This window comes from Actinacidiphila sp. bgisy144 (assembly GCF_057708105.1).
The window spans coordinates 57672-103545 of the sequence record NZ_JBYIRM010000031.1; the positions used below are offsets into that span (position 1 = coordinate 57672).

General features: G+C 73.7%; 39 protein-coding genes (1 of these 39 running past the window's edge). 23 read left to right on the top strand and 16 right to left on the bottom strand.

The window, feature by feature from the left end; all coding sequences use genetic code 11:
• From AC3EVP_RS29135 to AC3EVP_RS29155, 5 genes are all read left to right on the top strand, one after another.
• A protein-coding gene (locus AC3EVP_RS29135) for a VgrG-related protein (protein ID WP_435134958.1) crosses the window boundary here: on the top strand, positions 1-701 show its end. The gene continues 1195 nt to the left of window position 1, outside the view; 701 of the gene's 1896 nt are visible here — the last part of the coding sequence; the start codon falls outside the window, past its left edge; it ends in the stop codon at positions 699-701.
• Complete coding sequence (locus tag AC3EVP_RS29140) at positions 701-1204, top strand: GPW/gp25 family protein (RefSeq protein ID WP_335972143.1); 504 nt, start codon at positions 701-703, stop codon at positions 1202-1204. Before AC3EVP_RS29135 ends, AC3EVP_RS29140 begins: the two co-directional genes overlap by 1 nt.
• Positions 1204-3162: a putative baseplate assembly protein gene (locus tag AC3EVP_RS29145; protein ID WP_335972141.1), complete on the top strand. Its 1959-nt coding sequence runs from the start codon at positions 1204-1206 to the stop codon at positions 3160-3162. Before AC3EVP_RS29140 ends, AC3EVP_RS29145 begins: the two co-directional genes overlap by 1 nt.
• Positions 3163-3248: 86 nt before the next feature.
• The gene (locus AC3EVP_RS29150) at positions 3249-3767 is read left to right on the top strand and encodes a phage tail protein (RefSeq protein ID WP_335972234.1); all 519 of its coding nucleotides are present in this window, start codon (positions 3249-3251) and stop codon (positions 3765-3767) included.
• Positions 3754-5469: an NADase-type glycan-binding domain-containing protein gene (locus AC3EVP_RS29155; protein ID WP_435134961.1), complete on the top strand. Its 1716-nt coding sequence runs from the start codon at positions 3754-3756 to the stop codon at positions 5467-5469. The genes AC3EVP_RS29150 and AC3EVP_RS29155 overlap by 14 nt, the downstream gene beginning before the upstream one ends.
• Positions 5470-5537: 68 nt before the next feature.
• On the opposite strand, the gene AC3EVP_RS29160 is transcribed toward AC3EVP_RS29155, so the two are convergent.
• Positions 5538-6737 carry an MFS transporter gene (locus AC3EVP_RS29160; RefSeq protein ID WP_435134963.1) on the bottom strand — a complete coding sequence of 400 codons (1200 nt, stop codon included), beginning with the start codon at positions 6735-6737 and terminating at the stop codon, positions 5538-5540.
• A gap of 359 nt (positions 6738-7096) precedes the next feature.
• Between AC3EVP_RS29160 and AC3EVP_RS29165 the strand changes: the two genes are divergently transcribed.
• Positions 7097-8506 carry a hypothetical protein gene (locus AC3EVP_RS29165; RefSeq protein ID WP_435134965.1) on the top strand — a complete coding sequence of 470 codons (1410 nt, stop codon included), beginning with the start codon at positions 7097-7099 and terminating at the stop codon, positions 8504-8506.
• Here AC3EVP_RS29165 and AC3EVP_RS29170 read toward each other — a convergent pair.
• The 6 genes from AC3EVP_RS29170 to AC3EVP_RS29195 form a co-directional block, all read right to left on the bottom strand.
• Positions 8495-9178, bottom strand: coding sequence for a class I SAM-dependent methyltransferase (locus tag AC3EVP_RS29170; protein ID WP_435134967.1), 684 nt, complete (start codon positions 9176-9178; stop codon positions 8495-8497). The genes AC3EVP_RS29165 and AC3EVP_RS29170 overlap by 12 nt on opposite strands.
• 109 nt (positions 9179-9287) lie before the next feature.
• Positions 9288-9611 (bottom strand): divalent-cation tolerance protein CutA, encoded by a 324-nt coding sequence (cutA, locus tag AC3EVP_RS29175; RefSeq protein WP_435134969.1) that lies wholly within the window; start codon positions 9609-9611, stop codon positions 9288-9290.
• A gap of 92 nt (positions 9612-9703) precedes the next feature.
• Positions 9704-10588 carry a helix-turn-helix domain-containing protein gene (locus AC3EVP_RS29180; protein ID WP_435134971.1) on the bottom strand — a complete coding sequence of 295 codons (885 nt, stop codon included), beginning with the start codon at positions 10586-10588 and terminating at the stop codon, positions 9704-9706.
• A 169-nt stretch (positions 10589-10757) separates the two neighbouring features.
• Entirely contained in the window at positions 10758-11948 is a 1191-nt protein-coding gene (locus tag AC3EVP_RS29185; protein WP_435134973.1) for a helix-turn-helix domain-containing protein, read from the bottom strand.
• A gap of 80 nt (positions 11949-12028) precedes the next feature.
• Entirely contained in the window at positions 12029-12508 is a 480-nt protein-coding gene (locus AC3EVP_RS29190; RefSeq protein ID WP_335972129.1) for a MarR family winged helix-turn-helix transcriptional regulator, read from the bottom strand.
• Positions 12509-12532: 24 nt separating this feature from the next.
• Positions 12533-13963, bottom strand: coding sequence for an MFS transporter (locus tag AC3EVP_RS29195; RefSeq protein ID WP_435135021.1), 1431 nt, complete (start codon positions 13961-13963; stop codon positions 12533-12535).
• 204 nt (positions 13964-14167) lie between these two features.
• Here AC3EVP_RS29195 and AC3EVP_RS29200 point away from each other — a divergent pair, with 204 nt between their 5' ends.
• The gene (locus tag AC3EVP_RS29200; RefSeq protein ID WP_335972128.1) at positions 14168-14710 is read left to right on the top strand and encodes a hypothetical protein; all 543 of its coding nucleotides are present in this window, start codon (positions 14168-14170) and stop codon (positions 14708-14710) included.
• Between the two features lie 108 nt (positions 14711-14818).
• On the opposite strand, the gene AC3EVP_RS29205 is transcribed toward AC3EVP_RS29200, so the two are convergent.
• The gene (locus AC3EVP_RS29205) at positions 14819-16678 is read right to left on the bottom strand and encodes a glycoside hydrolase family 2 protein (RefSeq protein ID WP_435134975.1); all 1860 of its coding nucleotides are present in this window, start codon (positions 16676-16678) and stop codon (positions 14819-14821) included.
• 146 nt (positions 16679-16824) lie between these two features.
• Between AC3EVP_RS29205 and AC3EVP_RS29210 the strand changes: the two genes are divergently transcribed.
• The 5 genes from AC3EVP_RS29210 to AC3EVP_RS29230 all read left to right on the top strand — a co-directional run bounded on the left by AC3EVP_RS29210 (position 16825) and on the right by AC3EVP_RS29230 (position 22640).
• Positions 16825-17997 carry a LacI family DNA-binding transcriptional regulator gene (locus tag AC3EVP_RS29210; RefSeq protein ID WP_335972123.1) on the top strand — a complete coding sequence of 391 codons (1173 nt, stop codon included), beginning with the start codon at positions 16825-16827 and terminating at the stop codon, positions 17995-17997.
• Positions 17998-18162: 165 nt separating this feature from the next.
• A complete protein-coding gene (locus tag AC3EVP_RS29215) occupies positions 18163-19503 on the top strand; it encodes an extracellular solute-binding protein (RefSeq protein WP_335972121.1) in 1341 nt (446 codons plus the stop codon).
• Positions 19504-19515: 12 nt separating this feature from the next.
• A complete protein-coding gene (locus AC3EVP_RS29220) occupies positions 19516-20514 on the top strand; it encodes a carbohydrate ABC transporter permease (RefSeq protein ID WP_435134978.1) in 999 nt (332 codons plus the stop codon).
• Entirely contained in the window at positions 20511-21398 is an 888-nt protein-coding gene (locus tag AC3EVP_RS29225; RefSeq protein ID WP_335972118.1) for a carbohydrate ABC transporter permease, read from the top strand. The genes AC3EVP_RS29220 and AC3EVP_RS29225 overlap by 4 nt, the downstream gene beginning before the upstream one ends.
• Before the next feature lie 501 nt (positions 21399-21899).
• Complete coding sequence (locus tag AC3EVP_RS29230; RefSeq protein ID WP_335972117.1) at positions 21900-22640, top strand: AfsR/SARP family transcriptional regulator; 741 nt, start codon at positions 21900-21902, stop codon at positions 22638-22640.
• 48 nt (positions 22641-22688) lie between these two features.
• Here AC3EVP_RS29230 and AC3EVP_RS29235 read toward each other — a convergent pair whose 3' ends face one another.
• Complete coding sequence (locus AC3EVP_RS29235) at positions 22689-23627, bottom strand: LysR family transcriptional regulator (RefSeq protein ID WP_335972115.1); 939 nt, start codon at positions 23625-23627, stop codon at positions 22689-22691.
• A 71-nt stretch (positions 23628-23698) separates the two neighbouring features.
• On the opposite strand from AC3EVP_RS29235, the gene AC3EVP_RS29240 reads away from it, so the two are divergent.
• Complete coding sequence (locus tag AC3EVP_RS29240; RefSeq protein WP_335972113.1) at positions 23699-24862, top strand: TDT family transporter; 1164 nt, start codon at positions 23699-23701, stop codon at positions 24860-24862.
• Between the two features lie 31 nt (positions 24863-24893).
• Here AC3EVP_RS29240 and AC3EVP_RS29245 read toward each other — a convergent pair whose 3' ends face one another.
• A complete protein-coding gene (locus AC3EVP_RS29245; protein ID WP_435134980.1) occupies positions 24894-26105 on the bottom strand; it encodes a peptidoglycan recognition protein family protein in 1212 nt (403 codons plus the stop codon).
• A gap of 210 nt (positions 26106-26315) precedes the next feature.
• Here AC3EVP_RS29245 and AC3EVP_RS29250 point away from each other — a divergent pair, with 210 nt between their 5' ends.
• Both AC3EVP_RS29250 and AC3EVP_RS29255 read left to right on the top strand, forming a co-directional pair.
• Positions 26316-26945, top strand: a complete 630-nt coding sequence (locus tag AC3EVP_RS29250; RefSeq protein ID WP_335972109.1) for a DUF998 domain-containing protein — start codon at positions 26316-26318, stop codon at positions 26943-26945.
• A 232-nt stretch (positions 26946-27177) separates the two neighbouring features.
• Positions 27178-27633: a hypothetical protein gene (locus tag AC3EVP_RS29255; RefSeq protein ID WP_335972107.1), complete on the top strand. Its 456-nt coding sequence runs from the start codon at positions 27178-27180 to the stop codon at positions 27631-27633.
• Positions 27634-27737: 104 nt separating this feature from the next.
• Here the strand turns inward: AC3EVP_RS29255 and AC3EVP_RS29260 are convergent, their stop codons facing one another.
• Together AC3EVP_RS29260 and AC3EVP_RS29265 are read right to left on the bottom strand one after the other, a co-directional pair.
• Positions 27738-28715 (bottom strand): acetylxylan esterase, encoded by a 978-nt coding sequence (locus tag AC3EVP_RS29260; RefSeq protein WP_435134981.1) that lies wholly within the window; start codon positions 28713-28715, stop codon positions 27738-27740.
• Between the two features lie 75 nt (positions 28716-28790).
• Entirely contained in the window at positions 28791-31226 is a 2436-nt protein-coding gene (locus tag AC3EVP_RS29265) for a glycogen debranching N-terminal domain-containing protein (protein ID WP_435134983.1), read from the bottom strand.
• 223 nt (positions 31227-31449) lie between these two features.
• Between AC3EVP_RS29265 and AC3EVP_RS29270 the strand changes: the two genes are divergently transcribed.
• The 4 genes from AC3EVP_RS29270 (at position 31450) to AC3EVP_RS29285 (ending at position 36032) form a co-directional block, all read left to right on the top strand.
• Positions 31450-32532 (top strand): LacI family DNA-binding transcriptional regulator, encoded by a 1083-nt coding sequence (locus tag AC3EVP_RS29270; RefSeq protein ID WP_335972104.1) that lies wholly within the window; start codon positions 31450-31452, stop codon positions 32530-32532.
• Between the two features lie 83 nt (positions 32533-32615).
• The gene (locus AC3EVP_RS29275) at positions 32616-33854 is read left to right on the top strand and encodes a sugar ABC transporter substrate-binding protein (RefSeq protein WP_335972102.1); all 1239 of its coding nucleotides are present in this window, start codon (positions 32616-32618) and stop codon (positions 33852-33854) included.
• Positions 33855-33921: 67 nt separating this feature from the next.
• A complete protein-coding gene (locus tag AC3EVP_RS29280; protein ID WP_435134986.1) occupies positions 33922-35157 on the top strand; it encodes a carbohydrate ABC transporter permease in 1236 nt (411 codons plus the stop codon).
• Positions 35154-36032, top strand: coding sequence for a carbohydrate ABC transporter permease (locus AC3EVP_RS29285; protein ID WP_335972099.1), 879 nt, complete (start codon positions 35154-35156; stop codon positions 36030-36032). The genes AC3EVP_RS29280 and AC3EVP_RS29285 overlap by 4 nt, the downstream gene beginning before the upstream one ends.
• A 55-nt stretch (positions 36033-36087) precedes the next feature.
• On the opposite strand, the gene AC3EVP_RS29290 is transcribed toward AC3EVP_RS29285, so the two are convergent.
• The 3 genes from AC3EVP_RS29290 to AC3EVP_RS29300 all read right to left on the bottom strand — a co-directional run bounded on the left by AC3EVP_RS29290 (position 36088) and on the right by AC3EVP_RS29300 (position 38636).
• Positions 36088-36942, bottom strand: a complete 855-nt coding sequence (locus AC3EVP_RS29290; RefSeq protein ID WP_435134988.1) for a vWA domain-containing protein — start codon at positions 36940-36942, stop codon at positions 36088-36090.
• A 143-nt stretch (positions 36943-37085) separates the two neighbouring features.
• Positions 37086-37940 (bottom strand): SCO6745 family protein, encoded by an 855-nt coding sequence (locus AC3EVP_RS29295; RefSeq protein WP_435134990.1) that lies wholly within the window; start codon positions 37938-37940, stop codon positions 37086-37088.
• Positions 37941-38069: 129 nt separating this feature from the next.
• Entirely contained in the window at positions 38070-38636 is a 567-nt protein-coding gene (locus AC3EVP_RS29300; RefSeq protein ID WP_435134992.1) for a TetR/AcrR family transcriptional regulator, read from the bottom strand.
• 112 nt (positions 38637-38748) lie between these two features.
• Here AC3EVP_RS29300 and AC3EVP_RS29305 point away from each other — a divergent pair, with 112 nt between their 5' ends.
• Positions 38749-39717 (top strand): SDR family NAD(P)-dependent oxidoreductase, encoded by a 969-nt coding sequence (locus tag AC3EVP_RS29305; protein WP_435134994.1) that lies wholly within the window; start codon positions 38749-38751, stop codon positions 39715-39717.
• A gap of 62 nt (positions 39718-39779) precedes the next feature.
• On the opposite strand, the gene AC3EVP_RS29310 is transcribed toward AC3EVP_RS29305, so the two are convergent.
• Positions 39780-41609 carry an APC family permease gene (locus AC3EVP_RS29310; RefSeq protein WP_435134997.1) on the bottom strand — a complete coding sequence of 610 codons (1830 nt, stop codon included), beginning with the start codon at positions 41607-41609 and terminating at the stop codon, positions 39780-39782.
• 195 nt (positions 41610-41804) lie between these two features.
• On the opposite strand from AC3EVP_RS29310, the gene AC3EVP_RS29315 reads away from it, so the two are divergent.
• The 3 genes from AC3EVP_RS29315 (at position 41805) to AC3EVP_RS29325 (ending at position 45872) form a co-directional block, all read left to right on the top strand.
• Positions 41805-42365: a TerD family protein gene (locus AC3EVP_RS29315; protein ID WP_435135000.1), complete on the top strand. Its 561-nt coding sequence runs from the start codon at positions 41805-41807 to the stop codon at positions 42363-42365.
• Between the two features lie 317 nt (positions 42366-42682).
• Positions 42683-43555, top strand: coding sequence for a lysozyme (locus AC3EVP_RS29320; protein ID WP_435135003.1), 873 nt, complete (start codon positions 42683-42685; stop codon positions 43553-43555).
• 301 nt (positions 43556-43856) lie between these two features.
• Entirely contained in the window at positions 43857-45872 is a 2016-nt protein-coding gene (locus AC3EVP_RS29325) for a S53 family peptidase (protein WP_435135006.1), read from the top strand.
• The last annotated feature ends 2 nt before the right edge of the window (positions 45873-45874 follow it).

Consider the following 45874-nt stretch of genomic DNA (forward strand, 5'->3'; position numbering starts at 1 on the left):
TCAAGCTGCGCTTCCCGTGGCTGGACGACACGTACATCAGCGACTGGACCCGGACCGTGCAGTTCGGCGGGTACGGCGGCGGCGGGCTGATCGGCCCGGACGTCGGCGACGAGGTGCTGGTGTCCTTCGACCGGGGCGCGCTGGACCACCCGTTCGTGATCGGCGGGCTGTACAACGGCAAGGACAAGCCCGGCAAGTCGGATGTCCAGCCGTACGACGCGACCAGCGGCCGGGTGGTGCGGCACACCCTCGCCGACCGCAGCAACAACCGGGTGGACCTGCTCGACCAGCGGGTCGGCGGCAAGCGCGGGGTGCGGGTGAGCTCCGGTGACGACCGGCTGGTGATCAACCTGGACCGGACCCGCACCGAGATCACCGTGGACAGCAAGGGCTCGGTGAGCATCAAGGGCAGCCGGTCGGTGTCGGTCGAGGCGGGCGCCAACCTGTCGCTCAAGGCGGGCGGCCGGATGTCGCTGAAGAGCGGCGGTGTCCTCGACATCGAGGCGGGCACCATCAGTGCCCGCTCGCTGGGAGCGGTCGCGATCAACGCGCTGGCCGCGCTGGAGCTGAACGCCGTGGGTGTCGCCACCGTCTCCGGCGAGGGCGCGCTGATGCTCAGCTCGCCGCTGGATGTCACGGTGGACGGAACCAACGTCATGCTGCTCGGCGTGGTCACCGCCAACGGGATGCCGGTGGTGTGATGGCAGAGCAATTCGTCGGTACCGGCTGGGCGTTCCCGCTGCGGATCGGCCCGGGCGGCGGCATCGCCATGGTCAGCGGCCAGGCGGAGATCGAGGAGGCGATGCGGCTGGTGCTCGCCACCGCGCCGGGCGAGCGCCCGATGCGGCCGGAGTTCGGCTGCGCCATCCACGAGATGGTCTTCGCGCCGGTCAACGAGGCGACGGCCGGCCGTATCCAGCACGAGGTGTACACCAGTCTGGACCGCTGGGAGCCGAGGATCGAGGTGGAGGACGTGGAGGTCACCGCCGGTGACGCGCAGGGCGTGCTCTACATCGACGTGCGCTACTCGGTGCGGGGCACCAACAACCCGCGCAGCCTGGTCTTCCCCTTCTACACCATCCCCTCGCACGACATCCCCGACCTGCCCGCCTCCGCCAGTTCCTCCCCCGGCCTCCCCGGTTCCCACGCCCTCCCCGAAGGGTCGTCCACGGGCTCCCGGCCGGCCACCGAAAGCGACCGCTGATGGCCCTGCCCTCCCCCAACCTCGACGACCGCCGCTTCCAGCAGTTCGTGGACGACGCCAAGCGCTACATCCAGCAGCGCGCCCCCGAGTGGACCGACCACAACGTCTCCGACCCGGGCATCACCCTGGTCGAGACAGTCGCCCACATGGCCGACCAGGTCGTCTACCGGCTCAACCGGGTGCCGGAGAAGAACCATCTGGCGTTCCTCGACCTGATCGGGATCACCCTCTTCCCGCCGACGGCCGCGCGCACCGACGTGACGTTCTGGCTGTCCGCGCCGGTGGACGAGCCGGTCCGGCTGCCGGCCGGCACCGAGGTCGCCACCTCCCGCACCGAGAACGAGGAAGCGGTGGTCTTCGCCACCGAGGCCGAACTGACGGTGGTGCCGTGCTCGTTGGAGTACCTGGTGATGCAGCACGGGGAGAAGGGCGCGGTGGACCGCACCTCGGACCTGGCCGAGGGCGGCGACCTGCTGTGCTTCAGCCAGTCGCCGCGGCCGGGTGACTGCATGCTGCTGGGGCTGTCCGCGGCCGTGCCGAACTGCGCGGTCGCGCTGACCCTGGACAGCCGGGTGGACGGTGTCGGTGTGGACCCGCGGCAGCCGCCGCTGGTCTGGGAGGCGTGGACCGCGGACGGCTGGGTGGAGTGCGAGGTGGACCGGGACGGCACCGGTGGCCTCAACCGGCCCGGCGAGGTGGTGCTGCACGTGCCCGGCGGCCACACCCCGTCCCGGTCCGGGCGGCGCGAGGCGGGCTGGCTGCGCTGCCGGGTCACCGAGCCGCTGACCGGGCAGCCGTTCTACACCACCTCGCCGACCGTGCGGTCGGTCGAGGCGTTCACCATCGGCGGCACCACCGGCGTGGTGCACGCCGAGACGATCCGCGACGAGATGCTCGGCGAGTCCACCGGGCTGCCCGGCCAGCGGCTGCGGCTGGCGCACTACCCGGTGGTCGGCGACGTGCCCGCGATGCTGCTCCAGGTCACCGACGACAACGGCTGGGTCGACTGGGACGTGGTCGGGCACTTCGCCGCGTCCGGCCCGTACGACCGGCACGTCACGCTCGACGCGGCCACCGGCGAGATCGCCTTCGGCCCGGCCGTGCGCGAGTCCGACGGCACCCTGCGGCAGTACGGCGCGGTGCCGCCGATGGGCGCCGCGATCCGGGTCCGCCGCTACCGCACCGGCGGCGGCCGGGCCGGGAACGTCGCGCGCGGCGCGATCCAGGTGCTGCGCAACTCGGTGCCGTACGTCGCCGAGGTGGTCAACCGCGAGGCCGCCAAGGGCGGGGTGGACGGCGAGACCGTCGACGAGGCCAAGGCCCGCGCGCCGATCACGCTGCGCGCCCAGGACCGCGCGGTGACGCTGCGGGACTACGAGGAGCTGGCCCGCCGGGCCGCGCCGGAGACCGCCCGGATCACCTGCCTGGCCGCCGACCCGGACGAGCACGGCGCCCACGCGGTGCGGGTGCTGGTGGTGCCGCAGGCCGTCACCGACCTCGGCGGGCGGCTGCGGTTCGAGCAGCTGGTGCCGGACGACGCCCTGCTGGAGCGGATCACGAACTACCTCGACGACCGGCGGCTGATCGGCACCCGGCTCGCGGTCGGCCCGCCCTACTACCAGGGCGTCACGGTGGTGGCGACGCTGCACGCCTTCCGCGGCACCGACACCGAGATGGTCCGGCAGCGCGCGCACGACGCCCTGTACCGGCACCTGGACCCGCTCACCGGCGGCGCCGGCGGCACCGGTTGGGCGTTCGGCCGGCCGGTGCAGGCCGGCGAGGTCTTCGCGGTGCTCCAGCGGGTGCCCGGCGTGGAGCTGGTCGACGAGGTGCTGCTGCACCCGGCCGACCCGCTCACCGGCAAGCGCGGCGACCCCACCGAGCGGATCGACCTCGAACCGCCGTCCCTGGTCTTCTCCTTCGACCACCGGGTGCGTGTGATCGGGGGCCAGGAGTGACCGCAGGCGTCGACTTCGGCAAGGCGACAGCGCCCGGGCGGCGCGGCTCGATCGACGGGCTCGGCTCGTCCGCGCCGCTCGGCGCGATGCTGCCGGCCGTCTTCGCCGAGGACGACCTCGCGCAGCGCTTCGTCGCCGGTCTCGACGAGGTGCTGGCGCCGATCCACAACGTGCTGGACTGCCTGGAGGCGTACTTCGCGCCGTCGCTGGCCCCCGCGGACTTCACCCGCTGGCTCGGCGACTGGGTGGGCGCGGAGACCGACGGCGTCGAGGACGTCGCCGCGCTGCGCCGGGCGGTGGCCGCCGCCGCGCGCCTGCACCGCATCCGCGGCACCCGGCGGGGCCTGGCCGAGGTGGTGCGGCTCGCGTTCGGTGTGGAGCCGGAGATCAGCGAGAGCGGCGCCGCGGACTGGGACGCGCGGCCGCTCGGCCCGGTGCCCGGCGAGCAGCGCCCGCACCTGCACGTCGCGATACGGCTGCCCGGTGCCGGACCGTCCGACCAGGTGCGGCTGGACCGCCTGGTGGCGGCCGCCCGCCCCGCCCACATGCCCTACACGGTCGAGGTGACCGCGGTTGAAAGGACCTCCGAAGGTGACCGGACGTAGCTATGACGCCCAGCCGCCACGGGCGCGGACCTGCGCCGAGTGCGGCACGCAGGCCGGTCCCGACCAGTCGTTCTGCGACGGGTGCGGGGCGGTGCTCGGCTGGGCGGACCGGCCCGCCGCGGCGGCCGCGCGGCGCGCGGAGCCGGCGGCGAGCGCGGCGGGCGGCGGGGGTTCGTCGTCCGCCGGCGGCGCGCCGGGCACCCCGCCGGGCGCGGGCGGCGGCTCGGGTGCGGGCGGCAGCGGGTCGGGGTCCGGGGCCGGTTCCGGGTCCGGGTCCGGGGCCGGGGGTGCGGGGCCGCTGCCGCCGCACGCCGGCACGGGCGCCGGCGGCCGCGGCTCCGGCGGCGGGCAGGACGTGATCGGGGATCCGGGCGACAAGTCCGCCGGCCCGGTCGGCGGCACGGGCGCCCCCCAGGAGGGCTGGACGGCGCCGCCGCAGAGCCCGGCCCCGCCGGCCCGCTGGCGCTCCGCGGTGAGCCTGCCGGGGCAGCCGCAGCCCGACACGGCCCCGCCGGTCGCGCCCCGGGCGGGCACCGACCCGATGGAGGACACCCTCGAACAGCCGCCGGCGATCCCGCAGTTGCCGCCGCAGCCGCAGCCCGACCAGCAGCAGTACGGTCCGCTGCGCGCCTACGACCCCTACGCCCAGGCCCCGCAGCACGAACCGGAGCCGTACGAGCCCGAGACGTACACACCCGAGTCCTTCGCGGCGGCCCAGGCGGGGTACGCGGCCGAGGCGCCGTACGAGCAGGAGGAGCAGCCGGAACCGCCGCAGCAGCCGCAGCCGCAGGCCCAGTCGGCGGAGGAGCGGGCCCGGGCGCTGCTGATCCCGGTCGCGGACCCGACCCAGCGGCCGCCGACGGCGCCGTCGGTGGGCGCGGTGATGCCGGGCCGCCCGGTCGCGGCGCGGCCGCTGGTGCGTACGCCGGGCGCGCTGCCCGACGACGACGGCCCGGTCGGCTGCCCCTGGTGCGAGACCGGCAACCGCCCCGACCGGCACTTCTGCCGCCGCTGCGCGATGCCGATGGCGGGCCGGCCGTACGACGAGCGGGCGCGGCGCCCGTGGTGGCGGCGGGTGCTGGACTTCTTCCTGCGGCGCCGGCGGGAGGCGCCGTGGGCCGGTGAGCGGCCGCGGCTGCGCCGCAACCTGGGCCGGGTGGTGACCTGGCTGTTCGCCGCGGCCGCCGCGGTGGCGGTGGTGATCGGCGCGATGCACATCCCCGCCGGGGTGCAGGCCACGAAGGACCACTTCGCCAAGCGGGCGCCGGTCGTCCCGGACTCGGTGCACGCGTCGCGCTCGTTCAAGGACCACGGCCCGAAGCTGGCGTTCGACGAGTTCAACAACACCTGGTGGGGGCCGGGCATCTCGGAGTCCGGGGCCGGCCAGTGGCTCCAGGCGGACTTCCTCCAGCCGGTGCACCTGCTGAACCTCGTCATCACCCCCGGCGAGTCGACGCAGCCGACGGACCTGTCGAAGTCCGCCGAGCCGCACCAGCTGGACGTCACCCTGACCACGTCCGACGGGAAGACCCACGTCCGCCACGTCACCCTGGACCAGGGCAGCGGCGGCCAGACCGTCTCCTTCCGCGCCGACAAGGTCACCTCGGTGCGCTTCACCGTGCAGTCCTCCTACGGGACCGACGCGAAGAAGCAGGTGGCGATCGCCGAGATCGAGTTCTTCGGCCCGAAGCACTCCAACTGACCGCCGGCTGAGGCGGGAACGCGGGCGGTCGTACGGTCCCCGGGGCCGTGCGGCCGCCCGCGCCGCGTTCAGGTCGCCGGCAGCGGGCGGCGCAGCAGGTAGGCCGCGACCGTGCCGGACATCGCGATCACACAGGCCACGAAGACCAGGCCCGCGGTGCGCAGCCCCACCCCCACGGCGAGCGCGCCGATGCCGACCACCGGCAGCGCGATACCGACGTAGGCGGCGACGAACAGCGCGGAGATCGTCGCGCCGCGCCGCTCGGCGGGCGCGACCCGGCTCACCGTGGCCACCGCGCCGCGGAACGCCATGCCCTGCCCGATGCCGCTGACCACCGCGCCCGCGACCAGCAGGCCCAGGGACTCCGCGAGCAGCGCGCCGCCGATCAGCACCAGCCCCGCCATCAGCACCAGGCTGCCCAGCGGCAGCGCACGGGCCACCCCGGTCCTGACCACCAGCGACTGCCCCACGGTGGAGGCGAGGAACACCGACAGCACCACGGCGCCGGACACCGCCAGGTTGGACACCCCCAGGTACTGCGCGGCGAACGACGGGGCGATCGCGGTGAACAGCCCCATCACGGAGAAGCCGGCGAAGGCGGCGAGCGCGGCGGGCGCGAACACCCCCCGCACCTCGGCCGGTACGGCCATGCCCTGCGGGCGCAGCGGGGGCCGCGGGTCGCGGCGGCGCACCGTCTCCGGCATCGCCCACACCACCGCGGCGCAGACCGCGAGCAGGCCGAGGTGCACCAGGTAGGGCAGCCGCAGCGGCTCGGGCTCGTACTGCGCGAGCAGTCCGGCGATCATCGGGCCGCAGCCCAGCCCGCCCATGTTGGCGGCGGTCGCGGCGAAGGAGGCCCGCCCGCGCTGCTCAGGGGCAGCCAGTTCGGTGACGGCGGCGGTGCCGGCGCCGGAGAACAGCCCGGCGGCGAAGCCGGACAGCAGGCGCCCGGCGAACAGCAGCGGCAGCCCGCCCTCGACCACGAAGCAGACCGCGCTCAGCGCGGAGAGCACCAGCCCGGCCAGCAGCACCGGCCGCCGCCCCAGCAGGTCGGAGAAGTTCCCGGCGACGAGCAGCGCGGCGATCACACCGCAGGCGTAGACGGCGAAGACCACGGTCACCATGAACTCGGAGAAGCCGAGCTCCTGGCGGTACAGGCCGTACAGCGGGGTCGGCAGCGTGGTGCCCGCCATGCCCACCGCGAAGACCACGGCGGCCAGCGCGTACCAGGGCCGTACGGGGCGCTGTCCCGCGTCGGAAGGCGTCATCCCTTCACGGTAGGGGCTGCGGCGGCGCGGCGGCGGGACCCGGGCCACCGCCCGCCGTCTCACCGAGGGCGGCCGGACCATCGCTCTCCGCGGCGACCGCGGTGCCGGGCTGTGGGATCGGTCACGGGGGCGGCCGGGCGGCCGGGCAGCGGGCGGGTCCGGATCGCCGGGCGGCGCAGGGCAGTTGCGGGGCGCGGGCGGCACCGGGTCTTCACCCGGGCGAGGCCGGTGGTTTCGCCCGGCTATAGGGAGATGTGCACCCGCTGTCGTACTTTGCCTGGAGGCCAGGAGGCCAGGAGGCCAGGACGGCACCAGCAGGTAGGAGACGGCCCCGCCCGGGGCCACGAAGGGAGCAGGCCGTGTCGGAGCGGAGGATTCCGGCGCCCTCGGCGCCCGGAGGGGCGCGGGGCCTGAACCGGCGGGCGCTGCTACAGGCGGCGGGCATGGGCGCCGGGGTGCTCGCGGCCGGCGCCGCCACGGTGGGCCGGGTGGTCGCGGCGACCGGCGGCTCGGACCGGGCCGCGACGGCCGCGGCCAGCGCCGACCTGCCGCTGACCGGCGGTCCGGACTTCCCGATCGGCCTGTACTGGCCGCCGCACCCCTACGAGACGACGCTCGCCCGCTACCAGGAGATCACCGACGCGGGCTTCACCTTCCTGATCACCGGCAACTACCAGCTCGACGAGGCCAGCGCGAACCAGGCGCTCGGCCTGGCCGACCAGGTCGGCCTGAAGGTGCTGGTGGCCGGCGACCCGCGGGTGAGCGTGGTCGCGCAGCACATGACCGTCACCGACGACCGCAGCGTGCCCGCCTCGATCACCACCGACGACGCCACCGACTGGATACGGTCGGCCACCGGCACCTACGGGCGCCACGCGTCGTTCGCCGGGCTCAGCCTCTACGACGAGCCCCAAACCGAGCGCTTCCCCAACCTCGGCACGCTCACCGGCATCGTCCGCTCCGCCACCCCCGGCCTGCTGCCGTACGCCAACATCAACCGCGGCAACGGCGCCCGCTACGAACGCTTCGTGCGCACTTACCTCGACACGGTCAAGCCCGCGCTGATCTCCTTCGACCGCTACCCGTTCCTCACCGAGGGGCTGGACACGGCGTACTTCGAGACCTGGGCGATCGTCCGCGCCGCCGCGCTCCAGGCGGGCATACCGGCGTGGACGTACATCCAGTCCACCGGCTTCAGCGGGCATGTCACCCCGAGCGCACAGCAGTTGGCCTGGCAGGTCAACGTGAGCCTGGCGTACGGCTGCAAGGGCATCCAGTACTTCACGTACTGGACGCCCGACCCGGCCCGCGGCGAGGGGTACACCCAGGCGCTGGTCACCACCGACGGCAAGCGCACCCCGCTCTACGACGCGGCCGCCGACCTCAACAGCGGCTGGCTCCAGCCCGTCGGGCGCCAACTCAAGCCGCTGGTCTCGGAGTCGGTGCAGCACGTCAACGACACCCCGGCGCCCGTCGGCACCACCGCCTTCGCGCCCGGCAGCCACGTCACCGCGGCGAGCGGCGGCCCCGCGATCCTCGCGGTCTTCAAGCCCGCCGGGGCGGACGACGGCACCCGGCACCTGCTCGTGGTCAACCGCGATCCGGACGGGTCGCAGACGGTGCGGATCGGGCTGGACGCGACGGCGGTGAAGGCGGTCGCCCGTTTCGACGCGTCGAGCGCGACCTATCCGCGGGCGAGCCGGCCGTCCGACCTCACGGTCACCCTCGCGGGGGGCGCGGCGGCGCTGTACCGGCTGTCACCGAGCTGAGGTCCGCCCGGGCGCCGGGGCAGGCGCCGTGGCAGGTGTCGGGGCCTTCGCGCGGCGCAGCTTGAGGGTGTTGTCGGGGCGGGTCCGGACGCGGCCCTCGGGGTCGGTGAACTCCCGCTCGTACTCCGACGCGACCAGCACCTCCCACTGGCCGGGCGGCAGTTCGAGGCTCGCGTGGACCTCGTCCGGGGTCGGGAAGTGCACGTCGAGGTCCGGGTCCGCCTCGCCCGCGGGCCAGCCCGCGTGCCCGACCACCAGGAGCACCCCGCCCGGGGCGACCGCGGCCGCGGCCGACCGCAGGATCGCCTCGCGCGGCATCTCGACCGGCGAGTGCAGGAAGTGCGCGGAGACCAGGTCGTAGCTGCCCGCGGGGAAGTCCGCGGCCAGGTCGTGGCGGCGCCACTCCACCTGACCGGTGAGCCCCGCGTCCTCGGCGTGCGCCGCCGCCCGCTCCAGCGCCTTCCGGGAGATGTCCACGCCGACCACGCGCCAGCCCTGGCCCGCCAGCCAGATCGCGTCGCCGCCCTCGCCGCAGCCCAGGTCCAGCGCGGTGCCGGGTGCCATGCCGCGCACCTCGCGCGCCAGGGCCTCGTTCGGCCGCCCGCTCCAGATCCGCTCGCCGCCCCCGTACCGGCCGTCCCAGAACTCCTCGGCCGACGCCGCCTCGCCCATGCGTACTCCTCCGCTCAGTCCGGCAACCGGTTGGCCCCGGTACGGGCGAGCGTGCGGCTTCGCGTGCCGAAACCCCAAGCGGCCTTGCCGTTCCGGCAACCGGGGGCGGTCAGCGGGGCCTGGTCTCCTCGTCCAGCCACGCGAGGTACTCCGCGCTGCCCCGCTCGATCGCGGTCGCGATGATCTCGGGGGTCTCGTAGGTGTGGGCCGCCTTGATCGCCGCCTCCAGGTCGCCGTACCGGTCCGCGGGGGCCTTGAACACCACGCGCCACTCCTCCTCGACCCGCACCTCGCCCTCCCACCAGTACACCGAGCGCAGCGGCCCCTCGACCTGCGCGCACGCCGCGACCCTCCGCTCCACCACCACCCGCGCCAACTCCCCCGCCCGCTCCGCACCGTCCGTCGTGGTCGCCACGCTCACGTATCCGCTCATCAGTCCTCCATCCGCCGCCTCTCCCCCGACCGTATTCCGCCCGCCCTGCCCCGAAGCGGCCGACCAGCTGGAAGAGGGCGTCTCGGCAGGGCTCACGGCTTCACCGTCGTCAACGGCCCGTCCCCGGTGTGCTCCTCCAGCAGGGCCCGCAGGAACGCCAGCGACTCCGCCGGGACCAGCGCGGTGTCACGCAGCGCGTCGAACGCGAGCCGCAACGGCTCCACCTCCTCCGGGTCATCGGTGAGGTGCCCACTCCAACTGCCCTGCGTGTACGCCACAATGGACCCGGTCCGCAGGTAGAGCAGCTCCAGCGAACTGCGCAGGTAGTGCGGCCCGGCACCGAAGGGCACCACGTGCAGCGCGACGCCCGGCCACTGCGCCACCTCGATCAGGTGCTCCAGCTGCGCCGTCCACGTCCTGGGGTCCCCGGCCTTGCGCCGTAACACGGCCTCGTCGATCAACGCCCGGTAGTGCACCGGCTCCGGCCCGGACAGCCGCGCCTGCCGCTCCAACCGCGCCCCGACCGACTCCTCGACCTGCTCCTCGGCCAACTGCGCTCGACGCAACTGCTCGTGCGCGTACGCGCGGGTCTGGAGCAGGTCCGGCACCGTACAGTTCGCGTACTCCTGGATGCTCGCCGCGTTCGCCTCGAAAGGCGCCAGCCCCAGGACGCAGCGGTCCTTCGTCTCCCGCTTCGCCAGCCACCACAGCCGCTCCAGCAGATCCCCGGTCCCGTACACCACGTCCAGGGCGCGGGCGGCCTGCACCGTACCCAAGCGACCGCCTGTCTCCAGCCGGTGCAGGTACGACTGCTCGTACCGGCACTTCTCCCCGAGCTGCACCAGGCTCATCCCTGAGCGTTCCCGCTCGAACGCCAGCCGGTCGGCATACAACGCCCGCGCCGAAAACCGGTCCACGACGCCGACGCCCTGCCCCCTCCCCTTGTCGCCGCTGCCCACGCCGTCGTTGTCGTCCATACGAACCCCTCTTCTCACGCGCCACGTTCGGATCGTCGGGCGGTCCGCGGACGCGTTCGCCCACGTCCGCTGGTGATCGGACCATTACCGACCGTAGGGAGCGGCGATATGGCGGGACAATGGCAATTCGGCGGGGCGGCAGACCGAAGTACCACACACCGTAGGACGCTTACAGCGGCACGCCTACCGCGTCCGCCAGCAGCCGCATCCGTGGGGTCAACGTGCGGCGCCGGGCGATCACCTGGCTGAGGATGTCCTGCGCGTAGCGCTGGTGCGGGAGCCACTGCGGCGCGGCCTGCCAGACCGTCTCCAACGTGTCCACAGCTTCGGCGTACTGCCGCAGCCGCACTCGCGCACCGGCCTGGTCCAGCCGGTTCCGGTTCAGGTTGTTGGAGGTCGGGCGCATCCCGTCCCAGGAGATCGCCGCCGACAGGTGCAGCACCCGGTCCGGCCGGTCCGCGATCATGGCGTGCTCGGCCTCCTTGAGCTGTACCGTCCGGGCGTCGAACGCGCGCAGGAACCCGCCAGGAACGGCCCGGTGACCGAGCGCGGCCGCCGCCGCCCCCGCCAGGCGCAGCAGACGGTCGGCGTCGTCCGGTCGGGCGTCCCGATCGGCGGCCGCCGCGGCACGCAACAGCAGCCAGCCCCACGCGCCGAGTTCCGCGGGCGTCGCACGGGACATGCGAGGCTCGACCCGGTCCGCCCACTGCTCGGCGAGCCGGCCGGCCGCGGCGATCCGGCCGCGGCGCAGCAGCAGCCAGCACTGGGTGCTGATCGCGGCCGCCGCGTCGAGGCCGGTCGGCGCGCCGTGAAGCGCACGGCCGAGAGCGTCCTCGGCGGCGTCGAACTGGCGGGTCTGGGTGAAGGCCCAGCCGACCAGCCGCATCAGCCCGGCGTGCACGGACCGGCCGGCGGGGTCCTCGCCCACGGCGGCCGCGTCCCGGAGCAGGAGGGGCAGCACACCGGCCAACTCGTCAAGCCGGTCCCCGGCTGCGAGCGGCATCGCGGCTAAGACCGCGGCACGGACCCCGGCGACCGTCGGGGCGTCGTCCTCCGGACCCGGCAGGGGAGCAGCCAGCGCGCCGCGGACCGGTGCCCACCGGTCCACTACAGCCGGCCGGGCACCCGAGGTCTCGTGCGCGCCGCCCAGGAGGCGGCTGGTCGGCACGCGCAGCGCCACGGCCAGCGCGCGGGCCGTCTCCACTCGCGTGTCGTCGCGTTCGCCCTGCTCGAGCTTCCTGATCAGCGACACGGACACCCCGGAGGCGACCGCGAGCTGATGCTGTGTCAGTCCGCGCCGCTTGCGGATGGCGCGCAGCCGTGTCCCGATCGCACCGCCGCTGTCGATGGGTTGAGGCATGTCGACCCCGCACCTGCTCGTACCGGCCTGGACACCCGAAACGGTACAGCGGTCCTGCCCTGCGCGCGGGCCGCCGGGGGCTACTGGGTGGTGAGGTGGTCGACGAGGTGGAAGAGGGCCGGGAGGGCGGCGCGGACGGCGGCGCGGTCGGCGTCGTCGAGGGCGGCGAGCGCGGCGTCGAGACGGCGTTCGTGCGCCCGGGTCCATGCGGCGAGCTGCTCGCGGCCGAGGTCGGTGAGGGAGACGGCCGCGGCCCGCCGCTCCCCGGGGTCGACATCGCGGGTGACGAGCCCGGAGGTGATCATCTGCCCGATCAGCCCGCTCACCGTGCTGTTGGCGAGCCGCTGCCGGGTGGCGAGTTCGCTCACCCGCGCCGGGGAGCGCTCGGCGAGGACCTGGAGGAGTTCGACCTGCGCCATCGGCAGGGTCTCCCAGGGGTAGTCGGTCCGGATCGACGCGCGCAGCGCGCGGCGCAGGCGGGTGACGGCCTCGGTGAGCCGGCGGGCGTCCGAGGCGTCGGCGGCCGCGGCGAGTTCGGGGGACGGCTGGGACGACGACATGACCCAAGCCTACGGCGCCGTACCTCAACTGACCCGCGAGGAACCGTCCGTACGGGCCGCGGGCCGTTCCCCGGACCAGGCCGCCGCCAGGGCCGCCGCGGCGGCGGCCACCAGCACCGCGAGCGCCCACCGCGCGGGGGCGGTGGAGCCGGGAGCGGCCGAGCCGAAGCGTTCGCCGAGGTGGAGCGCGAGGGTGACGAGGGCGACGCCGAGCGCGGTGCCGAGGCCGCGCGCCATGTTGACCAGGCCGCCGCCGGTCCCGGCGGCCCCCCGCGGGATCGCCGACATGACCATCGTGTTGTTCGCGGGCGTGAAGGTGCCGAGCCCGAGGCCGACGACGGCGAGCAGTACCGCCAGCACACCCCGCGTCAGCGGCGCCGCCAGCATCGCCGCGGTGGCCGCGGTGAGCACCGCGGCGCCCAGCACGCACCGGCCGCGGTCGGACAGCCCGCGCGGCAGCACCCGGTCGGCGCCGGTCGCGGCCACCGCGAACCCCGCGGGGAGCGCGGTGAGTACGAGCCCGGCGGCCAGTTCGGAGGAGCCCGAGGCGGTCAGCACCACCGGCACCAGCACCAGCGGCCCGAACAGCACGAGGTACCCGCTGAGCGCGCCCACCAGCCCGAGCGCGACCGTGCGGCCGCGGACCAGCGCGAGGTCGAGCAGGGGTGCGCGGGTGCGGGCCTGCCGGGCGACGAACCCCCAGCCGGCCGCGACCGCCGCGGCGAAGAGCCCGGCGACCGCCCATGCGGGCACCGGCAGGCCGGAGGCGGCCGAGACGCCGAGCAGGCCGCAGCCGGTCGCGGCGGCGAGCAGCGCCAGCCCGGGCCAGTCGAAGCCGCCGGTGGCGCGCCGCTCGCGGGTGCGCGGCAGCAGGTAGTGCCCGGCGACCAGCGCCAGTACGCCGATCGGGACGTTGACCCCGAAGACCCAGCGCCAGCCGAGCGTGGAGACCAGCACGCCGCCGACGGTGGGCCCGAGCGCCAGGCCGAGCGCCTGGGCCGCGGCCTGCACGCCGAGCGCGGCCCGCATCCGTTCGCGCGGCGCGCTCGTGGTGACCAGCGCGACGCTGTTCGCCTGCATCAGCGCGGCACCGACCGCCTGCACCCCGCGGAAGACGACCAGCACCAGCAGCGAGGGGGCCAGCCCGCACACGGCGGAGGCGGCCGTGAACACGGCGAACCCGTAGAGGTAGAGCAGCTTGCGCCCGTGGGCGTCGGACAGCCGCCCGGCCGGGACCAGCAGGGCGATCAGCACCAGCAGGTAGGCGAGCGAGACCCACTCCACGGCGGCGGGCGAGGCGTCGAACTGCCGGCGCAGCCCGCCGTAGGTGAGCGTGACGATGCTCGCGTCCAGCTGGCCCATGAAGGCGCCGAAGCAGACCGTCGCGACGGCCAGCCACCAGGCGGACGGGCGGTCCCGTATCGCGTCCGGCCGCGCCCGCTCGCGCAGCAGCAGCGCCGGCCGGTGCCCGCGGCCGAGCCCGGGCCCATGCTCGTGCTCGTGTCCCGGTCCGCCGGTCGCGGGCCGGGCCCCCGTGCGCGTCGTCATACCGCCGAGAATACATCGGGCACCGAACTGTTCGGGACCCGTCACGGGGTCGTCCGGTTACGATCCTTCGGGAGTCGATTCGAACAGCCGGACGGGCGGAGGAACGTACGCGTGAGCACCAAACCTGACCTGGTCGGTGTCGTCGGATCGGCCCGGGCGCTGGGCTGGCTCGCGGTGCTCTCCGGGGCGGCCGGGGCGCTGCCCGTCCTGCTCGGGCACACCAAGGGGCTGAGCGGCGCGGCGGTCGCCGTGATCGGGGCGCTGCTGTTCGCCGTGCCGTGCGCGTGGTCCGCGGGGCCGCGCCGCGCCTGGTACCGGGCCCGGCTGGAGGCGGCGGCGCCCGCGCCGGAGGAGTCCGTGGTGACCGCGCCGGAGGAGACCTTCGAGCGCGTCACCCGCCCGATGACCTCGACGGTGGTCGTGACGCTCGGCGTCGGGCTGCTCATCGCCTACACCACCGGGATACCCGCGGGGCTGGTGATCACCGGGATCGGCGCCGGCATGCTCAGCCAGGCCCGCTGGGTCGCCCGCCAGGAGCGGGCCCAGGGCGTGCACCTGCTCTGCCCGGCCGCCCCGAGCCGGGTCTCCGCCGACGACCCGAACCTGGCGGCGTACCAGGAGGTCCCCTTCTACACGGTGCCCGCGCGCGGCTGAGCGGTCATACGCCGCCCCCGCGCACACCCCCCGCACACCCCCCGCACACGCCGCCGCCCCGGACCGGTCGCAGGACCGGGCCGGGGCGGCGTACGCCGTCGGGCAGGCTCACGCCCCGGCGCCCTCCCCCTTCGTGCCGGTGACGATCTCGCGGATCGTCTCCAGCGGCAGCTTCGGGCGGCCGTCGTCGAAGAGCAGGCCGTTCGTCTCCTGCGCGGTGTCCATGAACTGCGTGTAGCAGTAGCCCGCGACCAGCGGGCTGTCCAGCAGCGGCTTGAACAGCTCCCGCAGCAGCGCCGCGTACTGGGTGTCGGAGTCGGTGTAGGTGTACGCGAAGTCGCCCTCGTGCGAGCCCAGCGACAGCCCGCCGAACTCGGTGACCATCAGCGGGGCGTCCCCGGCGGCGAACCGCTCGGCCTGCCGCGCGGTGAGCGAGAGGGTACGGCCGGACGGGCCCGGGCCGGCGAGCAGCGCGTCGAACCCGGCGGCGTCCCCGTAGCGCGCGGTCAGCAGCTCCGGGTCGGCGGTGTAGTCGTGCACGCCGAGGATGTCGCTGTCGGTGTGCTCCCAGCCCTCGTTGGAGACGACCGGCCGGGTCGGGTCGAGCGCGCGGGTGAGGTTGGCCAGCGCCACCGAGAAGTGGTGCTGCGCCGGGTCGCGGGTGATGTCGGTGATGCCCCAGCTCTCGTTGATCGGCACCCAGGTGACGATGCTCGGGTGGCTGCGGTCGCGGCGCACCAGCTCCAGCCACTCCCGGGTCAGCGACTCGACGGCCACCCCGCAGTAGTCGTACGTGGCGCCGGTCTCGCCCCACACCAGCAGCCCGAGCCGGTCGGCCCAGTACAGGAACCGCGGGTCCTCGGCCTTCTGGTGGATGCGGGTGGCGTTGAAGCCCATCGCCTTGGTCAGCTCGACCTCGCGGCGCAGCTCCTCGGTGCCGGCGTTGGCGAGCAGGGTGCGCGGGCGGTAGCCCTGGTTGAGCACCGACCGCACGAAGTACGGGTGGCCGTTGAGCAGGAAGGCGCCGCGCCCGACCTCGGCGGAGCGCACCCCGACGTAGCTGTCCACCTCGTCCACCGCGGCGGACCCGTCCGCGGTGCGCACGGTGACCCGGGCGTCCAGCAGCACCGGCTGCTCCGGGCGCCACAGCAGCTCCTCGCGGTCGATGCCGTTGCGCAGCGCGGGGATCGCCACGTCGATCCGGGCCCGGCGGCCGTCGACGGCCGCCGAGGTCTGCGCGAGCACCCGGTCGCCGCGGCTGATCACCACGTCCACGGTGAGCGGGCCGGCCGGCTGCCCGGCGAGCTCCACCTCGGCGGTCACGCCGCGGATCGGGTCGGTGGTCCACGCCAGGTCGGCGATGTGCCGGGCGGGCACGGACTCGGCCCACACGCTCTGCCAGATGCCGGTGGTCCGCTCGTACCAGACCGCGTGCGGCCGCTCCTGCCAGTCCTGCTTGCCGCGCGCCTGCGCCAGCTCGGCCGGGTCGTCCTCGGCGCGGACCACCAGGACGTGCTCGGCGGCGCCGGGGCGCAGCGCGTCGGTCACGTCGGCGGTGAACGGCGTCTGGCCGCCCACGTGTTCGGCCACCAGCGTGCCGTCCAGCCAGACCTTCGCCCGGTGGTCCACGGCGCCGAAGTGGATCAGGGCGCGGCGCGCGGCGCCGTCCTCGGCCGCGGTGTCCGGCACGAGGGCGGTGTGCGGGATGCCGCGGCGGTACCAGACCACGGGGTGGCGCCCGGTCTCGCCGATGCCGGATGCCGGGGACTCCGGCGGGAAGGGCACGGTGATCTGCCGGTCGAACGGTGCGCCCGCCCCGTCCCCGCCGGCGCCCGCCGCGAACCAGCCCTCGCGCTCGCCGGCGGCCGCGTCGTCGTAGCCGAACTCCCACGCGCCGTCGAGGCTGGTCCACTGCTCCCGGCAGAGCATCGGCCGCGGGTAGGTCCCGTCCTGCTCGCTCGCCCTCACGGCTCCTCCTTCTGCCTGCCCGACATCGGGCGTCGTAAAATTCGTGTGATCAATGACGGCGTCCAGCTTGAGCGATAATTTGCATCGATGCAAGAGGCAAGGTTTCCGAGCAGGCGCGGCCCGTCCCGACCAGAGGGGGAACCCCGGTGGCCAGAGTCAGGATGCGCGACGTCGCCGAGCACGCGGGCGTGTCGGTGCGGACCGTGTCCAATGTGGTCAGCGGATACGCGCACGTCAGCGAGGCGACGCGAGCCCGGGTGCAGCGCTCGCTGGACGAGCTGGGCTACAAGATGGACTACCTCGCGCGCGGCCTGCGCTCGGGCCGCACCGGGTTCGTCGCGCTGGCGGTGCCGTTCGTGGTCGAGCCGTACTTTGCCGCCCTGGCACAGGCGGTCATCCAGGCGGCGGCCCGGCGCGGGACCACCGTGCTCGTGGAGTCCACCGGCGGCGACCCGGAGGTCGAGCGGCGCATCCTGGCGGGCGGCCTGACGAACGTCGCCGACGGGGTGCTGTTCAGCGCGCTCACCCTGCCGGCCACCGACGCGCCCGCCACCGGGCCGGACTTCCCGCTGGTCATGCTGGGTGAGCACAATGTCGGCGACCACCTGCCGCGGGTCGGCATCGACAACGTGGCCGCCGCCCGCGCCGCCGTGGAGCACCTGCTCGCACAGGGCTGCCAGCGGATCGTGGCACTGGGCCGCAACGGCAGCGAGAACGGCCGGCAGCGCGCCGAGGGCTACCAGCAGGCGCTGTCGGCGGCCGGGGTCCGCCGGGTGAACTGGCTGGTCGAGCCGGTGGACGACTGGACCAGGGAGCACGGCTACACCACGACCCTGCGGCTGCTGGAGGGCAGCGGGCCGCTGCCCGACGCGATCTTCGCGTTCAACGACGCGCTGGCGGTGGGTGCGCTGCGCGCGCTGGACGCCTCGGGCGTGCGGGTGCCGGACGAGGTCGCGGTGGTGGGCGTGGACGACATCCCCGAGTGCGCGTACACCCATCCCCCGCTGACCTCGATCGCGCCCGACCTGGACGCGATCGCCGAGCGGTCGCTGAGCCTGCTGGACGCGCAGATCCGCAGCAATGCGAACGGGAACGGCAACGGGACCGGCAACGGCAACAGCGGGGCAGCCGCGGAGACGGCCGCCCCGGCAACGACCGGGGCAGCCTCCGAGCCGGCGCCCGGCCCGGCCACCGAGCACAGCGGCGCCGACACGGAAAGTGACGCCGAGGGCGCCGCGCAGTGGTCCGGCGCCTCCGCCTCGACCCCGTTCCGCCTCGTGGTCCGCGAGTCCTCGCGGCGGACCGGCCCCGCGAAGTAGCCCCGCACCACCCCTGGCCTGCCCTCTCGGGCTCCGGGCACCTTCCGGCGGCGGCCGTGCGGCCCGCCGCCCGGGAAGTTGCCACCGGACTATTGCATCGATGCAAAACGTATGCGATGGTCTGCGGCATCGAGTTCACATCGAATTAACGAGGTGAATATGCCCATGAGCGGAGCGTTGGGGCGCCGCCGGTTCCTGGCGCTCGGTGGAGGGCTGGCCATGTCCGCAGGACTCGCGGCGTGCTCCTCCCCGTTGGCCACAGGACTGGCCGGCACGCAGCCGGACACCGCCGACATCATCTTCTGGAACCTGTTCACCGGTGGTGACGGCGCCAACATGGTGCTGATGGAGAAGGCGTTCCGCAAGACCCACCCCGGGTTGTCCGTCGAGGCGACCATCCTGGGCTGGGGGAACCCGTACTACACGAAGCTGGCGCTCGCCACGGCCAGCGGCACACCACCGGACGTCGGCATCTCCCACCTGTCCCGGCTGCCGCTGCTGGCGGCCTCCGGGCTGCTGACCCCGGTCGAGGACGCGGGCGTCGGGGAACTGGGCATCACCTCGGACAAGTTCACCCCCGCCGCCTGGCAGAAGGCCACCGTCGGCGGGACCGTGTACGCGGTCCCGCTGGACACCCATCCCTTCGTCCTCTACTACAACACCGACCTGGCGCAGAAGGCCGGGCTGCTCAACGCGGCCGGGGACGACCTGAAGCCGATGAAGAACGCCGCGGAGTTCCTCGACGCGGTCAAGGCGATGAAGGACGCGGGCGCGCAGTACGGCGCCGTCATGTCGATCACCGCCGACCCGTCCACCTGCTGGCGCTTCTTCAGCATGATCTACTCCGGGATCGCCGGGCCGGTCGTCACGCACGAGGGCACCAGGGTCGCGGTGGACGAGGACGCGGCGCAGTCCACGTTCGCCTTCATGCAGAGCCTGACCAAGGGCGGGCTGATGCCCAAGAGCCTGACCGGCTCCGGGGTGAACGCCCTGTTCTCCACCGGCAAATCGGGCTTCCTCTTCGACGGCGAGTGGCAGATCCCGTCCTACCGGGACGTCAAGGGCCTGCACTTCAACGTGGTGCCCTTCCCGGCGCTGCTCGGCCCCAAGCCGGTGGCGTACGCCGACTCGCACTCGCTGATCATCCCGCACAACGGCAGGCGCTCGGCGTCCCGCACCGCGCACGCGGCGCTGTTCGTCAAGAGCCTGCTCGACAACAGCGCGATCTGGGCGCACGGCGGCCATGTGCCGGCCTGGCTGCCCACCCAGCGCAGCAAGGCGTTCCAGGACCAGTCGCCGCAGCGCAACTACGTCCAGGCCGCGTTCAACGCGGTCTACGACCCGGTCGCCTGGTACACGGGCGCCGGCTCGGACTTCCAGACCACGGTGGGCTCCACGATCATCGAGGTCATCGCGGGCCGGCTCACCCCCAAGGCGGGTGCCGCCCAGCTGCGTTCGGACCTGAAGCGCTACACCACCGCCCGACCGCCGGTCAAGATCGGATAGGAGGCCGCCACCATGACGACCATCGCCTCTGAGCGGCCCGCCGAGCGACCGGCCCGCCGCGTCACCCTGCGCACGGACCGGGAGCGCGCCCCGCGCTCCGAACGCCGGGCCGGGCTGCTGCTCAGCTCGCCCTTCCTCATCGTCTACCTGCTGTTCATGATCGGCCCGCTGGCGGTCGGCATCGTGGTCAGCTTCTTCAACACCACGACCGTCAAGAGCGGGCTCGGCGGCTGGGTGGGCCTGGCCAACTACCGCACGGTGCTCAAGGACTCGCTCTTCTGGTCCGCGATGTGGCACTCGGTGCTCTTCACGCTGCTGACCACGCCGCTGCTGGTGGTGCTCGCCCTGGTCTTCGCCATCCTGGCCTCCCGGGTGCGGCGCGGCACCGTCTTCTACCGGCTGGCGTTCTTCGCGCCCTACGTGGTGCCCTCGTCGGTGGTCGTGCTGGTCTTCCTGTGGATGTACACCCCGCAGGTCGGGCTGATCCCCAAGCTCTTCAGCGCGGTCGGGCTCACCTCGCCGGACTTCATCGGCAGCACCTCGGGCGGCTGGACGGCCGTGGTGCTGATGACCCTGTGGTGGACGTTCGGCTTCAACTTCGTCCTGTACACCGCGGGCATCCAGGACGTGCCCACCGAGGTGTACGAGGCCGCCGCCATCGACGGCGCGAGCCCATGGCAGCAGATCCGCTACCTGACGGTGCCGCTGCTCAGCCGCACCACCAGCCTGGTGCTCATCCTCCAGATCCTGGCCTCGCTGAAGGTGTTCGACCAGATCTACCTGCTGCTGGGCGGCGGCCCGAACCAGTCGACCCGCCCGGTCATCGAGTACATCTACGACACCGGCTTCACCTCGTACCGCGGTGGTTACGGCGCCGCCGCCACCATGGTCTATTTCGTCATCATCGTCGCGATCTCGGCGGCCTGGTACGCGCTGCGGCACTACCGGACCGCCGCCGCCGAACGGGCCGCCGAACAGCCGGCACCGCGGGCCGAACGGAGGACCTCATGACCACCCTTGCCCCCGTACAGCGGCGCCGCCGCTCCCCCGGGCCGACCGCGATCGCCGGCCACGCCAACGGCGCGAAGCTCTTCAACCGGCTGTGCACGGTGTGCGTGACGCTGTTCGCGCTGGTCTGGCTGGTGCCGCTGGTGTGGGCGCTGATCACCTCGCTCCGCTCGGACGGGTCGATCACCGCCAAGCCCACCTCGCCCTTCGCGGGCGGCTGGTCCTTCCACGCCTACTCCTACGCGTGGGACAACTACCCGATCGGCTACTGGTACCTCAACAGCCTGGTGATCGCGACGCTCGCGGTCGTCTTCACCGTGACGCTGTGCTCGATGGCCGCCTTCGCGCTGGCGCTGCTGCGCTTCCCCGGGCGCAACGCGGTGATGGCGCTGATCGTCGCCGGGCTGATGCTGCCCACCGAGGGGCTGGTGCTGCCGCAGTTCATCGAGTACCGCTCGCTGCACCTGCTGGGCACCTACTGGGCGCTGGTGCTGCCGTCGGTCGCCGCCCCGGTGTCGGTCTTCGTCTTCCACTCCTTCTTCCAGGGCATCCCGACACCGCTGATCGAGGCGGCGCGGCTGGACGGGGCTAGCTGGTGGCGGGTCTACTGGTCGGTCTGCCTGCCGATCTCCCGCCCGGCGGTGGCCACGGTCGCCATCCTCACCTTCATCAGCTCCTGGAACTCCTTCCTGTGGCCGCTGCTGGTGCTCAGCCAGACCAAGTCCCAGACGGTGCCGGTGGGTCTGGCGTCGCTGGTCAACCCGAGCAACATCCAGTACGCGGAGGTGATGGCGTCCTCGGTGCTCGGCTTCCTGCCCCTGATCGCGGTCTTCCTGATCTTCCAGCGGCAGATCGTGCAGGGCGTCGCTACCACCGGGCTGAAGTAATCCGGCGGCATACACACGTACCCACCGCGGTGTGCGCGGGCGGAGCGCCCGGCGTGGATTCCACGCCGGGGCGCTCTGCTCGAAGCGCGCTCGAACCGCCGTGAATTGTCCGGGAACCTCGCATTGACGAATACCCGCTACTGTGGTCCGCGTGTCCGGGAAAACCCCGGCCGCCCATTCCGCCGCCCGCCGCCCGGCCCCGGCGCGCAGTTGCCCCCACCCACCCGGCGGGCGGGGGTGGCGTTCGGTCTTTCTGTCGAAGAGATCCAGACAGCCGCGCCCCCGGTGAAGCGCCCTGATCGGCGTCATCGCGAGCACAAGTCCCCCACAACAGGGCCACACCGCACATCATTTGAGCTCTTTGACCGCCTTGTCACATTTGCCGCTTTGTTACGCTGTCCCATGGTCTTGAAGGACACTCCGCCCTGATAGGCATGCTGGGGGTAGCAAATGAAGATCGGCATTCTCGGTCCGCTCTTTGTGCAGCCGGACGGCGTCTGTATGACGCCGAGCGCACCGAAACTGCGCAAGGTGCTGTCGATGCTGGTCGTCTATTCAGGACAGGTCGTTCCGGTGTCGTCCCTCATGGCGGAACTCTGGGACGAGAATCCACCGAACAGCTGTCTCACCACCGTACAGACCTACATTCTCAGCCTCCGCAAACTCTTCGCGTCGGGCACCGGCCTGTCCAGCGCGCAGGTCGCGCGGGAGATCCTGCGCACCGAGTCCGGCGGCTACCGCTTCGTCGCCGGCTCCGCGGAGCTGGACATCGAACGGTACAACTCGCTCGCGGTGGCCGGCCGCCGCTCGCTCGACGCCGGCGACGACCGCACCGGCAGCCGCCAACTCGGCGAGGCCCTGCGGCTGTGGCGCGGCCCGGCGCTGACCGGCGTCCCGGTCGGCCGCCTGCTGGAGGCCGACCGCTACCGCCTGGAGGAGTCCCGGCTCGTGGTGCACGAGTACTGGGTGGACACCCAACTCCGGCTCGGCGGCTACCGCGACGTGCTCGCGAGCCTGGCCGGCCTCACCGTCGAGCACCCCCTGCACGAGAACCTCCACATGCAGTACATGAAGGCGCTGTTCCTCAACGGGCGGCGCGGCCAGGCGCTGGAGGTCTTCCACCGGCTGCGCCGCAACCTGGTGAGCGAACTGGGCCTGGAGCCCGGGGGCCCCGCCCAGCGCCTCCAGCGGGCGATCCTCACGGAGGACCCGGACATCGCGCGCGCCGCCTGGACCGCGTGAGGCTCCGGCCCGCCCCTGAGGGTCCGCGGCGCAGCCGGGGCGCGGGCCTCAGGGGGCGGGCGGGGGCGGCGGGGACCAGCGGCGGGCGATGGCGGCGAGTTCGCGGGCCGCGCCGGAGAAGTCCTGGCCGGTGCGGCGCGCCACCCGCAGCGTACGGGTCAGGTCCAGCCCGTCCACCGGCACCGCGACCAGGGTGCCCGCCGCGAGGTCGCGCTCGACGGCGAGCGAGCTGAGCACCGCGGGCGCGACCCCCTCGGCCACCGCCGTCTTGATCGCCGTGGTCGAGGAGACCTCGATCACCGGCGCCGCGAGCCGGCGGCCGGATACGGCCCGCAGCGCGCGCTCCAGGTACAGCCGGGTGCCCGACCCGTGCTCCCGGCTGACCAGCGAGGTCGCGGCCAGCTCGTCGGGGGTGAGGGCGTCCTGCGGGCGGCGCCGGGCCCAGGGGTGCCCGGGGTGCACCACCACCTTCAGCTCGTCCCGCCCGACCGGGTCCGCGGTGATGCCGCGCGGCACCGCCGGGCCCTCCACGAACCCGATGGCCGCCGCGCCGCCGAGCACCGCCGCGGCCACCTCGTCGGAGTTCCCGGTGGTCAGGGCCACCGCGGTGCCCTCCACCGCCTGGTGGAAGCGGACCAGCCAGTGCGGCAGCAGGTACTCGGCGATGGTCATGCTCGCGGCCACCGGCAGCCGCGCCTCGGCGGTCAGGTGCAGCGAGGTCAGTCCCGCCTCCAGGGCCGCGGCCGCGTCGAGCGCGGTGCGCGCCCAGTCCGCGACCAAGGCGCCCTGCGCGGTCAGCCGGGACCCCTGCGGCGAGCGCTCCAGCAGGGTGACGCCCGTACGCCGCTCCAGGTACCTGATCCGGGAACTGGCCGCGGGCTGGCTGATGCCGTGCTCGCGCGCGGCGGCGCCCAGGCTGCCCAGCCGCGCCACGGACAGCAGCAGGTCGAACGGGCCCAGGTCGCGCACCCGGCTGGTCAGGGGCATAAGCCCAGTCTATGGCGCCATGCCGTACTGCTCCCTACCCGCGCCGCCGGACCGGCCGGAGGGTGGAGGGCATGACCTCTTCGCTCGCCGCACCGCCGCGCCCCGGCGGCGCCCGGTCCGCACGCCGCCTCCCGTGGGGGCTGCTGCGTGAACTCGACCGCCCCGCCGACCTGTTCCGGCACCTGGGCCCCAACTGGTACGCCTCGGTCATGGGCACCGGCATCACCGCGAACGCGGCGGCGACCCTGCCCGTCCACGCGCCCGGGCTGCGGACGGCCGCCACCGTCGTCTGGGCGCTGGCCGCCTTCCTGCTCGTCGCGCTCACCGCCGCATGGGCCGTGCACGCCACCCGGCACCGCGACCGGGCGAGGGCGCACGCCCACCACCCGGTGATGGCACACTTCTGGGGTGCCCCGGCGATGGCGCTGCTCACCGTGGGCGCGGGCACCCTCTCCCTCGGCCAGGACCGGATCGGCGCCCACCCGGCCCTCGTCGTCGACGCCGTGCTGTGGACGGCGGGCACCGCGCTCGGGCTGGTCACCGCGGTGTGGATTCCGTACCGGATGATGACCGGCGGCGAGACGGCCGCCGACGGCGCGTTCGGCGGCTGGCTGATGCCGGTGGTGCCGCCGATGGTCTCGGCCGCGACCGGCGCCGCGCTCGTCCCCCACCTCGCGCCCGGCCAGGGCCGGTTGACGATGCTGCTGGGCTGCTACGCGATGTTCGGCATCAGCCTGTTCGCGAGCGTGGTGATCATCACCCAGGTCTGGGCGCGGCTGATGCACCACTCCGTCGGCCCGGCCGCCATGGTCCCCACCCTGTGGATCGTGCTCGGCCCGCTCGGCCAGTCCGTCACCGCCGCCAACCTGCTCGGCGGTGCCGCCCACCTCGCCCTGCCGCGCCCGTACGCGGGCGCGGCCGAGGCGTTCGGCTTCCTCTACGGCGTGCCCGCCTGGGGCTTCGCCATGATGTGGCTGGCGCTGGCGGCCAGCCTCACCCTGCGCACCGCCCGCCGCGGCCTGCCCTTCTCGCTGACCTGGTGGAGCTTCACCTTCCCGGTCGGCACCTGCGTCACCGGCACCAGCGCCCTCGCGGTGCACCTCGGCTCGACGCCGTTGAAGGCGGTCGCCGTCGCGCTCTACGGCTTCCTCGTCGCCGCCTGGCTCACCGTGGGCGCCCGGACCGCCGCGGGCAGCGCCCGCGGCGGCCTCTTCCGCGCCGCCCCGACCCGGTGACGGGCCACCGACGCGGTGCGGGACCGCCGGCTCAGTGGCGGCCGAACGCCTCGCGCACCGAGCCGCCGACGACCGCGCACCATGTGCTCAGGTCCACCTTGCCGTTCGGGGCGAGGCCGTGCAGGCGCTGCATGCCCCGCACCGCCCGCACCGTGGCGGCGTCGTAGGTGCCGCTGACGGCCACGTCGCCGTACCCCTTGCGGCTGAGCATCAACTGGAGCGCGCTGACCGGCAGTCCGGTGGAGTGCCGGTCCAGGCACGGGGCGAGCGCCTCCCAGGTGGCGGCGTCGAAGGTGCAGTCCGCGGTGACGGGGATGCCGTGCGTGGTCTGGAAGTCGGCGACCGCGTCGTTCATGTCGAGGCCGAAGTCGCCGTCGGTGGCGAGGGAGTAGCCGGCGGCGTCCAGCAGGTACTGCGCCACCTCTACCACCGGTCCGTCGACGAACCGCCAGATGTCGGGCCAGCGGCGGGCGGGTATCAGCGCGTGCGGGGTGCCCAGGGCCCGCAGCACCCGCGCGCGCACCATCGGGAACTGGGCGTAGAACGCGATCCCGGGGCAGTCGGTCAGGTAGAAGTCCCAGTGCCCGAAGATGTCCCAGGCGTTCAGGCCGAACTTCCGGCAGACCGCGGCGCACAGCTCGACCAGCGAGTCCAGCAGCGCGTCGGGCGGCGTCTGCGTGATGTACGTGCCCTCGTTCTCGATGCCGATCGCGTTGCCGTTCTCGCCCGGGCAGTGCGCGGCGACCACCTGGTGCTCGCCCGCCTCCAGCGTCGACAGGCTCTGGTGCCGGCCCTCCAGGACGTAGCCGCCGCGGCTGACCGTGAAGTGCTGGCCGGTGTCCGCCCAGCCGTTGGTGTCCATGTGCAGGTTCTGGCAGTCCTTGGCCAGCTGGATCGCGTGGTCGCGCGAGTAGTCGGTGACGTTCGGGAACGCCATGTGGTGCAGGATGATCTTGTTGGTGGTGTTGCCGGTGATCTGGATCGGGCTCGACGGCGGACGGGCGCCCCAGGTGTCGCAGTCGATGATCCAGGGGAACTCGGCCGAGGGCGTCTCGGGCTCCGCGCCCTCCGCGTGCGCGGTGCCCGGGAAGACCAGCCCGGTGCCGACGACCGCGGCCACCGTCCCGCCCAGCCCGGCTCTGAACAGGGTGCGCCGGTCCACCTCGTGCGGTGTGCGCCGATCCGCCTCGTACGGTGTGCCCCGGTCTGCCCCGTGCCCTGCCTCGTGCTCGTGGACGCCCATGCGCTCTCCCCAGACGAACGCGGCGGCCTCTGCCGGCCGCCGACGGCAAGCGGAGACTATGCGGCCGGCTGACGCACCACCAGAAGCTCTTCGAGATCCTTGCGGCGGGCGCCGCGGGATGTCCCGGAAAGGCCGCGCATGCGGCGCTTCGCACGAGGGCGCCGGGTCGTCGGGAGCGCGCCGATGAGCTGACGGTTTTATTATGTAGTGATGCGACTTGTGGCTTGGTGGGCGCTGATCTCGTCGAGCTGTGCCCCTGTGGTGTTGGTCGTGGGCTTCACGACGGCGACCTTGCTGGAGGAGCCGGGGTACAACCCGGTGACGCAGACGATCAGCGTGCTGGCGGCCGGTAACCACCGCGGTTACCTGGTGCTGACCGGCACGCTGGTCGCCGTCGGGAGCTGCTACATGGCGACCGCGTGGGGCCTGCACGCCGCCAAGCTCACCGGGCGGCTGTGCCTGGCCGGGGGCGGGCTGGCCGCGATCCTGCTGACGGTCTTCCCCGCGCCGCGCACCGGGGGCTCGCTGTCGCACGGCGCCGTCGTCGGCGTCGGCTTCACCCTGCTGGCCCTGTGGCCGGTCTTCGCCACCCGCCGCGGCCGCCGCGCGCCGTGGGGGCTGCGGCCGGTGCCGTCGGTGGCGATGAGCGCGCTGATGTGGGCGGGCGCGGCCTGGTTCCTGGTCGAGGTGGAGATCGACGGCGCGGCGGGCGTCGCCGAGCGGGTGGTGACGTCGGTGCAGGCGCTGTGGCCGGTGGTCGTGGTGCTCTCCTGCGTGTGGCACGCCCGGCGCCATGGCCGCCCGCGCCCGGCGGTGGCCGCCGGACCGCGCACGCCGTAGCGTCGGCGGCCGCGGGCGGTGGACGGCCGGGTGGGGCCGGGTGGAGGACAGCACGACCGAACGGGCTGGTCAGAGCGGTCGCCGGCAGTGCTCTCCACCCTGGGGTTGACGGGGGAGGCCCGCAGATCTCCACCCGCGGATCAACCCGTGGGTTGGTCCGCCGGCGGGCTCCGATCGGCAGCATGGAGGTGTCTTCCTCCTCCTGCCGGTGCCTGTCGAAGGGCGGTCCCCTGTGAGTTCCCACGGTCTGGTCAATGTGGCCGTCGCCGCGGTCGTCCTGGTCTGGCTGGTGAGCCGCCAGCTGTCCACCAGGCCGCTGCGCGAGAAGTCCCGGGTCGGTCTCGTCCTGATCGTGGTGGGCGCCGTCGAGACCGTGTCGTTCACCGCCAAGCACCCGCTGCACGGCGGCGAGGTCGGGATAGCCGCGCTGAGCCTGGCCCTCGGCGTGGCGCTGGCCGCCGCCCGCGGCTTCACCGTCACGGTCTGGCGCGAGGGCACGGAGTACTTCCGCAAGGGGAACCTGGTCACCGCCGCGCTGTGGATAGCCGGCATCGGCCTCCACCTGCTGCTGGACGACCTGGCCGGCTCCGGCCTCGGCCCGGCCAGCATCCTGCTCTACGTCGGCGTGGTGCTCGCGGTGCAGAACGCCGTGCTGACGAGCCGCTCGCGCACGGCGGTGGCCCGATGACCGGCTTCCTCATACCTCGCGGCCCGGGTCGGCCGCCCCGCTCCGGCAGCTGCCCGGCGGCCGGACGGTCCGGCCGCCGGACGGTGCGGGTCCGCTGACCCCGGTCAGCTCACCTCGCCCAGCACGGACCGCAGGAAGTCGAGCTGGTGGACGACCTGGTGCTGCCCGCCGCCCTCGTGGCGGTTGTAGGGCCAGACGCGGATGTCCTTCGGCCCCGCGTAGTGGTTGTGGGCGGCGAAGACCGTGGAGGGCGGGCAGATGTCGTCCATCAGGCCGACCGCGAAGAGCGCGGGCGCGGTGGCCCGGGCCGCGAAGTTGACGCCGTCGAAGTAGGAAAGGGTGGTGAACACCTGCTCCACCTGGTCGCGATGGGTGCGCAGGTAGGTCCAGATCTCCCGGTAGGCGTTGCCCTCCACGACGGACAGCGCCCGGCGGTAGTGACACAGCGAGGGCTGGTCGATGACCGCGGCCCGGACCCCGTCGGCGAGGGCGGCCGCGGCCAGCGCGATGCCCCCGCCCTGGCTGCCGCCGGCCAGCACGATGCGTTCCCGGTCGACGGCCGGGTGGGCGCGGGCGGCGTCCACCGCGCGGACCGCGTCGGTGAACACCCGCCGGTAGTAGTAGTCCTCCGGGCGCTGGATGCCTCGGGTGACCATGCCGGGCGATGAGGACCCGGCGCTGCCGTGCGGGTCACCGGTGGCGCCGGGCTGGAGCGATCCGCCCTGCCCGCGGGTGTCCATCAGCAGGTGGACATAGCCCGCGGCGGGCCAGGTCAGCCACTCGTAGGGGAAGCCGCGCCCGCCGCCGTAGCCGAGGTAGCCGACCACGCAGGGCCGGGGCGTGCGGGCGGCGGCGGGCACCAGCAGCCAGCCCGCCACCGGGTCGCCGTTGTAGCCGGGGAAGCGCACATCGTAGACGCGCACCTCGCTGAGCCGGGCGTCGTGGGGCGTGAACTCGGCCGGGCGGTCGTGGCTGCGGGCCTCGGCGAGCGTCGCGGCCCAGAAGGCGTCGAAGTCCGCGGGTTCCTGCCGGTCCGGCAGGTAGGTGCGCAGTTGGTCGAGCGGCAGGTCGGTCTCGGGCACGGGGCGGTCCTCCTGCGGGGGCGGGTGCGTTGGTCGGAGTACGGCGGACGGGCTACGGCGGGCGGAAGCCGGCGGTCAGGGCCGGGCGGGCGCCCGGTGGGCGCCGTCCAGGGTGAGGCTGTCGGGGGCGGAGACCTCGACCCGGCCGGCGGCATCGAGCCGCACGGACAGCGGGCCGCCCGCCACCCGCAGGCCGGTGACGTGCAGCGGACCGAACGCCCCGGCGGCCGCGGGGTCGACGCGCAGCCGGCCGCCGGGCACGTCCGCGGCCAGTCCGAGGGCGGCCTGCACCAGCAGCACACCGGCGGCCGCCGACCAGGCCTGGGGGCGGCAGGCGGCGGGGTAGGGGGCGGGGGCCTCGTCGTAGGCGCTGCCGTGCCCGCCGTACAGCTCCGGCAGGCGGGCCTCGAAGCCGGCGGAGGCGGCGACCAGGCCCTTGGCGAGCGGCACCGCCTGATCCGGGAAACCGGCCCTGACCAGGCCGTGCACCGCTATCGCCGTGTCGTGCGGCCAGACGGAGCCGACGTGGTAGCCGAGCGGGTTGAAGCCGGCGTTGCGGCTGCTGAGGGTGCGTAGCCCGAAGCCGCAGTCGAGGTCGGGCCCGGCCAGCCGGGCGGCGAGCAGCGCGCTCTCCTCGCGGTCGAGCAGCCCGGTGCCGAGCAGGTGCCCGAAGGCGGAGGTGGCGGAGTCGACCGGGCGCTTGTCGGCGTCGAGGGCGACCGCGGGGTAGCGGCCGAGCGCGTCGGAGACCCAGAAGCTCTCCCGGAAGCGGCGCCGTACGGTGGCGGCCCACTCCTCCCAGCGGTCCGCGCCGGGGCGGTCGAAGGCACGCAGCAGGGCGGCGCCGGCGGTGGCGGCCTCGTAGGCGTACGCCTGGACCTCGCACAGGGCGATGGGGGGTGCGGCGAGCCGGCCGTCGCGCCAGCGGATGGAGTCGCCGGAGTCCTTCCAGCCCTGGTTGGCCAGGCCGCTGCCGGTGCTGTCGACGTACTCCAGCAGGCCGTCGCCGTCGGCGTCGCCGTGGCGGGCCAGCCACTCCAGCCCGGCCTCGGCGTGCGGCAGCAGTGCGGCGACCTCGTGGTCGGGCATGCCCCAGCGCCAGGCGTCGTGCAGCAGCGTGATCCACAGCGGGGTGGCGTCCACGGTTCCGTAGTAGAGGGCGGGCAGCGCGCGGGAGTCGGCCAGCCGCAGCGCCTCGCGGCGCACCTCGTGCAGGATCTTGCCGGGCTGCTCCTCGGTGCGTGGGTCGGTGCGGGTGCCCTGGCGGCGGGCCAGGGTGCGCAGGGTGCCCGCGGCCAGTTCGGTGCCGAGCGGCAGCAGCATGCGGGCGGCCCACAGCGAGTCGCGCCCGAAGAGGGTGAGGAACCAGGGCGACCCGGCGGCCAGGAAGGCGTCGCCGGGGTGGTCCGGGTCGGTGAGCAGCAGCCGCTCCAGGTCGCCGACGGAACGGGCCACCAGGGCGTCCAGCCGCTGGTCGGCGGAGGCGACCGAGGGCCGCGGCCAGTCCACGCTGCCGGCGGCGGGCGCCGGGAAGAGCACGGGCCGCGGGTCCCGCACGGTGCACTCGAGGTCGGCCTGCCAGGAGGTGCCGGGGGCGAGTTCCAGGCGGTAGCGCAGCTCGCCGTCCGCGGGCCGGAGGGCCGGGGCGGCGGCGTGGGTGACGGGGACGGCCGCCTGGGTGGCCAGCTCTGCGGCCGGGCCGGCCAGCGGGTCCTGCGCGGGGCCGGCGGCCGGCAGCGGGCGCAGCACGACGCGCAGGCCGTCCTCGTCGTGCCAGGTCAGGCCGGTGGCCGCGGCGTTCGCGGCTGCCGCGGCGGCCTCGGCGCTGTCAGGTGTGCCGGTGCCGCCGGGAAGGCCGGAACCGCCGCGGCCACCGGGGTCGCGGGGCTCGGAGGGAGCAGGGTGCTCGGGGTGTCCGGAGGGCTCGGCGGGGGCCGCCGCCGCGGGCCGCAGCCGCGGGAAGCGGCCGCTCTTGACGTCGTCCATCCGTGCCAGGTCGGTGCCCGCGGCCACCACCATGGTCAGCGAGACATGCAGCGCACCGGAGTTCGTGACCCGCAGCGTCTCCCGCAACCGGCCGGGCGTCAAGCGCCGGACCCGGTGGAGTGTGACGGCCGGGTCGGCCGTGCTCTCGCCGACGCCGCGCAGCACCGCGCGGTAGGCGGTCTCGTCGGCCGCCCGCAGGGTGTGCCCGACCGGCGCCAGCAGCACCGGCACGGCGCCCGAGCCCGCGCCCCCGCCCGCGCCCTCACCTGAGTCCTCGCCTGCGCCGCCGGTGCCGCCCGCGCCTTCGGCGCCGCCGGTCTCGAAGCGCACCTCCAGCCGGGACAGCGCGCGCCGGTCGCCGTGGAAGAAGCCGTCCGCCCCGCCCGCCAGGTCACCGCTGCGCCGGGACAGCGCCAGGCTCGGCGCGTACACGGTCGTGCAGGCGTCGTGCAGGAACGGCTGGAGCCCTTCCGCTGGGTCTGCGGAGGCGGGGGTGTCGGCGCCGGTGCGCCCCTGGACAGCCATGTTCACGGTGCGGTGCCTCTCGTCGTGGCGACGGTGGGGTCAAGAGGGTCGATGCGTGGTCCGCATCTTCGGATCGAACCCTTGGATCGAACCTTTGGATCGATCAAATCGCACCTTACCCCTTGCCAACCAGCACCAGAAGGGGATTTTATCGTTCCACCAAACGCAGCGACGCGTGGACAACGCGCTGCCGCGGAAGCTCGGACGATGAGGGAGGCCGTAGGTGGCGCGTGGCAAAGCCGCAGGTGGCGGTGGGGGCAAGCCGGTGACGCTGGCCATGGTGGCGCAGCGGGCCGGGGTGTCGGCGCAGACCGTTTCCAATGCGCTCAACTCCCCCGACCTGCTCGCGGGCGAGACCCTTGAGCGGGTCCGCCGGGCCATCGCGGACCTGGACTACCGGCCGAGCCAGGCCGCCCGCTCGCTGCGCACCCGCTCCAGCCGGCTGATCGGCTACGGCGTCGCGCCGACCCCGCCGAGCATCTCCACCTCCGTGCTCGACCGCTTCCTGCACGCGCTGTCCGACTCCGCGGACTCCGCCGGCTACCGGGTGCTGCTCTTCGCCGCACCGGTCGGCGCCGACGACGAGCAGGAGCGCTACGACCAACTGCTGCGCGACCACTCGGTGGACGCGTTCGTGCTCAGCAACACCTACCGCGGCGACCGGCGCCCGGCGTGGCTGGCCAGGCGGGAGATCCCGTTCGTGGCCTTCGGCCGGTCCTGGTCGGCCCGCGACATCGGCGACTGGGTCGACGTCGACGGCGCGCACGGCACCGCCGAGGCGGTGGACCACCTGGTCGCGGCCGGCCACCGCCGGATCGGGCTGCTCGGCTGGCCGCGCGGCTCCGGCTCCGGCGACGACCGGGCGCGCGGCTGGCGCGAGGCCATGGAGCGGCACGGGCTGCCGGTGCGCGGCCTGCGGCAGGCCGCCGAGGACGACGCGACGGCGGCCCAGCAGGCCGTGGCGCCGCTGCTGGACGGCGGCAACGCCGTCACCGCCGTGGTCGCGGTCAGCGACACCCTCGCGCTGGGCGTCTACCGGGCGCTGCGCGAGCGCGGCCGCACGCCCGGCACCGACGTGGCGGTGGTCGGCTTCGACGACTCGCCGGCGGCCGCGCTGCTCTCGCCCAGCCTGAGCAGCCTGCACCAGCCGCTGGAGGAGGTCGGCCGGGCCTGTACCCGGCTGCTGGTCCACCGGATCGAGCACCCGAAGGCCGAGCCGCAGCGGCTGCTGCTCCCCCCGGAGCTGGTGGTCCGGGAGAGCTCCGCCCCGCACCCCGGGCCACCCGCCCACCCGCACCCGGCCTGACCGGCACCGCCCCCACCCCGCCTGACCGGCCCCCGTCTTCCGCACCCGCCCGCCGCTATCGGCACCTCCCCTTCGGAGTGATGATGAACGTACGCAGAGCCGCCCCCGTCGCCTTGTGCGGCGCCCTCCTGCTGGCCGGTTGCTCGTCGAATTTCGGCAGCGACTCCAGCAGCAAGCAGGACAGCGGGGGCAAGCAGCACCTCACCGTGATGATCGGCTCGTCCGGCGACGCCGAGACCAACGCCGTGAAGGCCGCGGCCGCCGCGTGGGCGAAGCAGACCGGCAACACCGTCACGGTCACCGCGGCCCAGAACCTCGACCAGCAGCTCGGCCAGGCGCTGGCGGGCGGCAAGCCGCCGGACGTCTTCTACGTCGGCTCCAGCACCTTCGCCAACTACGCGAAGGGCAACTCGCTGTACGCGTACGGCGACCAGCTGTCGTACCAGGACGACTTCTCCGACTCGCTGCGCAAGTCCTTCTCCTACGGCGGCAAGTTCGTCTGCGCGCCCAAGGACACCTCCACGCTGGCCCTCGCGGTCAACACCAGGATGTGGAAGGCGGCCGGCCTGACCGCGGCGGACTACCCCACCACCTGGGACCAGTTGGAGAAGGTCGCCAAGAAGCTCACCACCGCCAAGACGACCGGCCTGGTGGTCGACGCCTCCTACAACGAACTGGGCGTCTTCATGAAGCAGGCCGGGGGCTGGATCACCAACGCCGGGCAGACCGAGGTGACCGCGGACAGCGCCGCGAACGTGCAGGCGCTGACCTACGTCAAGAAGCTGCTGAAGGAGGGTGCGCTGAAGTTCCCCAAGCAGGTCGACACCGGCTGGGGCGGTGAGGCGCTGGGCACCCAGAAGGCCGCGATGACCATCGAGGGCAACTGGCTCACCGGCGCGATGAGTTCGGACTACCCGTCGGTCGACTACAAGGTGCTGTCGCTGCCCGAGGGGCCGGCGGGCAAGGGCACCCTGTCGTTCAGCACCTGCTGGGGCATCGCCAACAAGAGCGCCCACCACGCCGCGGCGGTCTCGCTGGTGAAGGCGTTCACCGCGGTGCCGCAGGAGCTGACCTTCGCCGGCGCCTACGGTGTGCTGCCCTCCCGGACCAGCGCGCTCGCCTCCTACAGCGCGAAGTACCCGGCCGACAAGGCGTTCGCCGACGGCGCCTCCTACGGGCAGGGGCCGGTGACGATCCCCGGGTTCACCAAGGTGCTGACGCAGTTCGACACCGATCTGAGCGGGCTGGCGAGCGCCGACCCGAAGACGATCCTGGCGAGCTTGCAGAAGAACGGCGCGGCGGCGCTGAAGTCGGCCGGCTGACGCGGGCGGCGAACGGTTCGTGGGACCGGTGGCACCCGGCCAGCGGGCAGCGGGAAAGGGCAGGAACATGCGCAAGGAGCAGCAGGGCGGCGCCGCGGCCGTCGCACTGCCCGCGGCCGGCCGGACGGGGACGGCCGGACCGGGCGGACCGGACCGCGGGAACGGACCCGGCGGGCCGGGCGGGAGCGGCGGACCGCACGGGGCCGGCCGGCGGAGGAAAGCGGCGGGGCCGACCCGCGGCAGCCTCGCCGCCCGCCACCACGGCCGCTGGGGCTGGCTGTTCGTCAGCCCGATGGTGATCGTGCTCGGCCTGTTCCTGCTGCTGCCGATCCTGATGGCGCTGTGGGTCAGCCTGCTGCACTGGGACGGCCAGTCCGACCCGTTCAGCTCGGCCGCCGACTTCGTCGGGGTGCGCAACTACACCGACCTGTTCGGCAGCAGCGGCGGGCTGACCCACCAGCTGTTCATGATCTCGCTGCGCAACAACCTCTACTACGTACTGCTGGTGGTGCCGCTCCAGACCGTGCTGGCCCTGGGCCTGGCGCTGGCGGTCAACAGCCGCCGGCTGAAGCGCAAGGGGCCGCTGCGCACCGCGTTCTTCTTCCCGTCCGTCACCAGCTCCATCGCGATCTCCACGGTGTTCCTCTTCCTCTTCCAGGGCAGCGGCGCGGTCAACGCGCTGCTGAAGTGGGTGGGCATCACCGGACCGAAGTGGTTCACCGACGCGCACGGCCTGGTCTGGTCGGTGCTGGGGGCGGTCGGCCTGGTCGACCCGGACCAGCCGGTGCACGCGCTGGCCGCGCACGGCCTGTTCGGGCTGTCGTGGTGGGACTGGCTGGCCGGGCCGTCCATCGCGATGTGCACGATCATCGTGCTGGCGATCTGGACCACCTCGGGCACCTTCATGCTGATGTTCCTCGCCGCGCTCCAGGACGTGCCGGCCGAACTGGAGGAGCAGTCCCGGGTGGACGGCGCCACCCGCTGGCAGTCGCTGCGCCACGTCACCCTGCCCGCGCTGCGCCCGGTGATCTTCCTGGTGCTCACCCTCGGGCTGATCGGCACCTGGCAGGTCTTCGACGCGGTGTACGTGATGAGCCAGGGCGCCCCCGGCAACACCACCCTCACCCCCGCCTACCTGTCGTACACCTCCGGCTTCCAGGACAGCGACTACGGCCACGCGGCCGCGATCGCGTTCGTCCTGCTGGCGATCATCATGCTGATGACGCTGGTGCAGCGGGTGCTGCTGCGGGAGCGCGGCGAGCACCCCGGCCGCGGCCGCCGACTCCTCGGGAGGAACCGATGAGCGTCATCCACAGGAATCCCGCGCGCAGCCGGCGCCCCTCGCTGGGCACCGTCCTGATCCTGGCCGTGTCCACCCTGCTGGGCCTGGTCTACGTCCTGCCGTTCGTGATCCAGCTGGTCACGTCCTTCAAGACCGACCCGGACGCGGCGGCGCACCCGCTGTCGCTGCTGCCGAACCCCTTCACGCTGGAGTCCTACCGGCGGCTGTTCGGGGGCAGCGGGGGCGAGTCGATCCCGTTCACGCGCTGGCTGGGCAACTCGGTCCTGGTCACCGTCCTGATCACCGGCGGCCGGGTGTTCTTCGACTCCCTCGCCGGATACGCCCTGGCCCGGCTGGACTTCCGCGGCCGCAACCTGCTCTTCAACGGCCTGCTGACGGTCATGTCGGTGCCCGGCGTGGTGCTGCTCATCCCGAAGTTCCTGGTGCTCAACCAGCTGGGCATGTTCGACACCTACGCCGGCATGGTGATCCCGCTGCTGGTGGACGCCGCCGGGGTGTTCATCATGCGGCAGTTCTTCCTGTCCGTGCCGAAGGAGGTGGAGGAGGCCGCGCGGATGGACGGCGCCGGGATCTTCCGCACCTACTGGTCGGTGGTGCTGCCGATGGCCCGCCCGGCGCTGATCACGCTGACCATCCTGTCGTTCCAGTCGTCCTGGAACGAGTTCACCCACTTCCTGGTGGCCACCCAGTCCCCGCAGTACGAGACCCTGACCACGGGCCTGGCCCGCTTCGTCTCCGGCAGCCTCAGCGCGGGCACGCAGTACCCGCTCAAGCTCACCGCGGCGCTGCTGGCGACCATCCCGGTGGCCGTGCTCTTCTTCGTCTTCCAGCGCCACTTCGTGCGCGGCGCCAACTCCGGCTCCGTCAAGGGCTGACCGCCCGGCTCCCCGGCCGTCCGATCACCGGCCGCCCGATCCCCCGGCCGCCCGGTCAGCGCGGGAGGATGCCGGCGGCGGCGGCCGCGGTCAGCCAGGCGGGGTACTCCGCCAGGAGGCGGTCGTAGAGGTCGGCGTCGGAGATCTCCTTCGGCGCCGCGCCGACCGGGAAGAAGCCGGCGTTGTCGACGGCGCGGCGGGCGGGCACCGGGAGGTCGTCGAGCCTGCGCAGGAAGCGGAACTCGTCGTCGCCGAAGCCCACGAACTGCCAGAAGACCGGGAGTTCCGCGGCCGCGCACAGCACGCGTTCCGCCGCCGCGCGCGAGGTCGGCGACCCGTCGGTCTGGAACACCACGAACGCCGGGTCCTTCGCCCCGGACGCCTGGTAGTGCGCGATGACCTCCTCCATGGCGAGGTGGTAGTTGGTGCGCCCCATGTGGCCCATCGCGTCGTGCAGCGTGCCGATCCGGTCGCGGTAGGAGTCGAGGCCGATCTCGGCGGTGCCGTCGATCCCGGTGGAGAAGAAGACCACCGGCACCACGCCGTCGTCGTCGAGGTTCGCCGCCAGCGCCAGGGTCTGCTCCGCCAGGTGCTGCACGGAACCGTCGCGGTAGTACGGGCGCATGCTGCCGGACCGGTCCAGCACCAGGTAGACGGCGGCCCGGCGGCCGTCCACGCGGTGCTTGGCCAGCGAGACCGCGGCCTGCTTGTAGAGGCTGACCAGGCCGGGCGCCCGGTCGGCGACCTTCCGCAGGCTGATCGCGGCGCCGGAACCCGCCGGCTCGGCACCCGCGGTGCCGGAAGCGGTCCCGGATTCCGCGGTGCCGGATTCCGCGGCGGCCGTCCCCTCGGGCCCGGCCGCCCCCTTGCGGAAGCCGATGCGCAGACGTTTGCGGTAGTCGATGGCCATGTGCCGTGATTCTGCTCCAACCGGCCCGGCACCGCCCGCCGTTCGTACGAAGATCCCACGTGCTCCCGCGCCGCGCCGCCACAGCCGCCGCACCGGCCGCGCCCGCCCCGCCCGTCACCGGCGGGGCGGCGCGGGTCCGCCGGCTACTTCGGGGCCGAGAGCCCCGCGGGGAAGGCACCGCTCTGGGCGGCGGCACGGGTCAGGCGCGAGGCGATCTCGGTCAGGCGCGCCGTACCCGCCTCGCCGAGGTGGCGGTAGGGGTCGGCGGCCAGCCGGTCGGTGGTGTCCTCGATCTCCTGGCGCAGCGCGGTGCCCGCCGGGGTGAGGGCGCCGTCCGCGTCGAGCAGCCCGCGCTCGCGCAGCCGCTCGCACCCGGCGTCCCACTCCTCCTGGCTCCAGCCGCGGGTGGCGCGGGCGAACTCCGGAGCGGAGCCCGTGCCGGTCGCGGTGTGGGTGATCAGCGCTTCCAGGCCGTCGAGTCCGGCCGCGGCCAGCGCGGTGACGTGGCCGTCCCCGCGGTGCTCGCGCAGCAGGCCGCCGCAGTGCCAGAGCGCCGCCTGCGGCGACTTCGGTATGTCGAGGTCGGCATGGGCGCCGTACAGCGGTCGGCCGGGCACCGCGCACGCCTCGACGGCGGTGGTCGCCAGCGCTGCGGCCTCGGCCACCTCGGGGTCGTCGGCGGCGTCCGCGCCGAGCACCCGGGTCAGCGCCGCCTCCACCGCGCGCAGCCGCGCGTCGAGTACGGCCTCGGGTGCGGCGGCCTGCCACGCCCGCGGGATGAACCGCGCGATCAGCGCGGGGTTGAAGTTGTAGAAGGCGGCTGCCACGGTGCCGGGGCCCACGGCGCCCATGGCCGCCGCGCGGCTGGCGAAGTAGCCCATGCCGCCGGGTTCCAGACCGATCGCGGTGTACTCCCGCTCGGCCTCGGGCGCGAAGTAGATCAGCGAGTGCAGCGGGTTGAGCGCGTTGTGGCACTGCCGGGTGGCCTCGAGTGTCATGCCGCCATCGTAGGGGCGGCAGACCGGAAATCTACCAGTGAGTACAACCGCGGCCGCGGCCCAACTCATGATCTTCGAAAGGAAGTTGGCCGAGCGCGCCGGTCGGGGGCCGGGCACCGGCCCCGCGCCTCACCCCGCGACCAGCGCCGCCACCGCGTCCACGACCACCTTGCGGCGCCGCTCCGCGCCCTCGCCGGCCAGCCGCGCGTCGAACTCCGGGGTGTTGGCGCTCCAGAAGCCCGAGAGGTGCAGGATCAGGCCGAGCAGTTCCTCCGCGCTGAACCGGGTGGGCAGCAGGCCGCCGCGCTGCGCCGCCGCGACCGCCTCGATCTTCGCCGCGTTGCTCTCCAGCAGCACCGGGATCAGGGTGCCGCTGCCGGCCCGCTCCAGCCGGTACCAGGTCGCGAGGCGCTGCACCCACGGCCGCCGCTCGTAGGAGTCGAAGAGCCGGCCGGCGTACTCGGGCAGGTCGGCCGCGTCGATCGGCACGGCGTCGACGGTCTCGCGGCACATGGCGTCGAAGACCGCGTCGAACAGGCCGTCCTTGCTGCCGAAGTAGTGGTAGATCTGCGCCTTGTTGCTCTGCGCCGCGGCGGCGATCCGGTCCACCCGGGCGCCCGCGATGCCGTAGGCGGCGAACTCCTCGGTCGCCGCGCGCAGCAGCCGGCGCCGTGTCGCCTCCGCGTCCCTGTTCATGGCACCCAGCCTATCTACTAACCGGATAGTTGACAAAGGTCCCGGCGAGGAGTCTCATGGAGTTACTAATCAACCGGTTAGTCAGTAGCCCTCTCCCGAGCGGAGCCCCGCCATGACCTCCCCGTCGACCCCGTCCTCCCCGTCCGCTCCGTCCCCCTCTTCCTCGCCGTCCGCCGCGGCCCCGGAACCCGCCGCGCTCCCCGAGTCCGCCGTCTTCCTGGTCAGCGGAGCGTCCCGCGGCCTCGGCCGCGAGATCGTACGGGCCGCCGCCGAGGCCGGCCACCGCGTGGTGGCCGGCGTCCGCTCCCCCGACGCCCTGGCCGACCTCACCGAGCACTACGGCGACCGCTTCGCCGCCGTCCCGCTGGACGTGACCGACGACGCTCAGGTCCGGGCCGCCGTCCGCACCGCCGTCGACCGCTTCGGGCGGCTCGACGTGCTGGTCAACAACGCCGGGTACGCCAACGTCGCCGCCGCCGAGGACACCGCCTTCGACGACTTCCGCGCCCAGATCGACACCAATCTGCTCGGCGTGGTCCGGCTCACCCAGGCCGCGCTGCCGGTGCTGCGCGAGCAGCGCTCCGGACACATCGTGCAGGTCTCGTCCGTCGGCGGCCGGCTGGCCACCCCGGGCCTGGCCGCCTACCAGTCCGCGAAGTGGGCCGTCGGCGGCTTCTCCTCGGTGCTCGCGGCCGAGGTGGCCCCGCTCGGCATCAAGGTCACCGTGCTCGAACCCGGCGGCATGTCCACGGACTGGGCCGGCTCCTCGATGCGGATCGCCCCGGTCCGGCCGGAGTACCGGGCGACCGTCGGCGTCATGGCCGAGCGGCACGGCTCCGGCGCCGTGACCAGCGCCAGCGACCCCGCCAAGGTCGCCCGCCTGCTGCTGGAGGTCGTGGCGATGCCCGAACCGCCGCTGCGGCTGCTGGTCGGCACCGACGCGTTCCGCTACGCCACCGCCGCCGGCCGCGCCCTGCTCGCCTCCGACGAGGAGCACCGCGAGCTGAGCGAGTCCACCGCGGCGGACGGCGCCACCGCGGCCGAACTCGACCCGCTGGGCCACGGGCCGCAGCACGCCTGAGGCCGCGCCGCGGTACGAAGGACGGGCCGGCGTGACGGACGGGCCGGCAGACGGACGGGCCGTCAGATGCGCAGCCGGTACGGCAGCATGCACACGACGACGTCGGTCCGCGCCCGAAGCACCGTGGCCAGCAGGATGCCGCGCTGGTTCTGGAGGATCTTGTAGCGGCGGTGCCGCGGCTCGACCTCGGGGATGAGCACCGCGACCTGCTGCCCGTCCGCGGCGAGCCGCTTGACGTAGCCGACCACGGGCTCGACCAGGGAGCGGTGCGGGCTGTCCACGATGTCCAGGCGCACCCCGGGCTCCCACTGCTCCCACGCCCGGCGCAGCGCGTCGGCCCGCTCCGGGTCGGCGTGCACCGCGAGCGCGACCACCTCGTCGCCGAGCGAGAGGGCGGCGGTCAGCGCGTACCGGGCCACTTCGCTGACCTCGCCGACCGGCACCACCACCAGCCCGGGGCCGCCGCGCGCCGGGGGCGCGGGCACCTGGCCGAGGCGGAGTTCGGCGCGCACCTCGTCGTAGTAGCGCTCCACCCGGCTGAACATCAGCATCAGCAACGGCACCACGAGCACCACCACCCAGGCGCCCTCCAGGAACTTGGTGCTGAGCAGCACCACACCGGCCACCGTGGTGAGCGCCGCGCCCAGGCCGTTGACCCACACGTGGCCCAGCCAGCCGGGGGGCCGCGTGTACCGCCAGTGCCGGACCAGGCCGATCTGGCTGACGGAGAAGCCGATGAAGACGCCGATCGCGTAGAGCGGCAGCAGCCGGTGGGTGTCGGCGCCGACCGCGATGAGCAGCAGCGCGGCGAGGAGGGCGAGCGCGACCACGCCGTAGCGGTAGACCGGGCGTTCGGCGCGCAGCCCGAAGATGTGCGGCAGCCGGTTGTCGCGTGCCAGCAGGCTCATGAGCACCGGCAGGCCGCCGAAGCTGGTGTTGGCGGCGAGTCCGAGCACCAGGGTGACCACGAGGTTGGTGGCGGTGTAGGGCCAGCCGGTGCCGTACGCGCCGGCGGTGAGCTGCGCGAGTACGGTCACGCCGCCGCGCGGCACCACGTGGTCGCGGTGGATCAGCACGGACAGGCCCACCAGCATCAGGCCGAGCAGTCCGCCGAGCATCAGCTCGGTGCGCTGGGCCCGCCGTACCCGCGGCGCGCGGAAGGCCGGCACGCCGTTGGCGATGGCCTCGACACCGGTCAGCGCGGCGCAGCCGGCCGAGAACGCCTTGAGCACCAGCAGGACGCCGAGGGTCTCGGTGACGTGCACGTGTTCGCGGCTGCCGACCGAGGCCGCGGGGTGGCCGCGGACCAGGCCGACCGCCACGACGCCGAGGATGCCGAGCACGAACAGCACGGTCGGCAGCATCAGCACCCGGGCGCTCTCGGCGACCCCGCGCAGGTTGACTGCGGTGAGCAGCAGCAGGCCGAGCAGGCACACCTCCAGCAGGTGGGAGTGGAGCGCGGGGTAGGCGGAGGCGAGCGCGGCGGCGCCGGCGGCCAGGCTCACCGAGACGGTCAGCACGTAGTCGACGACCAGGCTCGCCGCGGCCAGCAGGCTGGTGCGCGGCCCGAGGTCCCGCTTGGCGACCGCGTAGGCGCCGCCGCCGTCGGGGTGCGCCGCGATCACCTGGCCGTAGGAGACCACCAGCACCGCGAGCAGCGCGGTGATCGCCAGGGCGATCGGGGTGGTGGCGGCGATCGCCCCGGTGCCGGCGGTGACCAGCACCAGCACGATCGCCTCGGGCCCGTACGCGACCGAGCTGAGGGCATCGAGCGAGAGCGCGGCGAGCCCGCCGACGCTGGTCAGCCGGTCCTTCTCGGTCGCACGGTGCCCCTCCCCGGGCCGCAGCGGAACCCTGGGCCGCAGGTGGCGGCGGGCCAGCCCGTACATCATGAGCACCTCACGGTGGGCGTTTTGGTCGCTTTGCCCGTTCAGTGTGGCCGCCGGGCCCGCCCGGGCGCCCCGGGACGCGCGGGGCGCCGCCGCGTACCGGCCGGCGCCACGTCCGCCGGCCGGTGGCCGGAAGGCGTTGTGGGAAGTGGACAGGCCGGTACGGACCGGGGGTTAATCGAAAGAGCACAGCAGTTCGTGACGGCGCGTCGGGGTGGGAGGCGTGTGATGACCGGCCTCAGCAAGGGGATCGAGCGGGTCGAGGTGCGGTTGCGGTGGGACCCGAGCCCGCCGGGTGTCCCGCAGAGCGACCTGGACGTGATCGCGGCGGCCTTCCAGGTCGGCGCGGAGCACGGCGAGCCGGCCTACCTGGTGCACTTCGACAGCCGGGCGCCCGACGGCACCATGTGGCTCAACCGCGACAGCAAGGACGGCAAGGGCCTCGGCTTCGACGAGGTGATGACCCTGGAGCTGGACCGGCTCGGCGCGCAGTACCGCAGGGTCGTGGTCGGCGCGATGATCCAGCAGCGCTACGGGCGGCTGGAGTTCGGCATGGTGGACGACCCCGGCTACCAGATCGTCAGCGGCTGGACGGTGCTCGCCGAGGGCGACCTCGACCACCTGGGCACCGCCACGGCCGCGACCTTCGCGGAGTTCACCCGCGCCGAGTCCGGCGCGTGGAGCTTCCACCCGCTGCTGTGCGGCTACGCCGCCGACCCGGACACCTTCGGCCACCTGATGGGCCGCCCGCCGGCCTGACCGCCCGTCACCGCCCCTCGCCACCCACGCCTCCGCGCCTCACCCGCGCGTCGCGATGTCCATACAAGCCGTACATACGACCGTAGATACGTATGCCTGTACGGATGTATGCGCACAGTCGCGATCCCCGGCGCCACCCGCGCCGACGTGGCCTTTTGCCTTCCCGCGGCACCGAACTGCCCGGCGCCGCTCACCCGTACGGCCCCACGGGAGTGACCGTGATGCCCCGCGCGTCCAGCGCCGGAGCGCCGCATCGCTCTGGTCAAATGGCGCATATGGGGCACAAGGGAAGCAAAGCCACACCCATGGAGGCAGTCATGCGGGACGCCGGGCACAGCGCGCGGGGGCGAAACGGCGTACGGAAGTCGGCACTGGCGATCGGATGCACGGCGGTCGCGCTCGCGGGAGTCCTGGCCGCGCCCGCCGGGCCGGCCGACGCGATCGGCGGCGCGCCGCACGTGCGCGGCGCGCTGCTGCACCCCGAGCGGGACTGGATGGGCTCGTCGATCGCCGCCCACGAGGGCCGTGTCGGGACCGCCCCGGTCGCCGCGAGCACCACGGGCACCCGCACCCCCGGGTTCGACGTCAGCAACTGGCAGGGCACCGTCGACTGGCCGGCCCAGTACCGCAAGGGCGCCCGGTTCGCGTACATCAAGGCCACCGAGGGCACCACGTACAAGGACCCGAAGTTCAACGCGAACTACACCGACTCCTACTACGCGGGCTTCATCCGGGGCGCCTACCACTTCGCCCGCCCGGACAACTCCGGCGGCAAGGCGCAGGCGGACTACTTCGTCGCGCACGGCGGCGGCTGGTCCAAGGACGGCAAGACGCTGCCGCCCGCGCTGGACATCGAGTACCCCTCCGGCGCCGCCTGCTACGGCCTGAGCAAGAGCGCGATGGTCAGCTGGATCAAGGCGTTCGTCGACGAGGTGCACGCGAAGACCACCCGCTGGGCGACGATCTACTCCACCACCGACTGGTGGACCCGCTGCACCGGCAACACCCCGGTCTTCGCCGCCAACGACCCGCTGTTCGTGGCGCGCTACGCCTCCAGCGCGGGCAAGCTGCCGGCCGGCTGGCCGTTCTACAGCTTCTGGCAGCACGCCGACTCCGGCACCTTCCCCGGCGACCAGGACTACTTCAACGGCCCGCTCAGCGGTCTGCGCAACCTCGCCAACAACACCTGAGGTCCACCGAACGTATCCGGGCCCGGGGTGGCCCGACACCGCTGTCAGGATGGGCGGTTCACCCGGGTCCGACCGCATTCGACCGGGCGCCGATCGTCGGTTTTCGGTAAAGCGGCACCGCTGAGCGCCCATACGCTATTCCCACAACGCTCACGTGGCGTGCACACTACACCGCGGGTGTGGGTCGTGAACGAGCGTGCGGTACAGGGCCCGTGCCCGCCGTTCCCTGCTCACGGACCATCACGTTGGAGTCGTCATCACCCACATACACGCACCCCGCAGCGGCAGAGGCCGCGCCGGAGTGGTCGCGGCCGCCTCACTGGCCCTGCTCTCCGGTTCGCTGCTGATGGCCGCGCCCTCGCAGGCGTCGACCCCGGCCGCCTCCGCCAAGACCATCACCGGCTCGCACCCGGCGTGGGCCACCGCGTCGGCCGACGCCGGCGCGGTCCCGGCCGCCACCGAGATCACCGGCACCGTGTACCTCGCCGGCCAGGACCCGGCCGGGCTCACCGCGTACGCGACGGCCGTCTCGGACCCGGCCAGCGCGAGCTACGGCAAGTTCCTCACCGCCGCGCAGTACCAGGCCCGGTTCGGCGCTACCAAGGCGCAGATCGCCGCCGTGCAGAAGTGGGCGGAGGACGCCGGCCTGAAGGTGGTGGGCACCACCTCGCACGCGATCACCGTCAAGGGCACCAACGCCGCCCTCACCAAGGCGTTCGGCACCGGCGAGCGCCAGTACAAGGTGTCGGGCGAGCTGCGGCACGCGCCGGCGAAGGACGTGAAGGTCCCGGCCTCGGTCTCCAGCGCGGTCCTCGGCGTCAGCGGCCTGGCCTCGACCGGCAGCAACGTGGCGCAGCCGGACTCGCACAAGGTCACCGCGGACACCGCGACCGCCAAGAGCACCAAGAGCACCGCGGCCGGCAAGGGCGACACCACCCTGCCCACCACGGCGACCTGCTCCGCGTACTGGGGCGAGAAGACCGCCAAGGGCGCGCCGGCCGGCTACACGAACAAGGACGTGCCGTTCGACCAGTGCTCGCTGTACCCCTCGCAGATCCGCAAGGCGTACGGCATCACCGCCACCGGGCTGACCGGCAAGGGCGCCACGGTCGCGATCGTCGACGCCTACGGCAGCTCCACCATGGAGGCGGACGCCGACCAGTACGCCACCAACCACGGTGACAAGGCGTTCAAGAAGGGCCAGTACACGGAGTACGTCGACTCCTCGCAGTGGACGAACCAGGACCTGTGCGGCGGCCCCGACGGCTGGGCGCCGGAGGAGGCGCTGGACGTCGAGATGGCGCACGGCCTCGCGCCCGACGCCAACGTGGTCTACGTCGGCGCCAACTCCTGCACCGACGACGACCTGCTGGCCGCGATCACCAAGATCGTCGACCACCACCTCGCCGATGTCGTCTCCAACTCGTGGGGCGAGATCATGCACACCACGGACGACGCGGACGTGACCGCGACGGAGATCGCGGCGTACGAGCAGGTCTTCCAGCAGGCCGCGATCGAGGGCATCGGCATCGGCTTCTCGGCCGGCGACTGCGGTGACAGCAGCCCGCTGGCGGCGGCCACCGGCGCCAACTGCCAGACCGACACCTCGCGCGCCCAGGCCAACTGGCCCGACTCCGACCCGTGGGTGACCTCGGTCGGCGGCACCGCGCTGGCGCTTTCGGACAAGAGCGGCAAGTACGGCTTCGAGACCGACATGGGCACCACCCGCTCCTCGCTGTCGGCCGACGGCAAGAGCTGGACCCCGGCCGCGGCTTCGGCGCCGTTCTACTTCGGCGGTGGCGGCGGCACCAGCGAGGACTTCGCGCAGCCCGGCTACCAGCGCGGCGTCGTCCCGAGCACCCTGTCGCACACCCTGATGACCGGTCAGAAGACCAGCCAGGCCAAGCGGGTGACCCCGGACATCTCGATGGTCGGCGACCTGTACACCTCGGTGCTGGTCGGCATCTCCGACGGCGCGGACTACAGCGAGGGCGGCTACGGCGGCACCAGCGTCTCGTCCCCGGAGTTCGCTGCGGTGCAGGCCGACGCGATCCAGGGCGCGCACCACGCGATCGGCTTCGCCAACCCGGCGATCTACGCCCGCTCGCACCTGACCACCGACGTGGTCGACAAGCAGGCCCAGCACAGCAGCACCCCGCTGAGCAGCGTCTACGACGCCGGTGTGGTCAACGGCAACCTGATCGTCCGGCTGATCGGCTTCGGCCAGGACACCTCGCTCAACGCGGTGCACGGCTTCGACGACGCCACCGGCGTCGGCTCGCCGAACGCCACCTACCTCCGGTCGTTCCGCTTCTGACG

Excerpts from the sequence above, each read along its gene's own strand:
- cutA (WP_435134969.1), bottom strand. The coding sequence starts at position 9,611 with ATGAGCGGATACGTGAGCGTGGCGACCACGACGGACGGTGCGGAGCGG.
- AC3EVP_RS29150 (WP_335972234.1), top strand. The coding sequence starts at position 3,249 with ATGCTGCCGGCCGTCTTCGCCGAGGACGACCTCGCGCAGCGCTTCGTC.
- AC3EVP_RS29140 (WP_335972143.1), top strand. The coding sequence starts at position 701 with ATGGCAGAGCAATTCGTCGGTACCGGCTGGGCGTTCCCGCTGCGGATC.
- AC3EVP_RS29190 (WP_335972129.1), bottom strand. The coding sequence starts at position 12,508 with ATGTCGTCGTCCCAGCCGTCCCCCGAACTCGCCGCGGCCGCCGACGCC.
- AC3EVP_RS29320 (WP_435135003.1), top strand. The coding sequence starts at position 42,683 with ATGCGGGACGCCGGGCACAGCGCGCGGGGGCGAAACGGCGTACGGAAG.
- AC3EVP_RS29265 (WP_435134983.1), bottom strand. The coding sequence starts at position 31,226 with ATGGCTGTCCAGGGGCGCACCGGCGCCGACACCCCCGCCTCCGCAGAC.
- AC3EVP_RS29225 (WP_335972118.1), top strand. The coding sequence starts at position 20,511 with ATGACCACCCTTGCCCCCGTACAGCGGCGCCGCCGCTCCCCCGGGCCG.
- AC3EVP_RS29185 (WP_435134973.1), bottom strand. The coding sequence starts at position 11,948 with ATGCCTCAACCCATCGACAGCGGCGGTGCGATCGGGACACGGCTGCGC.
- AC3EVP_RS29280 (WP_435134986.1), top strand. The coding sequence starts at position 33,922 with ATGCGCAAGGAGCAGCAGGGCGGCGCCGCGGCCGTCGCACTGCCCGCG.
- AC3EVP_RS29240 (WP_335972113.1), top strand. The coding sequence starts at position 23,699 with ATGACCTCTTCGCTCGCCGCACCGCCGCGCCCCGGCGGCGCCCGGTCC.
- AC3EVP_RS29290 (WP_435134988.1), bottom strand. The coding sequence starts at position 36,942 with ATGGCCATCGACTACCGCAAACGTCTGCGCATCGGCTTCCGCAAGGGG.
- AC3EVP_RS29145 (WP_335972141.1), top strand. The coding sequence starts at position 1,204 with ATGGCCCTGCCCTCCCCCAACCTCGACGACCGCCGCTTCCAGCAGTTC.
- AC3EVP_RS29300 (WP_435134992.1), bottom strand. The coding sequence starts at position 38,636 with ATGAACAGGGACGCGGAGGCGACACGGCGCCGGCTGCTGCGCGCGGCG.
- AC3EVP_RS29250 (WP_335972109.1), top strand. The coding sequence starts at position 26,316 with ATGCGACTTGTGGCTTGGTGGGCGCTGATCTCGTCGAGCTGTGCCCCT.
- AC3EVP_RS29230 (WP_335972117.1), top strand. The coding sequence starts at position 21,900 with ATGACGCCGAGCGCACCGAAACTGCGCAAGGTGCTGTCGATGCTGGTC.
- AC3EVP_RS29305 (WP_435134994.1), top strand. The coding sequence starts at position 38,749 with ATGACCTCCCCGTCGACCCCGTCCTCCCCGTCCGCTCCGTCCCCCTCT.
- AC3EVP_RS29275 (WP_335972102.1), top strand. The coding sequence starts at position 32,616 with ATGAACGTACGCAGAGCCGCCCCCGTCGCCTTGTGCGGCGCCCTCCTG.
- AC3EVP_RS29160 (WP_435134963.1), bottom strand. The coding sequence starts at position 6,737 with ATGACGCCTTCCGACGCGGGACAGCGCCCCGTACGGCCCTGGTACGCG.
- AC3EVP_RS29220 (WP_435134978.1), top strand. The coding sequence starts at position 19,516 with ATGACGACCATCGCCTCTGAGCGGCCCGCCGAGCGACCGGCCCGCCGC.
- AC3EVP_RS29285 (WP_335972099.1), top strand. The coding sequence starts at position 35,154 with ATGAGCGTCATCCACAGGAATCCCGCGCGCAGCCGGCGCCCCTCGCTG.
- AC3EVP_RS29245 (WP_435134980.1), bottom strand. The coding sequence starts at position 26,105 with ATGGGCGTCCACGAGCACGAGGCAGGGCACGGGGCAGACCGGGGCACA.
- AC3EVP_RS29170 (WP_435134967.1), bottom strand. The coding sequence starts at position 9,178 with ATGGGCGAGGCGGCGTCGGCCGAGGAGTTCTGGGACGGCCGGTACGGG.
- AC3EVP_RS29235 (WP_335972115.1), bottom strand. The coding sequence starts at position 23,627 with ATGCCCCTGACCAGCCGGGTGCGCGACCTGGGCCCGTTCGACCTGCTG.
- AC3EVP_RS29215 (WP_335972121.1), top strand. The coding sequence starts at position 18,163 with ATGAGCGGAGCGTTGGGGCGCCGCCGGTTCCTGGCGCTCGGTGGAGGG.
- AC3EVP_RS29295 (WP_435134990.1), bottom strand. The coding sequence starts at position 37,940 with ATGACACTCGAGGCCACCCGGCAGTGCCACAACGCGCTCAACCCGCTG.
- AC3EVP_RS29180 (WP_435134971.1), bottom strand. The coding sequence starts at position 10,588 with ATGGACGACAACGACGGCGTGGGCAGCGGCGACAAGGGGAGGGGGCAG.
- AC3EVP_RS29310 (WP_435134997.1), bottom strand. The coding sequence starts at position 41,609 with ATGATGTACGGGCTGGCCCGCCGCCACCTGCGGCCCAGGGTTCCGCTG.